The following is a 57,671-nucleotide window of genomic DNA, read 5'->3' as shown; positions in this document are numbered from 1 at the left end:
AGAGAACCGATCTCGCGCACGATGCGGCGTACAAAGAGGTCCAGCGCGATGCGCGCCCGCTCGCCAGCCTCACCTGAATCCCGGACATGGCGCAGGATCACGCGCGGCTCGGACGAGATGCCCGACACGCCCAGCAGCCCCGAGTCGTGATAGAGCAGACGCCCTACCTCTTGAAGCGTCAGCTTTTCGATCTCCATCAGATAGAGCACGGCCCCCGGGTCCAACGCCCCGGTGCGGGTGCCCATCATCAATCCGTCCAGGGCCGAGAAGCCCATGGTGGTCGCCACGCTTTGCAACTGCTGCATGCCGCACAGACTGGCGCCGCTGCCCAGATGGGCGACGATGGTGCGGCCCCTGGCCCTGTCGCCATGACGCTCGGCCAGCGCGGTCGCCATATAGGCATACGAAAGTCCGTGAAAGCCATAGCGGCGCACGCCGCGCTGCCACCATTCGTAGGGCAGTGGCAGGATCTGCTCCACCTTGGGCAGGCTGTGATGAAAGCCGGTATCAAAGCAGGCAATCTGCACGATGTCGGGCCGCTCGCGCAACAGGATCTCGATGGCCTCCAGCGCAAACGGCTGATGCAGCGGTGCCAGCGGCACATAGCTGCGCAAGTCTCGCAGCACGCCTGCATCGATGCGCGTGGACTCGAAATACTTGCTGCCGCCATGCACCACCCGATGGGCGATCGCCGCCACGGGCCGGTCCTCGAGCCGAGCCGTGATGCGCTCGCGGATGATGCGCAGCGCATCGCGATACGGATGCTCTGTGTCCAGTTCAATGGCAAAGGGCTGGACGCCGGTTTCTCCGAAGTCGGGACCGGGCCCGCCAATCCCCTGCACCTTGCCATTCCACAGAGGCTTGCGCGGCAGCGGGTGAGCGGCCTCGAATACGGCGAACTTGATGCTCGAGGAGCCGCAGTTCAGGACGATGATGACGGAATTGCTCATGCCAGGGCCTTTGTCTGCCGACGGGACAGAGACTGCAGCGTTTGCCAGTCCGGTGCCATCGGCCATGTATTTCAGGGCGGCGTCTGCCGGTAGTGATGTGCGAGCAGCAGCGCAATCGCACAGGATGCAATGCGGGATTCGCGCGAATCCGCGCGGCTGGTCAGCACGATGGGCACCTTGGCGCCAAGCACGATGCCTGCGCTGGCAGCGCCGCCCAGGTACATGAGCTGCTTGGCCAGCATATTGCCGCTTTCCAGATCGGGCACCAGCAGGATGTCGGCCTGACCGGCCACTGGCGAAGTGATGCCCTTGGTACGCGCGGCCTCGATGGAGACTGCATTGTCGAAAGCCAGCGGTCCGTCCAGCACGCCCCCTGTGATCTGGCCCCGGTCGGCCATCTTGCACAGTGCAGCAGCATCCAGTGTCGCGGGCATGTTGGGGTTGACCGTCTCGACGGCTGCGAGGATGGCGAGCCTGGGCCTTGCCACACCCAGAACCTGTGCCAGCTCGATGGCATTGCGCGCGATATCGGCCTTCTGCAACAGATCGGGAGCCAGGTTGATGGCAGCGTCGGTGACGATGAAGGGGCGTGGGTAGCTGGCCGTCTGCAACACAAAGCAATGGCTGACACGCCTCTTGGTGCGCAACCCGGCACTGCTTGCAACAACAGCCGCCATCAGCTCGTCGGTGTGCAGACTGCCTTTCATCAGTGCCTCGACTTCGCCGCTGGCGGCAAGTCTGGCACCACGCTCGGCGGCTGCATGACTGTGCGGCACGTCCTCGATACGCAGGCCCTGCAGCTCGAACCCCTGCGCCAGCGCAATCGCTTCGAGCCTGGCGCGCGGAGCGATCAGGACCGGCTCGATCAGCCCCAGCCGATGCGCATCAAGCGCGGCGGACAGGCTGGTGGAATCGCAGGGATGGACGACCCCCACGCGAACCGGCGGCAGTTCCTTGACAGCCGCCAGCAGCCGGGTCAGGCCGTGATGTGAGGTAACGTCAAGCGGCTGTGCTGCGCCGCCTGATGGCATGGAAACCGCTTGCTGCGAGGCTGGTTGCCGGGGCTGCGCATCGTGGGCGCAGAGCAGCGTCAGCGTGCCCGCGTCACGGGAGGCAACGGTAACGCGCAGGCTGTCGCCGACGTTTATGCCCTCAAACGGCTGCAGCGTCATGTCTGGGCTCGGTTGACTCATCGCACTCCTTTCTTGCCGCGTGGTGCGGCCGGTTTACGTCGCACAGCAGCCGCAGCCCGCTGGGGAGCTGCAGGAGTCTGCACTGGAGCCGGCGCCAGCTCCAGAGGCTCCTGGATCCGGGGCTGCTGCGCCAGTGCGGCCTGCTCGAACAAGGCCTGCACCTGCTGCAAGGCATGTCTCACGGCATCCTCCTCTGCGCCGGGCTCCTTATCGATGGCTGCCATCTGGGTGATGGCTTCGCCGGCCTTGCGGATGGTGTCGGCAGGCGTGTTCTTCAGCAGGCCGGGAATGGCGTCGATGGCGGCGCTGCCGCATTGCCTCATCACCAGGGTCTGCTCGCGGATGGCGGCTCGCAGCTCGGCCAGACCCCAGCGCCCAGGCGCTTGCTGCTCCAGCAATTGCGCAGCCAGGTGGTAGTAGCGCTCGTCCACAGCGCGACGCCGGGACAGCACGCTCAGCAAGCCGCGCAGCGTGGCTTCGAGCACGCCGCCCTGATCCACACTGCTCTCGATCTGTCGCTGCCTGCCCGCCATCAGCGCCAGATGCTCGGGAGTGGAGCCAGGATGCTGGCGCACTGCCGCGCTCTCGCCATAAGCATGTCCAGCCAGCGCCTGCATGAGCGGCGAGCCATAGAGCATGTCGAACCACAGGGCGTAGATGTGGTCGCGCCGGTCGCGGAAATCATCGAGAGCGCGATCCAGTGCGGCCGAGCACCGCTGCTGCATGTGCAGCCAGGGATTGGCCTCATCCACAGGCTGGCGATGTCCGCGTATGAATTCGGCGCTGCTGCGTATCAGGCAAGCCAGCGGGTGCTGGCTGCTCCAGGCCTCGAATTGCAGGCGCATGGGATGCAAGGTCTGCAACCAGTGCGCCGATTGGGAAGTGCTCAGCGCACGCACCCAGGGTTGCCATATGCTGCGATACAGAGCCAGGTTGATGTCGGATACCCGGGCCGCTGCGTCGAAACGGCGATCGGACTCGGGATCGGGCTTGACGATATCGCGCACCTCATCGATGCCGCTGGCACGGATGCTCAGCAGATAAGGATCATGGAGCAGCTTTTGCTCCTGCTTCGTGGCATCGTCAACGCTGGCGCGATAAATGCCTGCCGGCAGCAGATTGATCTGCTCGATGGCACTGGCGAACTTGCGGTGCTGCTTGCTGCCGACCGCACCCGAAACAAAGATGCCCAGATGCCCGATGCTGTCGTGCGTGCTGAAGATGATGGTCTGGTCGTGGCCGCGCACGTCGTCGTCGCTGGCGTACAAATCGGTGATCCAGCCCAGAGCCTGGGCCGGCGGCGTGATGTTGTCGCCATAGGAGCAGAACACGAGGATGGGCGAGCGGATATTGCGCAGATCGATGCGCACCCCGTCCGATGTCAGCAACTGGGCCGTCGACAGCCTGTTGCCTATGAACAGGTTGTCGACGATGTACTGCATCTCCACATCGTTGAGGAAGACATAGCCGCCCCAGTATTTCTCGAAGTCTATATAGCGCTCGGCTTCGGTGTCGACATTCGCATAGACCTTGTACTGCTTGCTCCAGAGCGTGTTGGCCGGATCGAGCTGCTCGAAGTTCTGCACCAGATGGGCGCCGTCGAAGCGGCCGTGACCCAGATCGCTGGCCAGAGCCGTCATCCAGCTGCCCCCGAGAAGTCCGCCCGAATAACGCATGGGATTGTCACCGGCCCAGTACGACAGGGGCGCTCCGGCAACAATGATGGGCCCGAACAGCTCGGGCCAGACAGCGGCCGTCATCAGGATCTGCCAGCCCGCCTGGCAGTTGCCGATGACCGCCGGCTTGCCCTCACTCTCGGGGTGAAGCTCGGCCACGCGACGCATGAACGCGGCCTCGGCACGCATCACATCTTCCACCGTCTGACCAGGTACTGGATCAGGCAGAAAACCGACGAAGTAGCAAGGGTGACCAGCCTCCAGCGCAGCACCGATCTCGCTGTGAGGCTTGAAGCCACCAATGCCCGGGCCATGCCCGGCACGTGGATCTATCACGACGAATGGACGCTTGGCGGGGTCGGCAGGCCGGTCTTCGGACGCCTGAATGCGCACCAGGCCATAGTTGACAGGTCTTGGGAGGTCCAGCCCCGACATCACGAGTTCCGCGGGGAAATGCAGCACGTTCGGCATCCTGGCCTCACGCTGGGTCCGGTACTGGTCGCCCACCTGCCGCTCGATGTCGGCATATAGCACGGCACGTTGAGCGGCGTCCACCGCATAGGCCCCGGCAGCCCTCCACCACGCAAAAGGATCAACAGACCCGTTGGTCGACGGACCGGCCCCGCTGGGTTTGCTCATGTCGTGCTCCCGAAGTCACAATCTTCTCGCTCAAGAAGATTCAAAAACAATAGCTCCCAGCGCTTTATGGTTCACCACAAAACGCCGAAAACATCGGATTTTTTGCAATGGAGGGCCAGCTGACCAGCCGGCCCGCAGGCGGCAGCGCCACCGTCTTTAGCTGAAGCTGCGCCAGCCTGTTGCCTACTTCTGCGCCGCTTTGCCGCTCTTGGCCTGAGCGGGGTCCTGAGTTGCCGGCGTCCAGGCCGACAGCCATTGCTTGAAGATGTCCTGCAGTGGCAAAGCGGGCAGATTGGACGCGCCGTCGGCACGCAGGGCCTCGGCCACAGATTTTTGCCAGGCCTCCAGGGCCTGCTGCAGACCGCTGGCAAAAGCCTGCTGGTTCTTGATCGCGATATCGCTGGCGCTCTTGGCATCGCTCATGCGGTCTTCGAGCCTGCGCATGAAAGCCTCGGCGGGCAGGCTGGCCAGTGATTGCCAGTCTTCGGCACGCAGCAGGCTTTGCAGTTCCGCCGTGGTTTCACTGATGCCTGCAGCACTGGTCTGCTGCGCGGCTGCCAGCCAGCGATGGCCACTTTCACGCATAAGCTGAGCGATGCGCAGTTGCAGCTCGGCATTGGCCTTGAACAGATTCAGGGGGGTCGCTTGAATGCTCATATCGTTCTCCCTATGGTGATGGTGGTGCCTATCGAGAGGCTGGCGGACCGTCCGGCATATCACCGTGACCAAACGGCTTTTGAAAACTCAATGCCCGAGCACGTACTGGCCCGGAGCGTCATACAAGGGCCCACCGCTCGTGCCGCCCATGCGCGGCGGAGCTATCGGTGTGCCGGATCTGTTTTTGAGCCACTCGTCCCATGCCGGCCACCAGGAGCCTTGGCTCTGCTCGGCCTCTTGCTGCCACTGTTGGGTGACAATGTCCTGAGCGCCGACAGCCCGAGTGAGCAACTGATAGCGGCGTCGCGGATGACCGGGCTCGCTGACAATGCCGGCGTTGTGGCCGCCACTCGTCAGCACAAAGGTGACTTCAGCCGCAGTGTGGTGGTGCAGTTTGAATACCGATTGCCAAGGCGCTACATGATCGGTGAGCGTTCCCACACAGAAGATGGGCACTTGCAGATTGAGAAGCGAGACCGGCTTGCCATCGACCGGATAGCGGCTTTCACTGAGATCGTTATTCAGAAACAGACGGCGCAGGTATTGCGAGTGCATCCTGGCAGGCATGCGCGTGGCGTCGGCATTCCAGGCCATGAGATCGCTCATCGGCGCCCGCTCGCCCAGCAGGTATTGATTGACCATGCGCGACCACAGCAGATCATGGGAGCGCAGCATCAGGAATGCGCCCGCCATCTGATCGGCGCGCAGATAGCCTTGCTGGGCCATCTGGGCCTCAAGCAGGCTGACCTGCGCTTCGTCGATGAACAGCGCCAGCTCGCCGGGTTCGGTGAAATCGGTCTGCGCGGCCAGCAAGGTCATCGATGCCAGACGCTCGTCTCCATCGCGCGCCATCGCGGCTGCCGCAATGGCCAGCAAGGTTCCGCCCAGACAATAGCCTGCGGCATGCACCTTCTGCCCCGGCACGATGGCCGTGACGACATCCAGCGCCGCGCGCCAGCCCAGCTCGATATAGTCGTCCATGCCCAGATCTCGATCGCCGGCATCAGGGTTCTTCCAGGAGACGCAGAACACCGTATGCCCCTGATCGACCAGATACTTGATCAGCGAATTGTGTGGCGAAAGATCCAGGATGTAGTACTTCATGATCCAGGCCGGCATGATCAATACCGGCTCGGGATGGACCTTGTCGGTTGTCGGCGCGTACTGGATCAGCTCCATCAACTGGTTGCGCAGCACCACCTTGCCAGCGGTGACGGCCACATCGCGCCCCACCTGATACCCCTCGCAGCCTGCAGGCGGCTTGTTTGCCAGCTGCGCATGCACATCTTCCATCAGGTACTGGAAGCCACGCACCAGATTCGCCCCGCCCTCTTTGACGGTACGTTCCAGAACTATCGGGTTGGTGGCAAAAAAATTCGCGGGCGAAAGCATATCCAGCCACTGCCTGCTCCAGAACCCGACCAGACGCTCGTGATGTCTTTCAACACCCGGAACACCTTGGGTGGCGGCCTGCCACCAGCGCTGCTGAGCAGCAAAGCCCGCACTGATGACATTGAACGGCCATTGCCTCCATTCAGGAGCCTGAAAGAGACGCTCCGCCTCCTGCGTCTGTGGCCCGCCATAACAAAGCCTGATCCATTCCTCCAGCGCCAGCCTTGCCAGATCCAGACGCTTGCCCGGGCTGATGGCAAGATTGCCGGCCCAATCCATCCAGGCCTGCCATTGGGACTCGGGGGAAACCGACAGCCACTGCTGCGCCCACATCGCACGCACAGCTTGATCAAGCTGCTGGCTGGAACTGAACTGAGCTTCGGCCTCGCGGTCAACCATAGCGGCCCCTTTTTGCTGCATGGCAATAACGCAACATCTTATGCGCTGCAGAAGTTGTTGCCTAGTCACGCCCTGCCGGGAGTTGAGCCACATCAAGCTCTCGCAGCCGGAAGCGCTCCGGCATGCGCAAGCCGGCTCCAAACACCGGGCTGCCGCAGCTAGAAGAACTCCGCAGCCTTGCCTGGATCGGGCCTTCCGCCGAAGCTATCGGCCATGGTTTGCAAGCTGAACGCACACCGCCGCCTGCTGACGCATGCGGTACTGTTTTCCCATTGTGTGCAATAATGGAGAGCTTTTATGCGGAAAGTACACCGGACAGGCTGGTGCGGCTCCCGCACTTGACCAAAGGAAAGATCATGAAAGAAGGCATTCACCCCAATTACCGCGAAGTTCTGTTCGTTGACATGTCCAACGGCTTCAAGTTCGTGACACGTTCTTGCGTTTCCACCAAGGAAACCGAAAACTTCGAAGGTAAAGAGTACCCTCTGTTCAAGCTGGATACCACTTCTGAATCGCACCCCTTCTACACTGGCACACAAAAGTCGGTGGACAACATGGGTGGCCGCGTGGAGAAGTTCCGCAACCGCTTCGGCAAGAAGTAATTCTTACTTTTTTGCTGAAAAGGCAGCCCGGGCAACCGTGCTGCCTTTTTCTTTTTTTGGGTGCCGCCCCACGGAATCCCAATGCTCCTATCATCGGAGCACCAAGCGCTTTGACTTCAAGCGCTTTCGCCTGATCTGGCCGTGCAAATTCGCACAGCCGCTACCGGATTGACTGCGTGAACCAGCCCACACCTGCCATTGTTGCCCAAAGCGCTGTACGCCGCCTGCCGCGCTGGGCCCTGCTTTTGCTGTGCCTGGCCTATGTGATTCCCGGCTTTGTCATGCGTGGCCCCTGGCGCTCCAACGATATGGAGGCCTTTGGCTATATGCGCGAGCTGGCGCTGGGCAAGACCGACTGGCTGGCCCCCAAGCTCTCGGGCCTGGCTCCCAGCATGGACGGCCTGCTGCCCTACTGGCTGGGTGCCTTGTCCTTGCAGGGTTTCGAGTGGCTGCTTGGCGCCGAGATGGCGGCGCGCCTGCCCTTCATCGCCTTGCTGATCGTGACCCTGGGCGCCACCTGGTGGGGAGCCTATTACCTTGCACGCACCCCCGGGGCGCAGCCCGTGGCCTTTGCCTTTGGCGGGGAAGCCCAGCTGATCGACTATGCCCGCGCCATGGCCGATGCGGCTTTGCTGGCCCTGGTTGCCTGCCTGGGCCTGGCGCAGCTCTCGCATGAAACCACCAGCTATGTCACGCAGCTGGGCTGCACGGCACTGCTGTTTTTTGCAGCGGCGGCCATGGCCTATCACCCCAGGAAGTCAGCCGCGGCACTGCTATTCGGCCTGCTGGGATTGGCCCTGAGCGGCGCCCCCACTCTTTCCGTGCTGTTCGGACTGGGTGGCAGCGTGATCGCCTTCACACAGCGCAGTTGGGGCGACAATCCCGGCCGCGCCCACCGTCAGGCCCGCGCCTGGGCCGCAGCCTGGCTGGCCGCCACGGTGCTCGCAGCAAGCCTGACCACGGCTCTGGATCAATGGGTCTGGCATCTGGTGGACTCGTTCAAGGACTGGGATGCCCTGCTGCAACTGCTGCTGTGGTTCTGCTGGCCTGCCTGGCCCCTGGCTTTGTGGACGCTGTGGGTCTGGCGCCGCCAGATTGCCTACCCCGGCCACAACCCGCATCTGTCCATCGCCCTGCTGTTTGCCACAGTCCCGGTGGCTGCCTGCCTGAGCAGCACCCCGGCCGATCGGGCACTGCTGCTGGGACTTCCCGCCATCGCCACCCTGGCCGCCTTCGCCCTGCCCACTTTCCGCCGCAGCATCAGCGCGCTGATCGACTGGTTCACGCTGCTGTTCTTTACGGCATCCGCGATTGCCATCTGGGTGGTCTGGCTGGCGTTTCAGACCGGATTCCCGCCCAAGATCGCCGCCAATATTGCGCGTCTGGCTCCGCAATTCGAGGCCAGCATCTCCTGGCCCACGGTCATCGTGGCGTTGATCGCCACTGCCGGCTGGTTTGTGCTGGTGATCTGGCGCACCTCGCGCAATCGTGCAGCCATCTGGAAGAGCCTGGTGCTTCCGGCCGGCGGCGCCACACTGAGCTGGGTGCTGCTGTCCACACTCTGGATGGAGCCGCTGGATCATGCTCGCAGCTATGAATTCCAGATGACACAGCTGGGCGGCGAACTCAGGCAGAACGGCGCCACAAGCTGCGTGCTGACCTACGGCCTGGGCCGTTCGCAGATTGCGGCCGTGCGCTACTACACCCATGTGGATACGGCGCTATTGCGCCGCAGCAATCCCGGCGACTGCGGCTGGGCGCTGGTCGACGCAGACCGCTGGGCGGGCGATCACAATCGCAAGCTGCGCCAGGGCTGGAGCGAAGTCAGCCGCATCACCCGTCTGGCAGGCCAAAAGGAAGTCCTGGTACTGCTCAAGTACACCGGCCCCAAAGCCCCATGAAGGGCGAATTGCAGTACATAGGACGGCATGCGGGCACCGTGCTGGCCGGGCAGCTGGCCGTCATGGCCTTTGGCACCACCGACACCATCGTGGCCAGCCGCTATTCCAACGATGCCGTGGCCGCCCTCTCCGTAGGGTCGGCCATTTTCATCAGCGTCTATGCCTCGCTGATGGGCATTTTTCAGGCTCTTCTGCCCTTGTGGTCCGAGCAGCGCGGCGCCGGTCAGCCCCTGGCCATAGGTCATTCGCTGCGCCAGTCCATGTATCTGTGTGCGCTGGCCTGCGTGCTCGGCATGGCGGTGCTGCTCATGCCCGGCGCACTGCTGCGCTGGACTGATGTGCCCGATGCACTGCAACTGGAGGTCAAGCGCTATCTCGCCGTACTGGCCTGGGGCTTGCCACCGGCGCTGCTGTTTCGCATCTACAGCGCGCTCAACCAGGCGCTAGGCCACCCCAAGCTGGTCACCTGGCTGCAACTCATCTCGCTGCTGATCAAGATCCCCTTGTCCATCTGGTTCACCTTTGGCGGGCTGGGGCTTGCGCCCCTGGGAGCAGTGGGCTGCGCACTGGCCACGCTGCTGGTCAACTACACCATGTTTGCCGTGGCCCTGTGGCTGATGCGCACTCAGGATTTCTATGCTCCGCTGGCGCTTTGGCAGAAGCTGGAGCGCCCTGACTGGCGGCAACTGGGCCATTTCTGCCGCCTCGGCATTCCTGCAGGCCTGGCCATTCTGGTGGAAGTCACCTCCTTCACCCTCATGGCCCTGTATGTGGCAAGGCAGGGCTCGCTCTCGTCCGCCAGCCACCAGATCGCCGCCAATCTGGCCGCCATCTGCTATATGGTGCCGCTGTCTCTGGCCATTGCGACCAGCGCCCGCGTCAGCTACTGGCGCGGCGCCGGTGACGAAGCCCAGGCCAGGACACTGATTCAACAGTGTTTCAAGCTTGCTCTGCTCATCGGTATTGCGACAGCTGCTACGCTCTTGATCGCTCGCACCTGGATTGCAGACATCTACACCGACTCCCCGCGGGTGCTGGCAATGACGTCCTGGCTGCTGATCTGCGTGGCTGCATACCATGTGGCGGACTGCGTGCAGACCTATTGCATTTTCGTGCTGCGCTGCTATCGCGTGACCGTGGCGCCTCTGGTGATCTATTGCCTGCTGCTGTGGGGCGGCGGCCTGGGCCTTGGCCACTGGCTGACCTACCGATGGCAAGCAGCCGAAGGCTGGCTGGACTGGCAGGCCACGCCCATGCCCTTCTGGGTTTGCAGCGCGGCAGCCCTGTTTGTCACGGCCATGGCCTTCAGCAGCATTTTGCACAGAGCCATACGACCTCCAAAGCCGCAGACCCAGCCTGGAGCCTCCTAGTGAGAAAGTGCCTTGGCGGGCGCTTCAGCAACTGCCCGCACACGGCTGGGCGGGAAGGTGACGGCGAATTCCGAACCCTTGCCCAGCTCACTCTCAATACTGAGCCTTGCGCCATGCCGCTGCAGCACATGCTTGACGATGGCCAGCCCCAGGCCGGTGCCGCCCGTGTCACGTGAGCGGCTGCGATCCACGCGATAAAAGCGCTCCGTCAGGCGCGACACATGCTTTTCGTCGATGCCAGGGCCGGAGTCCTTGACGGCAAAGCGGGCCGATCCATCGGGCAGCAGTTGCCAGCGCACATCGATCTGCCCGCCAGCCGGCGTGTAGCGCATGGCATTGGCCAGCAGATTGGAAAACGCACTGTGCAGCTCTGCACTCGCGCCTGCCAGATCTCCGGCCTGCCGCAGCGCCTGCTCATCAGGAAAGTTCAGCACATGGGGTTTGGCCTGCTTGCGCGTCAAGGCATTGGACAGGCCACGAGCCTCGTTCTCACAGCGATTGAGCAGTTGCGCCACCGACACCCAGTCATTGTTGCTGGGCAGCGGGCTTCCCTCCAGACGCGACAAGGTCAGCAAGTCTTCCACCAGATGCTGCATGCGCTCGGCCTGCTGGGCCATCAGCTCCAGATAGCGCCTGCGCTCGTCTTCCTCGAGCGGCAGGTTCTGCAGGGTCTCGACAAAACCGGCCAGCACGGTCAGAGGCGTGCGGATTTCGTGCGAGACATTGGCCACGAAGTCGCGGCGCATGGCCTCGGCCTGCTCCAGCGCCGTCACATCGCGCGCCAGCAGCAGCTTGCGCCCTTCACCGTAGCCGTAGAGCTGCACCGACAGCTTGACCGGCCGCGAAGGTGTGCTTTCGCGCCCCTGCATGACCAGATCATGACTGAAGTCCTGCGCCGCAAAATAGGCACTGAACTGAGGATCTCGCACCAGATTACCGATGCTTTGCAGCACATCGCGCTCGGCATCAAAGCCGAACTGCTTGGCGGAAATCTGATTGCACCATTCGATGCGGCCCTGTGCATCGAGCAGGACCACACCATTGGGACTGGCCTGCAAGGCAGACAGAATGTCATTGAGCCGCTGGTCGCCCTGCTGCACCTGCTGCACGCTCTGGCGAATCCAGCGGCGCATGCGCACGCTGGCCTCGCCCCAGATCCCTGCCAGATTGGGCACCGCGCCCAGCTCCGACTGGCGCAGCCAGCGCAGCAGCCGCGCGCCATTCCAGCTGTCCACCAGCCACCATATCCAGCCGCCGATCAAGGCGCCCGTCATGGCCGCCACGCATTGCTGCAGCACCGTCGCACCGGGTGCAACGAGATAGGCCCACAGCAGCCATACCACCATGGCTGCCGCGACCTGAGAAGCCAACAATCGAAAACCACGCCACCCCATATTTGCTTTCAGTTGTGATTTTTGACGACCCAGCCAGGCCGGGCCGAGGTTCGGGGGGAAGTGCTGTCAGGCCATGGCCTGGGCGCTGAAACGGTAGCCCGCGCCGCGCACGGTCTCAATCAGAACACCCGCCACACCCAGCGATTCTCGCAAGCGCTTGACGTGCACGTCCACGGTGCGCTCCTCAATGAAGACATGATCGCCCCAGACCTTGTCGAGCAACTGCGCACGGCTGTGCACACGCTCGGGGTGCTTCATCAGATAGTTGAGCAGCTTGAACTCGGTGGGACCGATCTTGAGCAGATCGCCCTGCCAGCTCACGCGGTGGGCCGCAGCATCCAGCACCAGCTCGCCAATGCTGACCTTGTCCTGCACCTGCTCAGGCGCACGACGGCGCAGCACGGCACGAATGCGGGCCAGCAGCTCCTGGGTGGAGAAAGGCTTGGTGATGTAGTCATCCGCACCGGCATCCAGGCCCGCCACCTTGTCGGGCTCGTCGCCACGCGCCGTCAGCATGAGAATGGGCACGGCCTTGGTGCGGCTGTCGGCACGCCATTTGCGGGCCAGAGACAGACCGCTGGCCCCGGGCAGCATCCAGTCGAGCAAAATCACGTCGGGCAGCACGGCATCAAGCTCGCGCTGCGCCGAAACACCGTCTTCCGCCCAGACGGGCTGGAAGCCGTTATGCCTCAAATTGACCGCGATCAACTCTGCAATCGCAGGTTCGTCCTCCACGATGAGGACCATGGGCATCTTCTTCATCCCTGAGTAGCCTCCGTCTTACAACACCGCAGATTCGATTTCAGCCATGGTCTGATGGCGCACATCCTTGCCCTCGACCAGGTAGATGATCAGCTCGGCCACGTTCTTGGAGTGGTCGCCGATACGCTCGATGGCCTTGGCCAGGAACAGCAGGTCCAGGCTGGCGGAGATGGTGCGCGGATCTTCCATCATGTAGGTGATGAGCTTGCGCACAAAGCCGTCGAACTCTTCGTCGATCAGGTCGTCTTCACGCAAGATGGCCACTGCCGCCTTGGTGTCCAGTCGGGCGAAGGCATCCAGGGTCTTGCGCAGCAGCTCGGAGGCCATCTGTGCAGCCATGCGCAACTCGCCGCTGGGCAGCGAACGGGCAGCGCCGCTTTCGATGATGGACTTGACCATACGGGCCATCTTGCAGGCTTCGTCGCCCATGCGCTCCAGATTGGCCGTGGCCTTGGAGAAGGCGATCAGCAGGCGCAGGTCGCGAGCCGTGGGTTGGCGGCGCGCAATGATGGACGACAGCTCATGGTCGATCTCGACCTCCATGGCATTGACGCGCTGCTCGGTGCTGATGACCTGCTCAACCGCTTCGGTGCTGAAGCTGGTCAGTGCATAGACGGCATTGCTGATCTGCGACTCGACCAGACCGCCCAGCTCCATGACGCGTGCCGAGACACGATTGAGTTCGGAGTCGAACTGCGTGGACAAATGTTTTTCTGTCATTTTTAAGTCCTTAGCCGAAGCGGCCTGTGATGTAGTCTTCCGTTTCCTTGCGCTGGGGCTTGAAGAACATTTTTTCGGTGTCGCCAAACTCCACCAGATCCCCCAGATACATATAGGCCGTGTAGTCGCTGCAACGGGCGGCCTGCTGCATGTTGTGTGTCACGATGACCACGGTGTAGTCGTTCTTCAGCTCCGCAATCAGCTCCTCGATCTTGGCCGTGGAGATGGGGTCCAGCGCCGAGCAGGGCTCGTCCAGCAACAGCACTTCGGGCTTGATGGCAATGCCGCGAGCGATGCACAGACGCTGCTGCTGACCGCCCGACAGACCCGAGCCGCTTTGCTGCAGCTTGTCCTTGACTTCGTTCCACAGTGCTGCCTTGCGCAGCGCCCACTCCACGCGGTCGTCCATGTCCGAGGCGTTGAGATTCTCGAACAGCTTCACGCCGAAAGCGATGTTGTCATAAATGGACATGGGGAACGGCGTGGGCTTCTGGAACACCATGCCGACCTTGGCACGAATCAGTGCCACATCCTGCTTGCTGGTCAGCAGATTGTCGCCGTCCAGCATGATCTGACCTTCGGCGCGCTGCTCGGGATAGAGCTCGAACATGCGGTTGAAGGTGCGCAGCAGCGTGGACTTGCCGCAGCCCGAGGGGCCGATGAAGGCCGTGACCTTCTTCTCGGGAATATCGAGATTGATGTTCTTCAGCGCGTGAAACTTGCCGTAGTAGAAGTTCAGGTCGCGCACGGCCAGCTTGATGTTGGCGGGAGCAGTGGTTGCAGTCATGATCTTGAACTTTCGAATTATTTCTGGCGGGTGATGAAACGCGCCAGGATATTCAGACCCAGCACAGCCACAGTGATGAGGAAGACACCGGCCCAGGCCAGTTGCTGCCAGTTCTCATACGGGCTCATGGCAAATTTGAAGATGGTGACCGGCAGGCTGGCCATGGGCTTGCTCATGTCGGCATTCCAGAACTGGTTGTTCAGCGCCGTGAACAGCAGCGGAGCGGTCTCGCCAGCAATACGAGCCACTGCCAGCAGCACACCGGTAATCACGCCGGCGCGGGCTGCGCGCAAGGTCACCATGATGATGACCTTCCACTTGGGCGTACCCAGCGCATAAGCTGCTTCACGCAGGCTGGCGGGAACCAGCACCAGCATGTTTTCCGTGGTGCGGATGACCACGGGAATCACGATCAGCGCCAGCGCGATCACGCCGGCCATGCCGGAGAAGCTCTTGAAGCGCACCACCACCACGGTATAGACAAACAGACCGATGACGATGGAGGGTGCCGACAGCAGAATGTCGTTGACGAAGCGGGTGGTGGAAGCCAGCCAGCCCTTTTTGTCGTACTCGGCCAGATAGACCCCGGCCATCACGCCGATAGGCGTGCCCACGAAAGTGGCCAGCGCCACCATCATCAGCGAGCCCCAGATGGCATTGGCAATACCGCCCTCCTCGTTGGGAGGAGGCGTCATCTGCGAGAACAGTGCGAAGTTCAGACCGCCCAGGCCCTGGCGAATGGTTTCCCAGAGAATCCAGACCAGCCAGAACACGCCAAACAGCATGGCGGCCATGGACAGGGTCAGCGCGACCTGATTCAGGCGCTTGCGCTTGTTGTACTTGGCCTGACGCACCGCAGCCAGATCGGCTGCGTCGAGCATTTTGGTGGAGGTGGAGGTCGGGCTCATGAGCGAGCTCCTTCGTTCTTCTGCAGACGGTTGAGCAGCAGCTTGGAGCAGGCCAGCACCACGAAGGTGATGAAGAACAGCACCAGACCCAGATAGATCAGCGAGGCCTGATGCAGGCCCTCGCCCGCTTCGGCAAACTCATTGGCCAGCGCCGAAGTGATGCTGTTCGCGGCCTCGAACACGGACAGGGAATTGAGCTGGTTCATGTTGCCGATCACAAAGGTCACGGCCATGGTCTCGCCCAGTGCGCGGCCCAGGCCCAGCATGACACCGCCCAGCACGCCGGTCTTGGTATAGGGCAGCACCACTTTCCAGACCACTTCCCAGGTCGTGGAGCCCAGACCGTAGGCCGACTCCTTGAGCAGCGCCGGCGTGACTTCGAACACATCGCGCATCACGGAGGCGATGAAGGGGATGATCATGATGGCCAGAATGATGCCGGCCGACAAAATACCGATACCCACGGGAGGGCCGGAAACAAAAGCGCCCAGATAGGGCACACCGGTCAGCAGGTTCTGCAGGGGCTGCTGCACATAGGTGGCCAGCACGGGGCCGAACACCATCAGGCCCCACATGCCGTAAACAATGGAGGGAACTGCGGCCAGCAACTCGATGGCAGTGCCCAGAGGGCGCTTGAGCCAGGCGGGCGAGAGTTCCGTCAGAAACAGGGCAATGCCGAAGCTCACGGGCACTGCAATGATGAGCGCGATGGCCGAAGTGGCCAGCGTGCCGTAAATCATGACCAGACCGCCGTATTGATCCTGCACGGGGTCCCAGACACTGCTGGTCAGAAAGCTCAGACCATATTCGGAGATGGCGGGCCAGGCGCCGAAAATCAGCGAAACCATGATGGCCAACAGCAGCACCAGCGTCAAAATTGCTGCGCTGCGTGCCAGGCCACCAAACAAACGATCCGCCATACGTCCCGAGATCATCGGAGCACGTGGCGGAGAAGGAGAGCGTCGCTTGGCGGCATCGGTGGGGGCTGCAGCCAGCGAACTGGAGGGCGACGTAGTGGACACGTGAGCGCCTTTATTCGCAAAGGGTTGAAACAAGCAGCGAACATACCGTCCGGCACGGCAGCCCGCTGCTCACTGATGACACGAAATTACTTGGAAACAACCTTGCCCGAAGCGTCCTTGATGTCGTTCCAGGACTTGTAGATCACGTTCTTGACAGCGTCGGGCATGGGCACATAGTCCAGGTCTGCGGCAGTCTTGTCACCTTGCTTGTAAGCCCAGTCGAAGAACTTCAGCGAGGTGGCGGCCTGAGCAGGCTTTTCCTGAGTCTTGTGCATCAGGATGAAGGTTGCCGAGGTGATGGGCCAGGCGTTCTTGCCGGGCTGGTTGGTCAGAATCTGGTAGAAGCTCTTGGCCCAGTCAGCGCCAGCAGCAGCCGCCTTGAAAGTCTCGTCGTCAGGAGAGACAAAAGTGCCTTCCTTGTTCTGCAGCTGTGTGTAGGTCAGCTTGTTCTGCTTCACATAGGCGTACTCGACATAGCCGATGGAGTTGGGCAGGCGACCCACGAAGGCGGCAACGCCTTCATTACCCTTGCCGCCGGCACCGGTGGGCCAGTTCACGGCCTTGCCCTCGCCCACTTTTTCCTTCCACTCGGCATTGACCTTGGAGAGGTAGTTGGTGAAGCCGAAGGTGGTGCCGGAGCCGTCAGCGCGGCGCACGGGAGCGATAGCGGCGTCAGGCAGCGCCACACCGGGGTTCAGTGCCGTGATGGCGGGGTCATTCCACTTGGAGATCTTGCCCAGGTAGATATCGCCCAGCACCTGGCCCGACAGCTTCAGCTGGCCGGGAGCCACGCCCTTGATGTTGACCACGGGAACAATGCCGCCGATCACGGTGGGGAACTGAACCAGGCCCTTCTTGGCCAGTTCGTCATCCTTCAGGGGTTCATCGGAAGCACCGAAGTCCACGGTCTTGGCTTCGATCTGCTTGACACCGGCGCTGGAACCCACGGACTGATAGTTAATCTTGACGCCGGTGGCCTTGTGATAGTCGGCAGCCCACTTGGAATACAGAGGAGCCGGGAAGCTCGCACCGGCACCTGTGGCTTCCTGGCTGGCGTTGGCAATACCCGCTGCAGACAGAGCACCAGCCACCAGAACGTGAATCAAGGACAACTTCATGAAACGACCTCTTAGGGTTGAAAGATTCGATGGAGTGAACTTTAAAAACCTTTTATGACAAGGTCGTGACACGAAAATTTCAAGGCGCAACCGAGTGAAAGAGCTCCAAAGCGGTCATGCGAGTGTCATATTTCATTCGCAAACTGCTGAGCCTTGACCCGCAGACCCGGGTAACAGCTTGTCGCAAGGCTGGAGTCTGATCACCGGCAATGTATGACATAGTCTGTCACACAGCGTGAGCGCACTCCGGCGGCCCAACCCGGCAAATACCTGCAAATACCTGACTTGGCAGAGGTTGAACCCCACGCCCCGCAAGCTCGATGACGGCCCGTATTGCATATTCCACTGCCCGGTGCATGTGTCGCCTGTTCCATCACGCTCATGCTCTGCCCGTGCCCCAACCCGCATAACAACAACGCATTGATTGGCTCAGAAATGGCTCCTGAATCGCTGCTTGCCGCCGTAGACCTTGGCTCCAACAGTTTTCGCCTTGAAATAGGCCGCATCGGCTCGCATCAACGCATCGAGCGTGTGGAATACCTCAAGGAAACCGTGCGCCAGGGCAATGGCCTGAACTCGCGCCAGGAACTCTCCCGCGAAGCCATGGAGCGCGGCTGGGAGTGCCTGGCTCGCTTTGGCGAGCGCCTCAGGGGCTTTGATGCCTCGCATGTCCGCGCTGTAGCCACCCAGACCCTGCGCGAGGCACTGAATGCCGAAGAATTCGTGACGCGTGGAAGCCAGTTGCTGGGCTTTCCCATCGAAGTCATTGCCGGCGAGGAGGAAGCCCGGCTGATCTATCGCGGCGTGGCCAGTTCGCTGCCGCCCAGCCAGCAAAAACGCCTGGTCATCGACATTGGCGGACGCTCCACCGAAATCATCATCGGCCAGCACAGCCAGCCTCTGCAAGTGGCATCGTTCGCACTGGGCAGCGTCTCCTGGAGCAGCCGCTTCTTCAGCGACGGCGCACTGAACAAGGCCAACTTCCAGGCCGCCGTTGCCGCCGCCAAGCAATGCCTGACCCAGGCCCAGTTCGCCTACCCGGGCACGGCCTGGGACTGCGCCTATGCCTCCTCCGGCACGGCCAACGCCGTGGCGGACGCTCTCACGGCCCAGGGCCTGGACGGGCAGGTGATCACGCCCGCCAAGCTGCGCTACCTCTACGAGCTGCTGCTGGACATCGGTCATGTGGAGCGCCTGCGCATGCCGGGCCTCAAGGAAGATCGCCGCCCGGTGGTCGCTGGCGGCATCAGCGTGATGATGGCCGTGGTCGACCTGCTGGGCATTACCGAGCTGGAAGTCGCACAGGGCGCACTGCGCCAGGGAGCTTTGCACGACCTGCTCGACCATGAGCCCCCTGCCGACAAGGAAGCCGCGGAAGTCGGCGCACTGCAACTGGACTTTGGCGTGGACGTACCCCATGCCCAGCGCGTTCAGCGCATTGCCACCCAGCTGTGCCAGCAAATCCTGCCCGCAGAAACCGCGCCGCTGAGCACTCAGGCCCTGGCCATTGCCGCGCAGCTGCACGAGGTGGGCATGCGCGTGGCCCTGAGCGACTATCACCGCCACGGCGCCTACATTGTCGAGCATTGCGGTCTGGCCACCTGGGAGCCCGAGCTGCGCCAGCGCATCTGCCAGCTGGTGCTGGGTCACCAGGGCAAGCTGCGCAAGCTGGAGGACGCCATCGAAGAGCCGCAGCTGGCCCTGCCGCTGATGGCACTTCGCATTGCCGTGCAGTTGAGCCATACCCGCCGCGACCCTGACATGCAGGGCATGCAGATCAAGCGTTCGGGCTCGGAATGCAAGCTCTCCACACCCTCGGGCTGGATGCTGACCTACCCGCAATCCGCCCGCCTGCTCGAGGAGGAAGCCATGGCCTGGAGCAAGACGCCCTGGAGCCTCAAGCTGCAGCTGCGCTGATATCACCTGCCAGGCCGCTGCGGTCTGCAAAAGGCAAAGGGACTGCGCGGCAGTCCCTTTTTTGCTCTGCAGAGCCCTTCAAAAAGATAGCTGCAAGCACCTGTCAAACATTGATTTCAATACTAAAAATATCTGAAAACATTGCATATCAGGCGCAAGAAGCTCCTCTTTTCAGAGTATTCAAACGCTCTTGCCACCATAGCGCACCATCAGGGCCTGTTGGGCGCCCTTGCCCTCCAGCGGACGCGCGGGCTTTTGGTAAACGCCCGAGGCATCCAGCGTCCAGGCATCGCGGTCGTCGCCCAGATAGGCCACCAGGCACTCGTCGATCACACGCTGGCGCAGCTTTTTGTCAAGCACCGGCCAGGCCAGCTCCACGCGGCTGAGCATATTGCGATTCATCCAGTCGGCACTGGACAGCAGCAGCTCTTCTTCCTGGCCCCAGGCAAAGTAGAAGACGCGTGAATGCTCCAGAAAACGGCCGATGATGGAGCGCACGCGGATATTGTCCGTCACGCCCGGGCGCTGCGCCGGCAGCATGCATGAGCCGCGCACGATGAGATCGATCTGTGCGCCCTTGCGGCCGGCCTCGACCAGGGCGCGAATCAGGGGCTCGTCGGTCAGCGCATTCATCTTGAGCACCATGCGTGCCTTCTCGCCCCGCGCCGCTGCGGCGGCCACCAGGCCGATCAGCTCCAACATGCGGTTTTGCAGATGGAACGGCGCCATGACCAGCTTTTGCAGCTTGGGCATGGTGTTATGGCTGGACAGGTGGCGAAATACCGCATCCATATCGGCCGTGATCTCGTCATCGCAGGTCAGCTGGCTGATGTCGGTGTAAAGGCGCGCGCTGCGGGCGTTGTAGTTGCCCGTGGACAGATGGGCATAGCGCTTGAGCTGGTTGTTGCGCTTTTCACGGCGCGTGATGAGCAGCATCTTGGCATGGGTCTTGAGGCCGACCACGCCGTACACCACCTGCACGCCCAGCGACTCCAGCTTTTCCGCCCAGTTGATATTGGCCTCTTCGTCAAAGCGCGCCTTGAGCTCCAGCACGGCCAGCACCTCCTTGCCGCGGCTCACGGCCTCGGCCAGCAGGCTCATGATCTCGGAGTCGGTGCCCGTGCGGTAGATGGTCTGCTTGATGGCCAGCACCTGCGGATCGTTCACGGCCTCGCGCAGCAACTCCAGCACGCCATCGAAACTCTCGAAGGGCTGATGGATGATGATGTCGCTCTTGCGCATCTGCGCCAGGATGGATCGGCCTGGCACGAGCTGCGTGGGCCAGGCCGGCTTCCACTTGGGAAACAGCAGGGCCGGGTCGTCGACCAGATCGATCAGCTGCATCTGGCGCACCAGATTCACCGGCCCCTTGACGCGGAACAGCGCCTCGGCCGGCAGGCCGTATTGCTCCAGCAGCAGGTCAGAGAGCACCACAGAGCAGGACGAGGACACCTCCAGACGCACGGCCTGACCGTAGTGACGGTGGTGCAGGCCCTGGCGCAGGGCCATGCGCAGATCCACCACATCGTCTTCGTCCACGGCCAGATCGGAGTGGCGGGTGACACGGAACTGCGAGAACTCCGACACTTCGCGCCCCGGGAACAGCTCGGCCAGATGGGCACGCACCACGCTGGAGATGCTGACAAACAGCTTTTGCTTGCCCGAGATCTTCTCGGGCAGACGGATCAGGCGCGGCAAGGCACGCGGCACCTTGACGATGGCCACTTCATTGGCCCTCCCGAAGGCATCCACGCCATTGAGGCGCACGATGAAATTCAAGGCCTTGTTGGCGACCTGCGGGAAGGGATGCGACGGATCGAGCCCCACCGGCATCAGCAGGGGCTGCACCTCGCGCATGAAGTACTCGCGCACCCATTTGCGCTGCGCCACGCTACGCTCGCCGTGAGAAACCAGGCGAATCGCATGCTTGTCGAACGCGGGAATGATGGACTGGTTATAGAGCTGGTACTGCTTGGCCACCAGGCCGTGGGCCGTGGTCATCAGTCGCTCGAAGCTGGCGCGCGAGTAAGGCCCCTGTTCATCACCGACCTTGGCGGCCGAGACATGAGGTGCACAGCGCACCTCGAACCACTCGTCGAGATTGGAAGACACGATGCACAGATAGCGCAGGCGCTCGAGCAGCGGCACATCCTCGCGCTCGGCCCAGTTCAGCACGCGCTCATTGAAGACCAGAATGCTTTGATCGCGGTCCAGCAGCTCCAGAGTCGGCTCGATCACAGGCGGCATGGCTACCTCGTTCTTGGACGCCGCTCGGCGTCGGCGCGGCGCTTTTGCAGGGGCCGGTGTCGCTGCGTCAGAAACGGCACCGGGCACACCATGGTGCCCGGCCGCCCCGGCTTGCGCAACTGCAGCCGGTTCGCTCGCGCAGTTGTCGACCGCCGTCGTGACGGGAGGCACAAGCGAGATATGCGCCAGACCCAGGGATGCGGGTCCCGCCTCATGCGCCTGACTATCGGTCTGCGAGGTCACTGGGGAAACTGCAACCGGATCCTGCCCTGAAGATGAAGTGATGGAAGTGGAAAAAAAAGAGTCGGAACCAGATACGGATTGGGACATGTGGCAGCAGCCTGCGAAAGCTTGAAGCGCCCCTGAGGGCATGTCCGCAGTCTGCCCATGGTTTATGACAATTAGATGACCAAAAGATGACTGTCATCGTTGTTCATGACAGTCATCAGGGTTTGCGCAGCTTCAGCTGGCCCTGACCACCTCGGCCAGACGCTCGGCACAGTTGCTGGCCATGTCCGCACTCCTGGCCTCGACCATGACTCGCACCAGGGGCTCGGTACCGCTGGGACGGATCAGCACACGGCCGTCGCTGCCCAGCAGCTTTTCGACCGCTGCCTGCTCACCAGGCAGCTTGGCGTTGCTCTTCCAGTCCTGGCCAGGCTGCAAGCGCACATTGATCATGACCTGGGGGAACAGCTTCACGGACTCCAGCCACTGGGCAATGGTCTTCTTCGAGCGCACGCAGGCTTGCAGCACCTGCAGTGCACTGACCAGGCCGTCACCGGTCGTGTGCTTGTCCAGCGCCAGCAGGTGGCCCGAGCTTTCGCCGCCCAGCTGCCAGCCCTTGGCATTGAGCGCCTCCAGAACATAGCGGTCTCCCACCTTGGCACGGACAAAACCCACGCCCTGCTCCTTGAGCGCCTGCTCCACCGCCATATTGGTCATCAGGGTTCCCGCCACACCGCTGACTACGTCGCCGCGAGCCAGACGATCGGCCGCCATGAGATAGAGCAACTCGTCGCCGTTGTAGAGACGGCCTTGCGCATCGACCAGTTGCAGACGGTCGGCATCGCCGTCCAGCGCCACGCCATAGTCGGCATTGTTGGCACGCACCGCCCTCACCAGCGCTTCGGGATGGGTCGCGCCAACTCCCTCGTTGATGTTCAGGCCGTCCGGGGAGCAGCCGATTTCCACCACATTGGCACCCAGCTCGTGAAAGACCTTGGGAGCAATCTGATAGGCCGCGCCATGGGCCGCATCCACTACGATCTTCAGGCCCCGCAACGACAGGCTGTGATCGAAAGTGCTTTTGCAGAACTCGATATAACGGCCGGCGGCATCGGCCAGACGTCGCGCCTTGCCCAAAGAGGCTGAATCCACCCAGACGGGGTCTTCCTTGAGAGCGGCCTCCACATCCTCTTCCCAGGAATCAGGCAGCTTGGTGCCCTCGGCACTGAAGAACTTGATGCCGTTGTCATAAAACGGGTTGTGGCTGGCGCTGATCACCACCCCCAGGCTGGCGCGCTGGGCACGCGTCAGATAGGCCACGCCCGGTGTCGGCAAGGGGCCAAGCAACATGACATCGACACCGGCAGAGTTGAAGCCCGACTCGAGCGCGCTCTCCAGCATGTAGCCAGAGATACGGGTGTCCTTGCCGATCAGCACCAGAGGGCGCTCTTGCGTGCGACGCAACACGCGCCCCACGGCATGCGCCAGGCGCAGGGCAAAGTCAGGCGTGATTGGCGACTTGCCCACCGTGCCGCGAATCCCGTCGGTGCCGAAATACTGTCGTGCCATATTCTCGTTGTCCTTTTTAGATTCAATACTCTGTCATCAGGCCTGCAGCGCTTGCGCATCATGCATGGCCTGCCAGACTGCCAGCGCAGCCACCGTATCCTTCACATCGTGGACACGCACAATTTTGGCCCCACGCTCGACCGCCAGCAATGCCGCCGCGACGCTGGGCACCATGCGCTGATCCACAGGCAGGCCGGTCACCTGCCCCAGCGAGCCCTTGCGCGACCAACCCGCCAGCAAGGGGAAGTCTAGGCCCAGCAGCTCACGCTGATGTGCAAGCAAGGCAAAATTTTGTACCACGCTCTTGCCGAAACCAATACCGTAATCCCAGGCGATGCGGGAGCGAGCAACGCCTGCATCGAGCAAAGGCTGAGTCACCTGCAGCAGAAAGTCCCGAACTTGAGCCACGGCATCGCCCTGCATATGCTCCAGGTGCATGTCTTGCGGGGTCTTGTGCATATGCATCAGGCACACGCCACAGCTGGCGTGCCTGCTCACCACCTCGAAGGCACCGGGCTGGCGCAGCGCCCAGATGTCGTTGATGATGTCCGCCCCCAGATCCAGAGACGCGGCCATGACTTCGGGCTTGTAGGTATCGATGGAGATGGGCACGTTGAGCTTGACGGCTTCACGCAGCACGGGCAGAACGCGAGCCAGCTCGTCTTCGAGACTCACAGCGGGCGACCCCGGCCTGGTGGACTCGCCACCTATATCCAGAATATGCGCCCCTTGCTCCAGAAGCAGCTCCGCATGGGCCATGGCCTGGGATACACCGGCATGCCTGCCTCCGTCCGAAAAGGAATCCGGGGTCACATTCACGATGCCCATGACCTGAGGCTTGTCGAGCTGCAAGAGAAAACGCGAGGTTTGCCACTGTTGCGACATAAATCTTCCGATATCTGAGAGTGCAAAAACAAAAGGCCCCTGAGGGACCTTTTGTGTGTGAGGCTTGGCGCTCAAGCCGTAGTCGGCGAGGGCTCGGCATTCGATGCGGGATTGCCTCCCGAGGAATTGCCACCATCCGACGAGGGTGGGTTGCGAGGCGTCCAGTCCTTGGGAGGACGAGGCTCCTTGCCTGCCATGATGTCGTTGAGCTGCTCGGCGTCAATCGTCTCCCAGTCCAGCATGGCCTTGGCCATGGCATGCATCTTGTCGCTGTTGTCTTCGATCAGCTTGCGCGCCAGAGCATATTGCTCGTCGATGATGCGACGCACTTCGTCGTCCACCTTCTGCATGGTGGACTCGGACAGATTGGAGCCACGGCTGAAGGTACGGCCCAGGAAAGGTTCGCCTTCCTGCTCGGAATAGACCATGGTGCCCAGGGCATCGCTCATGCCGTAGCGCGTCACCATGTCACGGGCGATCTGGGTCGCGCGCTCGAAGTCGTTGGACGCACCAGTCGTCATCTGGTTCATGAAGACTTCTTCGGCGATACGGCCACCAAACAGCATGGCGATCTGGTTGAGCATGTACTCCTTGTCATAGGAGTAGCGGTCCTTCTCGGGCAGGCTCATGGTCACGCCCAGCGCACGGCCGCGCGGGATGATGGTGACCTTGTGCACGGGATCGCACTTGGGCAGCAGCTTGCCGATGAGGGCATGGCCGGCTTCATGGTAGGCCGTGTTGCGGCGCTCTTCCTCGGGCATGACCATGGTCTTGCGCTCGGGGCCCATGATGATCTTGTCCTTGGCCTTCTCGAAGTCCTGCATCTCCACGGTGCGCGCATTGCGGCGTGCCGCCATCAGCGCAGCTTCGTTGCAGAGGTTGGCCAGATCGGCGCCCGACATGCCGGGCGTGCCGCGCGCAATGATGGCGGGGTTCACGTCCTGGCCCACGGGAATCTTGCGCATGTGCACGTTCAGGATCTGCTCGCGGCCGCGGATATCGGGCAGCGTCACATAGACCTGACGGTCGAAACGACCGGGGCGCAGCAAGGCCGCATCCAGAATGTCGGGGCGGTTGGTTGCAGCCACCACGATCACACCGAGGTTGGTCTCGAAACCGTCCATCTCGACCAGCATCTGGTTCAGTGTCTGCTCGCGCTCGTCGTTGCCGCCGCCCATGCCGGCACCGCGCTGGCGACCGACGGCGTCGATTTCGTCGATGAAGATGATGCAAGGCGCATTCTTCTTGGCGTTCTCGAACATGTCGCGCACGCGGGCCGCACCCACGCCGACGAACATTTCAACGAAATCGGAACCCGAGATCGAGAAGAAAGGCACCTTGGCTTCGCCCGCGATGGACTTGGCCAGCAGCGTCTTGCCGGTACCGGGAGGGCCGACCAGCAGCAGACCGCGGGGAATGCGGCCGCCGAGCTTCTGGAACTTGTTGGGGTCCTTGAGGAAGTCCACGACTTCCTTGACTTCTTCCTTGGCCTCATCGGCACCAGCCACGTCGGCAAAGGTGACGGTATTGCTGTTCTCGTCGAGCATGCGCGCCTTGGACTTGCCGAAGCTGAAGGCGCCGCCCTTGCCGCCACCCTGCATCTGGCGCATGAAGTACACCCATACGCCGATCAACAGCAGCATGGGGCCCCAGCTCACGAGCAGCGTCATGAGCAGCGAGCCTTCTTCACGCGGCTTGACGTCGAACTTGACGTTGTTGTTGATCAGGTCGCCCACCAGACCGCGATCGAGGTAGGTGGCCGTAGTGCGGATCTTGCGGTCATCGGTGGTGGTGGCTACGACCTCGGTACCGCCAGCACCTTCCTGAATGGTGGCGCTCTTGATACGGTTGTTGCGCACTTGCTCCAGGAATTCCGAGTAGCCAACATGAGAGGCACCGCCAGCACCTCGGGTGTCAAACTGTTTGAACACCGTAAACAGCACCATGGCGATGACCAGCCAGACGGCGACTTTTGAAAACCACTGATTGTTCAAGCGGGGCTCCAATGGAATATTCAGACGTAAAGGCCCGGAGGGGACTCCAGACCTAGTTGAGGTTCATTTTAGGTGTTTCAAGCGCCAAAGACGCCTATTTCCCCCTATAGCGGCCATAGGCAAGGTATGGCCCAGCAGGCAATCTGCCCTAAGCCTGTGTTTTATCAAGGCTTTGCGCTATCAGTTTCACTGGTTTGCTGCAGCAAGGCATGAGGTCAAATGCCCCTATGCAAGCCGGCAACTCCGTCAAGAGCCCTGCTTGAGACCCATCCCCACCAGGAAAATCTCGGCAGACCGGTCGCGCGATGCCTTGGGCTTGATGGGCTTGACCACCTTGAAGGTCTGCTTGAACAGATCCACCAGCTCGTTATAGCCGCTGCCGTGGAAAAGCTTGACCACCAGCGCGCCCTCGGGCTTCATGTTGTTGATCGCGAAATCGACGGCCATCTCGATGAGCACCGCAACCCGCGCCCCATCCGTGGCACCATGCCCCGACAGATTGGGCGCCATGTCCGAGACCACCACGTCGGCCTTGCCGCCGCCCATTGCCTCTTCAAGCTGCGCCAGCACCGCCTCTTCACGAAAGTCGCCCTGGATGTAATGCACGCCCTCGATGGGCTCCATGGGCAGCAGGTCCAGCGAGATGATGCGGCCGTTGAGCTCGCCCACGGCCGCACCGCTGGGCGAGAGACGACGGCGCACATACTGGCTCCAGGCGCCGGGCGCGCAACCCAGGTCCACCACGGTGTGGCCGGGCTGAATCAGCTTGAGCGACTCGTCAATTTCCTTGAGCTTGTAGGCCGCGCGCGCACGATAGCCGTCCTTTTGGGCAGCTTTCACATAGGGGTCATTGATGTGATCGTGCAGCCAATTCTTATTGACCTTCTTGCTTTTGGTTTTCGTTTTCATGCCTGAATTCTCGCAGCCTTGATAATACGGGTATGCCCCAAATTGAATTAACTCCCGCGCAGCGCCGGGAACACCGCGCCGAAGCCCACCATCTGGACCCCGTCGTCCTCATCGGTGGCGATGGTCTGACCACTGCCGTTCAAAAGGAAGTGGACGCCGCACTCAATGCCCATGGTCTGATCAAGGTCCGCGTTTTCGGCGACGACCGTGCAGCCCGCGAGCAGATCTATCAACAACTCTGCGACGAGCTGAACGCGGCTCCCATCCAGCACATCGGCAAGCTGCTGGTGCTGTGGCGCCCTATTCCCGAAAAGGAAAAGGCCTTTGACGAAGACCGCATGCCCGGTCCTCGCGACGTCAAGGTGCTCAAGTTCGGCCGCGCCGGCCAGAAGCCCGAAGTCAAGCAGCTGCGCGTGCTCGGCAACCAGCGCCTGACCGCCGGCGGCACCATCAAGCGCGCCAAGCCCAAGCAGAAGTCGGTCAAGAAAGGCCGTCAGGACTGATCTGCCGATCCGCCCTGTCTGCCCGCCCCATTGCCTTATTTCCTCGCCGAGACCGCCAACCCATGGTTCAGACCACACAGCAGCAACGCCACATTCTTTGCATGAAATGGGGCACCAAATACGGCCCGGAGTACGTCAACCGACTCTATGCCATGGTGCGCCGCCATCTCAGCGGAGATTTTCGCTTTGTCTGCCTGACCGACAGCACAGAGGGGATTCGCTCCGAAGTGGAGTGCTTTCCCATCCCCGACCTGAACATCCATCTGGCGCCCGGCCAGCGTGACGGCGCCTGGAAGAAGCTCACCACCTTCGAGCGCGACCTGCATGGCCTCAAGGGTCAGGCGCTGTTCCTGGACCTGGACGTGGTGATTGTGGGCAGCCTCGACGAGTTCTTCACGCTGCCCGGCGACTTCCGCATCATTCACGACTATCCGCGTTTCTGGCGCTTTGGCGAACGCATTGTCGGCAACTCCTCGGTCTACCGCTTCGAGCTGGGTGCCCATGCCGATGTGCTGGAGCATTTCCGCGCGCACACCGAAGAGATGCGCGGCAAGTACCGCAACGAGCAGGAGTATCTGTCGCACTTTCTGCACAAGCAGGGCAAGCTGGACTACTGGCCTGCCGCCTGGTGCCCCAGCTTCAAGTACTACTGCATTCCGACCTGGCCCAGCAACTACTGGAAGGAGCCGGTGCCGCCGGCCGATGCGCGCATCGTGATCTTCCACGGCGAAGTGAACCCGCCCGACGCGCTGGAAGGCCGCCGCAACAAGCGCTTTCGCCATATTGAGCCAGCCAGGTGGATCGAGAAGGCCTGGGGCTGAAGGACGGCTGCAGTTGCAGCCTCAAAAACAAAAGGCGTTGACCGCGAGGTTCAACGCCTTTTTTGTGCTCGCCTGACCGATGGATCAGCGATATTTGGCATCGACCAGCGGATGCCCCTTCATGCGCGAGAGAATGGACAGCGGGCTGGCCGCCGGGTTGTATTCGCTGCCTGGCGGCAGGAACAAGGTCTGCTCCAGCATGTACTGCCCGGACATGACGGCATGCACTGCCTGATCGGAGAAACACACCCAGGTGGAACCTGCCGCGAAAGGCACGGTTTCCTGGGGAGCATTTTTCTGATAGTCGGGATCGCCCTTCATGCCGTCATGCAGCTGCAGCATCAAATGGTCGTATTCGCTGCGATAGGACTTGGTCACATGCAGCAGCTCCAGCACCTTGGCCTGCCAGGCGCTGTAGGGCTTGGCACGCGGCACAAAACGCTTGGCCACATCGGTGAAAGGCTCGCCCACACGCCAGACCCGGGGCTGGCCATCCGGATTGACATTGGTGAAGACGCGCAGAATGCGCTCGCCATAGTTGGGCCGCGAAGGAAAGGCATCCACATGCATGCGCTTGTCGTCGGCACGCCAGGACTGCGCCCGCGTTTCCACCTGCGAAGGTCGGTAGCTGGTGGGTGCCATGCGCACCACCGGCATATAGGCGGGAAACAGGCCGGCGATCAGCGCCGTGGCCTGCTCGCGAAAGCGTCTGACCATGCCCGCCACCTGGGCCTGCGTGGCCTCGTCGCCTGCCACACCCTTGATCGAGCCATCCACATTGAGGCTGATATTGCGCGTCTTGGGATCGCGCACATCGGGGCGCAGCAGCGCTTTTTCCTGCTCGGTCAGCTGAAAGCTCAGCTGCGGAAAATACAGCACCTTGCCGGCTTCGACGGCAGCAGTCCATTCATCGCGCCCCTGGACCTGGCTCCAGTCGGTCGCGTCGATTTTTACGATTTGAGATTCCATGGCTTCGGCAGTGTACTCCCGGCAGCTGGGGCGGGCTTGCACTGGATCAAGCCGGCTTGCGAGCACCCGCCACACGCCACAGCACGACGGCGGCGCACAGCCACTGCAGCGCATACATGCCGGTGCCCACGCTGTGCCAGAGTCTGAGGTTCTCGCGCGCCACGATCTTGGGCGACACGCCATACTGCACCAGCAGGGCCAGCAACATGCCGGTGATCACAAAACCGATAGCTGCCTGCGCCCATTGCTCAAGCTTTTCAGCATGTTTTCGCTTTGAAAACACCAGCAGCAGAGCGCAACATGCTATGGAAATCCAAGTCTGCGCAGCAAACAGCTTGGCTGCCATAAAACCCGCCAGAGCCGGCGCGGGCAGATGGGCAAACAGCATGGGCACGGCCACAAAGCCGATGGCCGACAAACTGCCCCACCAAAGAGCAGCGCAAAAGAAAGGCAGGCGTTCAAACATAGTGACCAGTCTGTAAACCGGCACAGCCCAAGCAAAGGACATCAAGCAAGGGCCGCCCCGCAGCGAGGATGTCGTCCCCTCCCGAAGAGAGAGGGGAAGGCGCGCAGCGCCTCAGGGGTGATTAGATGTACTTTACGCCCACGATTTCATAGCGACGCTCGCCGCCCGGTGCCTGCACCACGGCGGTATCGCCCTCTTCCTTGCCGATCAGGGCACGGGCAATGGGGCTGGACACATTGATCAGGCCGTGCTTGAGATCGGCCTCGTCCTCGCCCACGATCTGGTAGGTCACGGGCGAGCCGCTGTCTTCATCTTCCAGGTCCACGGTCGCGCCGAACACCACGCGACCGCCGGCATCCAGCTCGGTCGGGTCGATGACCTGCGCGGCAGACAGCTTGCCCTCGACCTCGAGGATGCGGCCTTCGATGAAGCCCTGCTGCTCCTTCGCGGATTCATATTCGGCGTTTTCGCTCAGGTCACCCTGAGCACGGGCCTCTGCAATGGCTTGAATGACCGCGGGACGATCCACAGTCTTCAGGCGTTGCAGTTCCACTTTGAGCTTTTCTGCTCCGCGCTTGGTGATTGGGATGGTGGCCATGATCGAGTCTCCAAATTCAGCAAACGCCGCGCCAAGCGCGGCACCTCTCGCACAGTCCTGAGTGACAACGTCAAACAGGGGCCTGTGCCCCAAAAGCAAACCGCCGCACGTTGCCGCGCGGCGGTTCAAATACATTACCGCAGATTATGCCGTGTTTGCCGCGGCACAAGTGCGGTAAAAACCCGGCAGCCCTTGCGGGCTGCTTCGGGCGTCAGGCTTTTCAGGCCTTGGTCAGCATGGCATGCAGCTCTTGCACCGAGTGCACGTCCAGATTGCCGCGCATGGCCTTCATGCCTTCCACGGCCGCTTCCGCGCCGAAGATGGTGGTGAAGGTAGTCACACGTGCCAGCAGCGCGCTGGTACGGATCTGGCGCGAGTCGGCGATGGCATTGCGACGCTCTTCCACGGTGTTGATGACCAGGGCAATTTCGCCGTTCTTGATCATATCCACGATGTGAGGACGGCCTTCAGTCACCTTGTTGACCGCTTGCACTTCCAGGCCAGCCTCAGCAATCGCTGCAGCTGTACCGCGTGTAGCGCACAGGCTGTAGCCCATGGCAACCAGTTCCTTGGCCACGGCCACGGCACGGGTCTTGTCGTTGTTCTTCACCGACAGGAAGACCTTGCCTTCGGCAGGCAGGTGCACGCCGGCACCCATCTGGCTCTTCACAAAGGCTTCGCCAAAGGTCTTGCCCACGCCCATGACTTCACCGGTGGACTTCATCTCGGGGCCGAGAATGGTGTCCACACCAGGGAACTTCACGAACGGGAACACGGCTTCCTTGACGCTGAAGTAAGGCGGTGTGACTTCCTTGGTGATGCCCTGCTCGGCCAGCGTGTCGCCGGCCATGCAGCGTGCAGCCACCTTGGCCAGTTGCACGCCGGTGGCCTTGGAGACGAAGGGCACGGTGCGCGAGGCACGAGGGTTCACTTCCAGCACGTAGATCACGTCCTGACCGTCCGCTTCCTTGATGGCGAACTGCACGTTCATCAGGCCCACCACATGCAGGCCTTCGGCCATGGCTGCGGTCTGGCGCTTGATCTCAGCGACGGTTTCGGCCTTCAGGTAGTAAGGGGGCAGCGAGCAGGCGGAGTCACCGGAGTGAACGCCGGCTTGCTCGATGTGCTCCATCACGCCGCCGATGTACACGGCACCGGTCTTGTCGCGCACGCAGTCCACGTCGCACTCAATGGCGTTGGACAGGAAGTGGTCCAGCAGCACTGGAGAGTCGTTGGAAACCTTCACGGCTTCGCGCATGTAGCGCTCGAGGTCACGCTGCTCGTGCACGATTTCCATCGCACGGCCGCCCAGCACATAGGAAGGACGCACCACCAGGGGGTAACCCAGGCCGGCAGCCTTTTCCAGGGCTTCGGCTTCGGTACGCGCAGTGGCGTTGGGAGGCTGGCGCAGACCCAGTTCGTTGAGCAGCTTCTGGAAGCGCTCGCGGTCCTCGGCGGCGTCGATCATGTCGGGCGTGGTGCCGATGATCTTCACGCCTTCGCGCTCCAGACCCAGTGCCAGCTTCAGAGGCGTCTGGCCGCCGTACTGCACGATCACGCCTTCGGGCTGCTCCACGTCCACGATTTCCAGCACGTCTTCCAGCGTCAGAGGCTCGAAGTACAGGCGATCGGAAGTGTCGTAGTCGGTGGACACGGTCTCGGGGTTGCAGTTGACCATGATGGTTTCGTAACCATCTTCGCGCATGGCCATGGCGGCGTGCACGCAGCAATAGTCGAACTCGATGCCCTGGCCGATACGGTTCGGGCCACCGCCCAGCACCATGATCTTCTTCTTGTCCGTGGGAGCTGCTTCGCACTCTTCGTCATACGTGGAGTACATGTATGCGGTGTTGGAAGCGAACTCGGCCGCGCAGGTGTCCACGCGCTTGAACACGGGACGCACCTTCAGCGCCTTGCGCGCTTCGCGCACGGCCTTGTCGCTGGTGTGCAGCAGCTTGGCCAGACGGCGGTCGGAAAAGCCCTTTTGCTTGAGGGTGCGCAGAGTCTGGGCATCCAGAGCCGCCAGAGCGCCTTCGCCCTTGGCTTCGTAGAGCTTGTCCAGGTCGAGTTCGATCTTGACGATCTCCTCGATCTGCACCAGGAACCACTTGTCGATCTTGGTGATGTTGTGCACCTCGTCCAGCGACCAGCCGGCAGCAAAAGCATCACCCACATACCAGATGCGGTCGGGACCGGGCTCGCCCAGCTCCTTTTCCAGGATTTCGCGGTCCTGGGTCTTTTCGTTCATGCCGTCCACGCCCACTTCCAGGCCGCGCAAGGCCTTCTGGAAGGATTCCTGGAAGGTACGGCCGATGGCCATCACTTCGCCCACGGACTTCATCTGCGTGGTCAGGCGGTTGTCGGCAGCAGGGAACTTCTCGAAGGCGAAACGCGGGATCTTGGTGACTACGTAGTCGATCGAGGGCTCGAACGAAGCGGGGGTCTTGCCACCGGTGATTTCGTTCTTGAGCTCATCCAGCGTGAAGCCCACGGCCAGCTTGGCCGCGATCTTGGCGATGGGGAAGCCCGTGGCCTTGGAAGCCAGTGCCGAGGAACGCGAGACGCGGGGGTTCATCTCGATGACGATCATGCGACCGTCCTTGGGATTCACCGAGAACTGCACGTTGGAGCCGCCCGTGTCCACACCGATTTCGCGCAGAACGGCCAGAGATGCATTACGCATGATCTGGTATTCCTTGTCGGTCAGTGTCTGGGCCGGCGCCACGGTGATGGAGTCACCGGTGTGCACGCCCATGGGGTCCAGGTTTTCGATGGAGCAGACGATGATGCAGTTGTCGGCGGTGTCGCGCACCACTTCCATCTCGTACTCTTTCCAGCCCAGCAGGGATTCTTCGATCAGCAGCTCGTTGGTGGGCGAAGCCTCCAGACCGCGCTTGCAGATGGTTTCGAATTCCTCGGGGTTGTAGGCAATGCCGCCGCCGGTGCCGCCCAGCGTGAAGCTGGGGCGGATGACGGTGGGGAAGCCCATCTGCTTTTGCACGGCCCAGGCTTCGTCCATGGAGTGGGCGATGCCGGAGCGCGCGGAGCCCAGACCGATCTTGGTCATGGCGTCCTTGAACTTCAGACGGTCTTCGGCCTTGTCGATGGCTTCGGGCTTGGCGCCGATCAGCTCGACCTTGTACTTGTCCAGCACGCCGTTCTTCCACAGGTCCAGCGCGCAGTTCAGCGCGGTCTGGCCGCCCATGGTTGGCAGGATGGCATCGGGGCGTTCCTTGGCGATGATCTTCTCGACCGTCTGCCAGGTGATGGGCTCGATGTAGGTGACGTCGGCGGTAGCCGGGTCGGTCATGATCGTGGCAGGGTTGCTGTTGATCAGGATGACCTTGTAACCCTCTTCGCGCAGGGCCTTGCAGGCCTGCACGCCGGAGTAGTCAAACTCGCAGGCCTGACCGATCACGATGGGACCGGCGCCAATGATCAGAATGCTTTTTAGGTCGTTGCGCTTAGGCATTTTTGTGTTTCTCCATCAGCGCTGTGAAGCGGTCAAACAGATAGCCGATATCGTTGGGGCCGGGCGATGCTTCGGGGTGACCCTGGAAGCAGAAGGCAGGCACATCGGTGCGCTCCAGACCTTGCAGCGTGCCGTCAAACAGGCTGATGTGGGTGGCGCGGGCATTGGCGGGCAGCGACTCCAGCTCCACCGCGAAACCGTGGTTCTGGCTGGTGATGCTGACGTGGCCGGTGTCCAGGTCCTTGACGGGGTGGTTGGCACCGTGATGGCTGTTCTGCATCTTGAAGGTCTTGGCACCGGAGGCCAGAGCCATGATCTGGTGGCCCAGGCAGATACCGAACACCGGCATCTTGGCTGCCATGATCTCTTGCACAGCGGCAATGGCGTAGTCGCAAGGCGCGGGGTCGCCAGGGCCGTTGGACAGGAACACGCCGTCGGGGTTCAGGGCCAACACATCCTTGGCTGGAGTCTGGGCGGGCACGACGGTCACGTCGCAGCCGCGCTCGGCCAGCATGCGCAGAATGTTCTTCTTCACGCCGAAGTCATAGGCCACAACCTTGAACTTGGGCGATTCGAGCTTGCCGTAGCCTTCGCCCAGCGTCCACTCGGCCTCGGTCCATGGGTAGGACTTGTCGGTGGACACGACCTTGGCCAGATCCAGCCCCTTCATGCTGGGGGCGGCCTTGGCGGCGGCGATGGCCTCGTCGATCCTGGCCTGGGTGACTTCTTCACCAGCGGCCAGACCCACGATTGCGCCGTTCTGCGCGCCTTGGTCACGCAGCAGTCGCGTGAGCTTGCGGGTGTCGATGTTGGCGATGGCGACGGTCTTACCTTCGGTCAGGTACTCGGACAGCGTCTGGGTGCTTCGGAAGTTGCTGGCCAGCAGGGGCAGGTTCTTGATGATGAGACCTGCGGCATGGATCTTGTCAGCTTCGACGTCTTCAGGATTGACACCGTAGTTGCCGATGTGCGGATACGTGAGCGTCACGATCTGCTGGCAATAGCTGGGGTCGGTGAGGATTTCCTGGTAGCCGGTCAGCGAGGTGTTGAAAACGACTTCGCCAACAGTGGTGCCTTGCGCACCAATCGAGTTGCCAATAAAGACCGTGCCGTCTGCGAGCGCCAGAATGGCGGATGGGAAATTTCCCTTGAGAGACAAAAGCACTGGGTTCTCCGGTTTTTTAATTACGGTTACGCCCAACGAAGCCCCGGCGTGTGCGCTGGGACATTTGTGTCTGCAGGGAATGGCGAGGAAGCGTCGCTAGGCGTATGAAGGAATGCTTGAAAGCCGCCCATTATAGGCTCTGTCCGCTTCACCCCTTTGAAGCGCCCCGGGATTACCCTCTACGGCGTAGCATGCTTACGCTGCTCGCATGCAGGCAGATCGCGGCCGCAGCAGCCACATTGAGTGACTCCTCACCTCCAGGCTGCGCAATGCTGATGCGGTGCCGCGCCATCTCCATCAGCGCATCGCCCACACCCTGCCCTTCATGGCCCATGGCCCAGGCACAGGGCCATGGCAGGTCGGCCTCATGGATCAATGTCCCCTGATGGGAGCTGGTCACTACCAGGGGCACTTGCAGGCCTTGCACCTCATCGACCGAGGCCGCCTCGACCAGATGCAGGCCGAAGTGAGCACCCATGCCGGCACGCAGCACCTTCTGACTCCACAGTGCGGCCGTGCCCTTGAGCGCCAGGATCTGGGTGAAGCCGAAGGCCGACGCGCTGCGCAGGATGCTGCCCACATTGCCGGCATCCTGGACGCGGTCCAGCACCACGGTGGCAACGCCCGGCTGCACCTGCACACCCGCATCCCAGTCCATCACATAGCCCATGCGGGCAGGAGATTCCAGAGCGCTGATCTCGTCGAACAAGGCATCTGCCAGCACCACGACCTTGCCGGCAGCCTGCACCCACTCCTCGGGCGCCTGAGGCCAGAAAGACTGCGCAAAAACGGCAAGCTTTGGTTTCAGACCCCGCACCAGGGCCGCACGGCAAAGATGATCGCCTTCAAGCCAAACCTGCCCCTGTTTGCGATAGGCCGTGCTGTCCTGGGACAGACGGCGCAGTTCTTTGACGAAAGCGTTGTCGCGCGAATGAATGTCCGCGACCTGGGGGCGTGCAGCCATGTCGACCTCTGAGAAAAAACAAAAACCCTGCATGCAAGCGCCTGGCCGGGCTTGAAACAAGTACACGACTTACGCAAAACGGGTTCAGGCAAGACGACTGCCTCAGAAGGCAGGCCGCTGCAGCATTCTTGTTTGCGTAAGTCCCAAAGAAGATAGAGCGTCCGAGGCGGCCCTGCGCCGCACTCGGGAATGCAGACAATGTCGATCAGGCGCGCATCAGACGTAGAGCGATGCCTGCGACATCAGCAGGCTGGACGTCACACCCGACAGCCCGGTCTCGCACAGCACAGGCTGCGCCATGCCGCCTGCACACACCTGGCCGGCTTGCAGCACCTGGGCCACGGGTGCAAAAGAGCGCCTGTGCTCTGCCGTCGCACCATGGGCGCGCAAGGCCTGCAGATGCGCGGCCGTGCCATAGCCCTTATGTCCGGCAAAGCCGTACTGCGGGTACTGGGCATCCAGGCGTTCGCACCAGCGGTCACGCGTGACCTTGGCCAGGATCGAAGCTGCGGAAATGGCCTGCACCAGCGAGTCCCCCTTGACGATGGCCTCGGCCTGCACATCGATCTGCGGCAGCTGGTTGCCGTCCACCAGCACCAGCACGGGCTTGAGACGCAGGCCCATCACCGCGCGACGCATGGCCAGCAGCGTGGCCTTGAGGATGTTGATCTCGTCGATCTCCTGCACCGAAGCCTGAGCTATGCAAAAGCACAGCGCCTTGGCACGGATCTCGTCGTAGAGCACCTCGCGGCGGTTGGCCGTGAGCTTCTTGGAGTCATTAAGCCCGGCAATGGGCTTCAGATCGTCCAGGATGACGGCGGCAGCCACCACCGGACCGGCCAGCGGGCCGCGCCCTGCCTCATCCACCCCGGCAACCAGCCCGGGCGGATGCCAGGGCAGGCAGCCTTGCTCAAGCAGCGGGGGTGGCAATGATTTTTTGGATCGCATGGGCAGCCAGTTCGGCGGTATCGCGGCGCAGTTCGTGATGTAGCGCGGTGAAGCGCTCAACCAGCGCTTCAATGGTGGCAGGAGAATCCTGGCTGGCTCTGAGCCAGCCCAGTGCGGCCTGGGCCAGCGCCTCGGGTGTTGCCGCATCCTGCAGCAGCTCGGGCACGACAAAATCGCCGCACAGAATATTGGGCAGGCCCACCCAGGGCTGCAGCTGTTTGCGCTTCATCAGGCGCCAGCTCCAGGGATGCATGCTGTAGCTGATGACCATGGGGCGCTTGTAGAGCGCCGCCTCCAGCGTGGCGGTGCCGCTGGCAATCAGCGTGCAGTCGCAGGCTGCCAGCACATCATGGGACTGGCCCTTGACGATGAGGCATTTGCCCTGCATGCCGGCCTCGGCCGCAATGCGCTGCACCTCTTCGTACAGCGAAGGCACGGCCGGCACCACGATCCGGGTCTGAGGCAACGCCTTCTGGACCAGCGCCGCCGCCTTGAAAAAGCCTGAGGCAATGTAGCGCACCTCGGAGCGGCGGCTGCCGGGCAGCAAGGCCAGCACCAACCCCTCTTCGGCCAGGCCCAGGCGCGCACGCGCGGCCGCTCTATCGGGGTGCAGCGGAATCACCTGCGCCAGCGGATGACCGACGTAGGTGGCTTCGATGCCATGCTGGGCCAGCAGTTCGGGCTCGAACGGGAAGATGCACAGCACATGGTCGGCTGCGCGACGGATTTTCTCCACGCGATCGGCACGCCAGGCCCAGATCGACGGACAGACAAAGTGCACGGTCTTGATGCCGGCTTCACGCAAGCCGGCTTCCAGCCCCAGGTTGAAGTCGGGGGCATCCACACCGACAAAGACCGAGGGCGGATGCGCAATCAGGCGCTGACGCAGCTTTTTGCGAATACCGAGCAACTCGGCCACTCGCGCCAGCACTTCCCAGCTGTAACCGTGCACGGCCAGTCGCTCTGACTGCCACCAGGCGTCAAAGCCGCGCTCCTGCATCCTGTCGCCGCCTATGCCCATGGAGCTCGCATCGGGCCAGCGCTGACGCAGACCGTCGAGCAACAGCGAAGCCAGCAGATCGCCCGAGGCCTCGCCTGCCACCATGGCAATGCTGGGCGCTATGGAATCTGGAGCAGCTTGCGCCTGCTTATTAGTCATTTCAGAGCTATTCACGTCTCAAACTCAGATAGGGACAACGCGAGCCGCTATCAACGTGTAATGCCGTTGCTTGCCGATGCCAGAAAGGACTGCATGAAGTCCACGTCCTGCACTGCTTCAGGCGTTGCCGACTTGATCGCATCCATGGCCGCAATGGCATGTTCCAGCGTCAGCCCCTGGCGGTACAGCAGCTTGTGCATTTCACGCACGGCGGCAATGCGTGCATCCGAGAAGCCACGACGCTTGAGACCGATCAGATTCACGCTGCGAGCGGCCAGCGGATTGCCATCCACCGTCATGAAGGGCGGCACATCCTTGTTCACATGAGCCTGAAAGCCCACCATGGCATGTGCACCTATGCGCATGCGCTGCAGCACACCGGTCAGGCCACCAATCGTCACCCAGTCGCCGACATGCACATGGCCTGCCAGCGTGGTGTTGTTCGCCAGTGTGGTCTGGTTGCCAATGATGCAGTCATGCGCGATATGCACATAGGCCATGATCCAGTTGTCATTGCCGATGGTCGTCTCGCCACGATCCTGCGTGGTCCCCGTATTGAAGGTACAGAACTCGCGCACCGTGTTGCGATCGCCGATCACCAGACGTGTGGGCTCGCCCGCGTACTTCTTGTCCTGGGGCTGCGCACCCAGCGATGCAAACTGGAAGATGTGGTTGCCTTCACCAATGGTGGTGTCGCCTTCGATCACGCAATGCGCGCCCACCTTGCTGCCGGCGCCAATGCGCACCCTGGGGCCGATGACGGCATACGGCCCCACCGACACCGAGGTGTCAAGCTGGGCCGCAGGGTCCACCACGGCGGTGGGATGAATCAAGCTCACAGCCGCCATCAACGCTTATCCCACGTGACGCATGGTGCACATCAGCTGAGCTTCAGCGGCCACTTCGCCATCCACGCTGGCGACGGCGTTGAACTTCCAGATGCCGCCACGCACGCGGTCGATGGTGATCTCCAGGGCCAGTTGGTCTCCCGGCACCACGGGGCGCTTGAAGCGTGCCGAGTCGATACCCACGAAGTAGTAGATATTGTTTTCATCGGGCACCTGGCCCATGGCGTCGAAGGCCAGCAGGCCGGCAGCCTGGGCCAGGGCTTCAAGAATCAGCACGCCGGGCATGACCGGACGACCGGGGAAATGCCCGGTGAAGAACGGCTCGTTGAAGGTGACGTTCTTGATCGCCTTGATGCGCGTGTTGCGCTCAAGCTCCAGCACCCGATCCACCAGAAGAAAGGGATAGCGGTGAGGCAGTTGCTTGAGAATTTCTTGAATATCCATCATCAATTTCCGTTGTTGCTTTGCCGGCCCTCAGCCAGCGCTTGTTCAAGCTTCTTGACCCGCTCCCGGAGCGTGTACAACTGCCTGAAGGTTGCAGCGTTCTTTTCCCATTGCTCGTTCTCTTGCAACGGAAAGATGCCTGTATAAAAACCTGCCTTGGGCAAGGAGCGAGTGACCATGGAGGTCGGCGAAATCACCGTGCCATCCGCAATCGTCAAATGCCCCAGAATATTGGCGGCTCCACCAATCTGGCAGCGCTTGCCGATGCGCGCACTGCCGGCAATACCGGTATTGCCGGCAATCACCGTATGCGCACCAATGTGCACATTGTGGGCAATCTGCACCAGATTATCGATCTTGACGCCATCTTCAATGACGGTGTCATCAAGTGCCCCACGATCCACGCAGGTGTTGGCACCGATTTCCACATCGTTGCCGATGCGCACGGCCCCCAGCTGCTCTATCTTTTCCCATTGGCCCGCCGAGGGCGCGAAGCCGAAGCCGTCGGCACCGATGACCACACCGGGATGCAGAATGCAGCGCTCGCCCAGCACACAGCCCTGGCTGATGGTGACGCGCGATTTCAGCACCGTATCGGCACCGATGACCGCGCCTGCCTCCACCACGCATTGCGGCCCCACATAGGCACTTTCATGCACCTGGGCCGTGGCATCCACCACCGCACTCGCATGGATGCCGCGCGGCCTGCCGCCCTGCTGGTGCGCCTTCCACCACTGGGTGGCACGCGCGAAATAGGCATAAGGATCGGCCGTGACAATGCAGGCGCCACGCTGCGCTGCTTCATCACGCATCGTCGGCGCCACAATGACACAGGCCGCCTGTGAGGCGGCCAGTTGCTGGCGATAGCGGGGATTGCTTAAAAAGCTCAGATCACCGTGGCCCGCAGAGTCCAGTGGAGCGATGCGCGAGATAGGCATCTCGCGCTCGCCACCTACCAGTTCTCCACCGAGCGCATCGAGAATCTGTCCCAATAGAACGCTCACAAAAGTATCCTTGGGATTACTTTGTGCCGTTCAGGGCCTTGATGACCTTGTCGGTGATATCAAACTTGGGGTTGATATACACGGCCTCTTGCAGGATGACGTCGTACTTTTCAGTCTCGGCCACTTGCTTGACAACCTTGTTAGCACGATCCAGCACGGTGGCCAGCTCTTCATTCTTGCGAGCGTTCAGGTCTTCCTGAAATTCACGGCGCTTGCGCTGGAATTCACGGTCCTGATCCACCAGCTGACGCTGGCGCGAAGCACGCTGGCTCTCGGACATGGTGGTAGCTTCACGCTCGAACTTGTCCGAGGCGTTCTTCAAGGAATTGCCCTGATCGACCAAATCCTTTTCACGCTTAGAAAACTCCTGCTCAAGCTTGGCTTGGGCAGCCTTGGCAGCGGATGCCTCACGGAAGATACGATCCGTGTTCACAAAGCCGGCCTTGAATTCCTGTGCATGCGCAGAGACGGCCATGGCGCCAAGCAGCACAGCCAAAGAAAGATGGCTAGAGAGAGATTTCATTAGAAAGATGTTCCGATTTGGAATTGCAGTTTCTGGATTCTATCGCCGGTTTCCTTACGGATTGGCTGAGCATACGCCAAACGCAGAGGGCCCAGCGGCGAAATCCAACTAATACCGATACCGGTGGAAGCACGCAAGGTTCCCAGATCCATGCTTTCACCTTCCGCCCACACATTACCCACGTCCACAAAGCCGAACAGACGCAGTGTTCTGTCATTACCGGCACCCGGGAACGGGACCATGAATTCGCCATTCAAGGTCAGCTTGCGCGTACCGCCCAAGGCCAGATTGGTATTCACTGAGTCACGACGCCCCAGAGAGCCCTGCTCGAAGCCACGCACCGAACCCAGACCACCCGAGTAGAAATTCTTGAAGATGGGATAGGGATTGCCGCCCAGGCCCTTGCCCCAGCCCATCTCGCCGTTCAGGGCAATCGTGTACTTCTTGTTCAGCGGAATATATTGCTGAATCTGGTAGTTGGCCTTCGCATAGCGCATATCGCTCATGAACGAGGCCTCCAGATTCACACGCTGATAGCGACCGGCATTGGGTGCCAGAGCACTGTCGCGGTTATCACGAGACCATCCCAGAGTCAGAGGGATACCGGTCTTGGAGCAGCCTATGTTCTGGCCAGGCAGACCACCGCAATACTCGTTGTAGACCGCCGGCATATAGGTGCCAGGCTTGATCTCATTGCCTTCAACACCGGCACCGAAGAAGATGGTGTCCACTTCGCTGAAGGGCACACCGAAGCGCACGCTGGCACCCTTGGTGATGATCTTGTAGGCGCCATCGTCATAGTAGGGACGGATGGTGCGGTAGTACAGGTCATAGGTGCGCGAGATACCGGTATCCGTGAAGTACGGATTGGTTGTCGACACCACCATGGTGCGGTTGTACTTGCTGGTGTTGACATCCAGACCCAGGTAGTTGCCCGAACCGAACACGTTTTCCTGCTTGATGCCGAAGGACAGCGAGACCTTTTCAGCGCTGGAAAAACCTGCGCCCAGCTGGATCGAGCCTGTGGGCTTCTCAACCACATTGATCATCAGATCGACCTGATCGGGGGATCCGGGCACTTCCTGGGTTTCAATGTCGACCTGGGTGAAGAAGCCCAGACGGTCCACACGGTCGCGCGACAGCTTGATCTTCTGGCCGTCGTACCAGGAGGCCTCGAACTGGCGGAACTCGCGGCGAATCACTTCGTCGCGGGTCTTGTTGTTGCCGCTGACGCTGATGCGACGGATGTAGGCGCGACGCGAAGGCTGTGCTTGCAACACGATGGCCACGCGATTGTTGGCGCGATCGATCTCGGGCACGGCCTCCACCTTGGCGAAGGCAAAACCGAAATTGCTGTAATAGTCGGTAAAAGCCTTGACGGTCTCGGAAACCTGGTCGGCGTTATAGGGCTCACCGGGCTTGATCTTGACCAGCGACTTGAACTCGTCGTCACGATCCAGATAGTTGCCTTCGAGCTTCACGCCAGAGACCACATACTGATTGCCTTCGTGAATATTCACGGTCAGGCCGATATTTTGCTTGTCCGGAGAGATGGCGACCTGGGTGGACTCCACACGGAACTCCAGATAGCCGCGCTGCAGATAGTAGGATCGCAGCGACTCCAGATCGGCATTGAGCTTGTTGCGAGCGTAGCGGTCAGACTTGGTGTACCAGCTCATCCAGTTGCCTGTGTCCTGATCGAACAGGTCCTTGAGCGTCGATTCCTTGAAGGCCTTGTTGCCCACAATGTGGATTTCGTTGATCTTGGCCGGCTCACCTTCGGAGACGGTGAAGGTCAGGTTCACTCGGTTGCGCTCGATAGGCGTCACCGTGGTCACCACTTCAGCGCCATACAGACTGCGGTTGATGTACTGGCGCTTGAGTTCTTGCTCGGCGCGATCAGCCAGCGCCTTGTCGAAAGGGCGGCCATCGGCCAGGCCCACGTCACGCATGGCCTTGAGCAGAGTGTCCTTGTCGAACTCCTTGGTGCCGGCAAAGTTCACCTCGGCAATGGTGGGGCGCTCTTCCACAACCACCACCAGCACATTGCCATTGGCTTCGAGACGCACGTCCTTGAACAGACCCAGAGCAAACAACGAACGAATGGCAGCCGCGCCCTTTTCGTCGTTGTAGTCATCGCCCACGCGCAAAGGCATAGAGGCGAACACCGTACCGGGCTCCACTCGCTGCAAACCCTCGACGCGGATATCTTGAACTTTGAAGGGCTCCAATGCCCATGCTGCTTGCGCAGCTAAAACCATAGCAGCCAGGGCAGTTGCAGAGCGCACGCCCAAGCGATTGAAATGTTTTTTCATGAGTGGAAATCGCCGCGAATGCGGCCTACCGTAGCGGTAAAAATTAGCCCCAGAGCCGGTTGATATCGTTGAAAAAGGCGACTGACATCATCAGCAATATGACTGCGACGCCTGCACGCTGCAGTCTTTCAGCCCAGACATCAGAGACACTGCGCCCCGTCAAACCTTCCCAAAGATAATACATCAGGTGCCCACCATCCAGAACGGGCAATGGTAGCAGGTTGAGAACGCCCAGGCTGATGCTGATCAGCGCGAGGAACGACAGGTATTGCACCAGCCCCATGCTGGCGGACTTGCCTGCATAGTCTGCGATCGTCAAAGGACCGCTGATATTCTTGAGCGAGGCCTGACCGATCAGCATGCGCCCCATCATGCGCAGCGTCATGGAGGACAGCTCCCAGGTCTTGTGCAAACCGGCACTCAAGCCATCCAGAAAGCCATGGCGCACCAGCACCATCTCGGGCTGGCTGCCAATAAAGGCGTTCACACGTGCAGTTGCAGCTTGTCCATCCTTGCCAGGTACTATTTCCGGCTGCACCCGCAGGTTCAGACGCTGGCCCGCACGCTCCACAGCCCAGGCCTGCGGCTCGACTCGACCGGATGCACCCGAGGCACGAATCGCGGCACGCGCCTGAGCGCCATCCTGAGCTGCCTGGCCATCGATGCTGAGCAGCACATCGCCTTTTTGCAGACCCGCCTTTTCCGCCGGGCCACCTGCAACAACCTCTTCTATGACCGGACGACTCCAGGCACCCTGCAGCCCGACCTTGTCAAAGAAAGCTGCATCCGGTTCCTTTTGTTGCAAAGAAGCGAGATCGAGCGGCACGACACGCGCCGCGCCATGTTCTTGTGCCGCCACCTCCAGCTGCAAGGTTTCACCTTCAATGGCAGCTGTCGTCACCAGCCAGCGCAAATCACCCAGGGCACGCACAGGCTGCCATTCCTTGCCACCCACAGAGGCACGCTGCACCCAGTCGCCGCTTTGAATACCGGCCTGATGCAGCAACGTGCCTTCCGGAGGAGCCGCAAGCCGGGCTGCAGGCTCGTTGGTGCCCACCCAGTTGACCACCGCCAGCAGCGCCACGGCCAGCACCAGATTGGCCGCAGGTCCCGCGGCAACAATCGCTGCACGTGAGCGCAGGGGCTGGTTGTTGAAGGCCAGATGTTTTTCCTCGGGTCTGACCTCGCCCTCGCGTTCGTCAAGCATGCGCACATAGCCGCCCAGAGGCAGCGCCGCGATCACATATTCGGTGCCCGACTTCTTGCCGACCCAGCGCAACAGCGGCTTGCCAAAGCCCACGGAGTAACGCAGCACCTTGACGCCACAGGCCACGGCAACGCGATAGTGGCCCCACTCATGCACCGCAATCAGAACGCCGAGCGCCACGATGAAAGCCACAACCGTCAGCAACACCTGAAACTCCTTAATGCCAATCAATGCTTGGAGCGTGCAGCAGGCCGCAAGTTCAACCGCAAGCCCTCAAGCCACCAAACTCGGCGCCAGATCAGCGCGCCCACTTCCTAGCTATGTCAGCAGCACGCTCGCGCGCTCGCTCATCGAGCGCCATCAACTCTTCCAGACTGCCCACGACACCGGGTTGCACGGATTCCAGCGTCTGCAGATTGACGGCATGAATGCGGTCAAACGACAGGCGACGCTCCAGGAACGCGGCGACAGCCACTTCGTTCGCTGCGTTGAGCACCGTGGTCGTACCCTCGGGCGCGCGCAGCGCCTGCCAGGACAGATGCAGGCCCGGAAAGCGACGCGCATCCGCCTCCTCGAAGGTCAGCGCCGCCAGCTTGGCGAAATCCAGCACAGGTGCGCCGCTCTCGATGCGCTCGGGCCAGGCCAGACCGCAGGCAATCGGCACACGCATATCGGGCGTGCCCAGCTGAGCGAGCACGGACGCATCCTTGAACTGCACCATGGAGTGCACGATCTGCTGCGGATGGATCACCACCTTGATCTTCTCGGGCGCCATATCGAACAGCCAGCGCGCCTCGATCACCTCCAGCGCCTTGTTCATCATGGTGGCCGAGTCCACCGAGATCTTGCGCCCCATGGAAAAATTGGGATGCGAGCAAGCCTGCTCGGGCGTGATTTCGGACAGTGTCGCCGGGTCGCGTTGGCGGAACGGTCCGCCCGATGCCGTCAACAGCAAGGAGTCGACGCGATCAGCCCAGGTGCTGCTGTCTTCGGGCAGGCACTGGAAGATGGCCGAGTGCTCGCTGTCGATGGGCAGCAAAGTGGCTCCATGGCGCTTGACGGTGTCCATGAACAGCGCGCCGCCCACCACCAGGGCCTCCTTGTTGGCCAGCAGCAGACGCTTGCCGGCCCTGGCGGCCGCCAGACAGGGTGCCAGTCCGGCCGCACCGACAATCGCCCCCATGACAGCATCCACATCCGGGTGCGACGCGATCACTTCAAGCGCGTCCCGCTCCTGAAGCACCTGTGTTTGAAGCCCGTTTTGCTTGATTGCCTCAGCTAGTTGACGAGCATGGGGCGCACTGGCCATCACAGCGAACTGCGGCTTGAACTGCGCGCATTGCCTGAGCATCAGATCCACTTGCGTGGCTGCGCTCAGCGCGAAGATTTCGTATTGTTCAGGGTGGCGTGCCACCACATCCAGGGTATTGGTTCCGATGGAACCGGTAGAACCCAGAACCGTGATTTTCTGCTTCATGGATGCACAAAGGATGAGAGCATCATCGCCAACGGCAGTGTGGGCAGGAGGGCATCAATGCGATCCAGGACACCACCATGGCCGGGCAGCAAGCCGCTGCTGTCCTTGACACCGACGCTGCGCTTGATGAGGGATTCGACCAGGTCGCCCACCACACTCATCGCAGCCATAAACACCGCAGCCAGCAGCAGGAACCAAAGTCCGCGCGACTGCAGCACCGAATAGAAACTGAGAACACCGGCGCCGTAGTGACGATCTGCCCAGCTCCAGACCAGAGCCAGCACAATCACCCCCAGCATGCCGCCCCAGACACCTTCCCAGCTCTTGCCGGGACTGATGGAAGGAGCCAGCTTGTTCCTGGTGAACTTCAGGCCGAAAGTGCGGCCTGCAAAATAGGCAAAGACATCAGCCACCCAGACCAGCACCAGCACCGACAGCAGGAAGTTGATGCCGATATTACGCGCCTGCACCACGGCCAGCCAGGCCAGCCACAATGCCAGCACGCCGCCGACCAGACGCACTGCTGCCGGAATATGCGGCCAGCCCGCCACGCCAGCGCGCAGCAGCAAAACGCCCCCCAGCACCCAGAGGGAACCTGCAATCAGCCACACCGTGGGCAGAGGCTGATCCACCCAGCCGGCCCACCAGGAGCCGGCGCACAGCGCCGTACAAACAGCCCCCAGGCCCAGTGAGCCTGCCTGTCCAAAACCATTGAGTCGCCCCCACTCCCAGGCACCAGCCGCCATGAACAACAGCATCAGTGCGGCAAAGGGCACGGTGCTGGCCGTATAAAACAGTGCCGGCAGCAAAATGGCCAGCAAAATCAAGGCGGTAATGACGCGCTGCTTGAGCATGGCACCTCTTATGGTTAAGCCGTCAAGGTGACGGTGGATGATGGTTGAATCTGCTCGGAAGTCTGGCCGAAGCGGCGCTCACGACCGCCAAACACGGCAATGGCCTCGTCAAGAGCCGCCTCGTCGAAATCAGGCCACAGGGCATTGCTGAAAAAAAGCTCTGTATAAGCAGCCTGCCAGAGCAGGAAATTGCTGATGCGAGTTTCACCGCCGGTGCGGATCATGAGATCAGGATCCGGCACATGAGCCAAGGCCATGGCCCTGTCCAGATTCTCGGGAGTCAGCTCCAGCCCCTGGGCCACCAGCTTCTGTGCAGCCTGGGCTATATCCCAGCGGCCACCGTAGTTGAAGCAGACGTTGAGAACCAGACGTGTGTTGTGAGCGGTGATGCGCTCGGCCTCTGCCAGGCCCTCCCGAACCTTGTCGCTCAGCCCCTGGCGGTCGCCGACAAAGTACAGGCGCACGCCGTCGCGGCTGAGTTGAGCGACTTCCTTGGCCAGGGCATTGGCCAGCAGGCTCATGAGGCCCGAGACCTCTTCCTGAGGCCTGTTCCAGTTCTCGGAGGAAAACGCAAACACCGTGAGCACCTGCACACCACGCTCGACGCAGGCGCGAGCGCAGCGGCGCAGGGACTCCACTCCCTGCTTGTGACCGGCAAGACGTGGAAGCAGACGGCGCTTGGCCCACCGTCCGTTGCCGTCCATGATGACGGCGATATGGCGCGGAACCGCGCCGTTTTTCTTGGATGTCAAAAGTGCAAGTCCTTTGGAAAGACTCAGACCGCCATGATGTCCTGTTCCTTGGCCGCCACCAGCGTATCGACCTCGGCAATATGCTTGTCGGTGATCTTCTGGATTTCGGCTTCGGAGCGCTTCTGATCGTCTTCAGAGGCTTCCTTGTCTTTGACCAGCTTCTTCACGCCTTCATTGGCATCGCGACGCAGGTTGCGAACGGCAATCTTGGCGTTCTCGCCTTCGTTGCGCGCCAGCTTGGTCATTTCCTTGCGGCGCTCTTCGCTCATGGGAGGCATGGGCACGCGGATCAGGTCGCCCATGGAAGCGGGATTCAGACCCAGATCGCTCTCGCGAATGGCCTTTTCCACCTTGGCGGCCATGTTCTTTTCCCAGGGCTGCACGCTGATGGTGCGGGAATCCAGCAAAGACACATTGGCCACCTGCGACAGAGGCACCATGGAGCCGTAGTACTCGACATGGATGGCATCCAGCAGCGCGGGATTCGCCCGGCCGGTGCGCACGCGAGCCAGATTGTTCTTCAGAGCCTCGATGGACTGACCCATCTTGGTTTCGGTGTTCTTTTTGATTTCAGCGATCGTCATGTTCTTGTTCCTTTGCGGGCATGTGGCGGCAAAACGCTCAAGCGTACACCAGAGTGCCTTCGTCTTCACCCATGACCACGCGCTTGAGTGCGCCGGGCTTGACGATGGAGAACACGCGAATCGGCAGCTTCTGATCGCGGCACAGCGCGAAAGCGGTGGCATCCATGATGCCCAGATTGCGCGAGATGGCCTCATCGAAAGCCAGCTTGTCGTAACGCGTGGCCGAAGGATCCTTGACCGGGTCGGCCGTGTAGACGCCATCCACCTTGGTGGCCTTGAGCACGACTTCGGCGCCAATTTCAGCACCACGCAGCGCAGCGGCCGTGTCGGTGGTGAAGAAGGGATTGCCCGTACCGGCAGCGAACACCACGACCTTGCCCTCTTCCAGGTACTGCAGCGCCTTGGGACGCACATAGGGCTCGACCACCTGCTCGATACCGATGGCCGACATCACGCGCGCCGTCAGGCCCTGCTTGTCCATGGCATCTGCCAAAGCCAGGGCATTCATCACCGTGGCCAGCATGCCCATATAGTCGGCAGTCGCACGGTCCATGCCGACCGAGCCACCTGCCACGCCGCGGAAGATGTTGCCGCCGCCGATCACCACGGCAACCTGCACACCCACCTTGGTCACTTCCACGATCTCAGCCACCATGCGCTCGATGGTTGCACGGTTGATGCCGAACTGGTCATCTCCCATTAACGCCTCCCCCGACAGCTTGAGCAAAATGCGCTTGTGGGCTGGAATGGCGTTGGACATGGTGTTTCTCCGATGGAAGTTGAATGAGTATGAAAACGGGAGGGGAATAAATCAATCGCGGCTCTAGGCCGCGATTGTTGCTAAGGCTTAGGTTTAAGCACCAGCCTTGGCTGCTGCCACCTGGGCAGCCACTTCAGCGGCGAAGTCATCAGTCTTCTTCTCAATGCCTTCACCCACGACATACATCGTGAACGCCTTCACATTGGTGTTGGCAGCCTTGAGCATCTGAGCCACGGTTTGCTTGCCGTCAGCAGCCTTCACGAAGACCTGGTCAGCCAGGGACACTTCCTTCAGGTACTTCTGCACGGAGCCTTCCACCATCTTGGAAACGATGTCGGCGGGCTTGCCGGATTCGGCTGCCTTGCCTTCGGCCACAGCGCGTTCCTTGGCGATCAGGTCAGCAGGCACGTCAGCGGAAGTCAGAGCCACGGGCTTCATGGCGGCCACGTGCATTGCCACGTCCTTGGCAGCAGAAGCGTCGCCGTCGAACTCGACCACCACGCCAATGCGGGTGCCGTGCACGTAGGCAGCCAGGCCAGCGCCGCTGAAAGCCTTGAAGCGACGGAAGGACATGTTTTCGCCGATCTTGCCGATCAGACCCTTGCGCACGTCTTCCAGAGTGGGGCCGTAGCCGTCTTGTTCGTAGGCCAGAGCGCCCAGAGCGTCCAGGTCAGCGGGATTGTGCTCGGCGACCAGCTTGGCAGCGGCATTGGCCATGGCCAGGAAGCTGTCGTTCTTGGACACGAAGTCGGTTTCGCTGTTCACTTCGATCAGGCCGCCCTTGCCGCCGTCGATGAAAGCAGCCACAACGCCTTCAGCAGTCACGCGGGAAGCGGCCTTGCCAGCCTTGGTACCCAGCTTGACGCGCAGCAGCTCTTCAGCCTTGGCCATATCGCCATCAGCTTCGGTCAGAGCCTTCTTGCATTCCATCATGGGGGCGTCGGTCTTGGCGCGCAGTTCAGCGACCATGCTTGCAGTAATTGCCATCGTATTTCTCCAGTATCAGTTCGATTCGTTACAGGATTCCGGCTAAAAAAACGGGGCTACCTAGAGCCCCGCTTTTTCTCGCGATGCGGTCGCGCAGCCGGACTTCGCTTAGGCGGCGGATTCTTCCACTTCCACGAACTCGTCGCCGTTCTCACCGGCAGCGGCCTTCACCACGTCGTTCAGACGAGCTTCACGGCCTTCCAGGATTGCGTCGGCAATGCCTTGGGCGTACAGCTGCACAGCCTTGGCGGAGTCGTCGTTACCAGGGATCACGTAGTCGATGCCATCGGGGTTGTGGTTGGTGTCAACCACGCCGATCAGAGGAATCCCCAGCTTCTTGGCTTCAGCGATAGCGATCTTGTGGAAGCCCACGTCGATCACGAAAATGGCGTCGGGCAGACCGTTCATGTCCTGAATGCCGCCGATGTCCTTTTCCAGCTTTTCCAGTTCGCGAACGAACATCAGCTGTTCCTTCTTGGACATGGATTCCAGACCGGCTTCTTGCTGAGCCTTCATGTCCTTCAGACGCTTGATGGAGGTCTTGACGGTCTTGAAGTTGGTCAGCATGCCGCCCAGCCAGCGCTGGTCAACGAAGGGCACGCCAGCGCGCTTGGCTTCTTCAGCCACCAGCTCACGGGCTTGACGCTTTGTACCCACCATCAGGATGGTGCCGCCGTTAGCAGTCAGCTGCTTGGCGAACTTCTGGGCTTCCTGGAACATCGGCAGGGACTTTTCCAGGTTGATGATGTGGATCTTGTTGCGGGCACCGAAGATGAACGGAGCCATCTTGGGATTCCAGAAACGAGTTTGGTGACCGAAGTGGACGCCGGCTTCCAGCATCTCGCGCATTGTTACTGCCATGTTAATTACCTCAAAGGTTGGGTCTAAAATCCGGCCCAACGATTGCAACCGCCTTGAAAAAAGCGAGCGCAACACCTTGAATAGGCCGGTTTGCTATTTGCCTTGCCGACTTAAAAGCAATTGCTGCAACACACAAAAACGCCATCGCATCAACCACTTTCAGAGCTTTTCAAGTCAATCCTCACGGACTAACCCTTAGCAAAGCCGCAAAATTTTAGCACACTGCCATGCAACTCGACCTCAGTCACGTCGCTCTTGAGATCCGCGAAGGCCGCCAAAGCGCTGCAAACCTCATGCAAATGAGCATTGCTGCCGCGCAAAGCCCCTTGTGCGCCAACGTTTTCAGCCAGACTTTTTTTGACGAGGCACGCTGGGCGGCTGCAGAAACGCCATCCACTACACCCCTGGCCGGCCTGGCCATCTCGGTCAAGGACCTGTTCGACACGCAAGGCACGCGCAGCGCCGCCAGCTCCCTGGTGCTGCAGGATGCGCCCCTCGCCCGCACAGACGCCACGGCCGTTGCCCGCCTGCGCGCGGCAGGCGCGGCCATCATCGGCCGCACCCATATGGTCGAGTTCGCTTTTTCCGGCGTTGGCGTGAACCCGCATTTCGGCACCCCCGCCGCGCTGGACGCGCGCCACCCCGCCAACCCTCAGCTGGCGCCCACGTGGCCGGCGCGTATTCCCGGCGGATCCTCGTCAGGCGCTGCTGTTTCCGTCGCCAGCGGCGCCGCCTGGGCGGCACTGGGCTCGGACACCGGCGGCTCCATCCGCATTCCCGCTGCACTCAATGGCCTGGTTGGCTTCAAAAGTACGGCCAGACTGGTTCCCACCGAAGGAACAGTGCCTCTATCACCCACACTGGATACCGCCTGCGCCATCACCCGCAGCGTGCGCGATGCCGTGCTGCTGCACGAGATTCTGGCCGGGCGCAAAGTCGCCAGGGATGAACGCAGCCTGAGCCAGTGGCGCCTGGCAGTGCCGCGCCCCCTCTTCTTCGATCAGATCGAGCCCGCCGTTCGCAGCGCCTTCGAACGCAGCATCGCCAAGCTGCAGGCCAGCGGCGCGCAGATCGAGTGGATTGACCTGCCCGAGCTGGAGGAGCTGGACCGCATCAACGTCATCGGCGGCTTCTCGCCCACCGAAAGCTACGCCTGGCACCGGCACCATCTGCAGGATCCCGCCAAGGCCGCGCTCTACGATCCCCGGGTGCGCTCGCGCATAGAGCGCGGCGCGAGCATGAGCGCTGCCGACTATCTCGATCTGCTGGCCGCGCGCAAGCGCTGGATTGCAAGGATGGAGAGTGCCATTGCCGACTATGACGCCCTGCTCTCGCCAACCACGCCGATCACCGCCCCCACCATTGCATCCGTCGCTCCGGCCAACGGCTTCGATGCTGCAGCCGACCTCAGGCATGACGAAGAATTCTTCCGCGTCAACGGCCTGCTGCTGCGCAACACCAGCGTGGTCAATATGCTGGATGGCTGCGCGTTGTCACTGCCGTGCCACAACCCGAACGAGCTCCCCATGGGCCTAATGATCTGGCATGCCGCCCTGCATGACGACGCCATACTGAATATCAGCGCGGGCATAGAGGCAGCGCTCAATCGCGTTTGACTTCCATTTTTGTAGCTACAACCGCTTATGGTCATTGGGCTACATGGCAAAAATCATCAAAACCCACAAATGCGCAGCCTGAGGCTATCCTCGGACCATGCTGCGCATTTCTCCAATCGACACCCCGCCCGCTTCCATGGCTACCGGCCAGGGCTGGCCGCTATTCAGCACCGCCGCCACGCGCCAGATTGAGCAGGACTGCGCCAGACGCCTGCCTCCCCACCGACTGATGGAGCGTGCAGGCCTTGCCATCGCAAAACTGGCGCTGGCAGTAGCCCCGCACGCACAACGCATCTGGATCGCCTGCGGCCCGGGCAACAACGGAGGCGACGGCTTTGAGGCGGCAGCGCAGCTCAAAGCCATGCTGCCCCACGCGCGAATCATGGTCAGCGAAGTGCGCGAGCCTGCCGAGCTGCCATCCGACGCACAGATATCCCGGGACAAAGCCAGGCAGGCTGGCGTGCAGTGGCTGCATGACGCCCCCGTCGATCTGGGACTGCAGGACCTGTGCATCGATGCACTGCTGGGCATAGGACTGAGCCCGCGCCCCTCTGACAAGGCCTCGGCTACGGAGCTGCACCTGCTGCAACTGCTGACCCAGGTTCGGCAGTGCGCCTGCACCGTACTCTGTGTCGACCTTGCCTCCGGCCTCGATGCCGATACCGGCCAGTATCTGAGGGAGTTCGCGCCCGGCCAAATCGCCGCCAGGCAAGCGCGCCACACGCTTGCCTTGCTGACCCTGCAGCCCGGCCTGTTCACCGGTCAGGGCCGCGATGCCTGCGGACAGATCTGGTGGGACGACCTGGGCTGCGGCATTGCCGGCACTCCCGGCACGACCAACCCCGCTGCAGCGCGGCCCACGGCGCATCTGAACACCCGCTCCTCCGCTTCCTCGAGTGCACGCCCGCACGCCAGTCACAAAGGCAGTTTTGGCGATGTAGCCGTGCTCGGCGGCGAAGGCCTGGGCTTGCGAGGCCTGTCGATGACGGGCGCGGCCTGGCTGGCGGCACTGGCCGCACTGCACGCCGGAGCCGGCCGCGTCATGCTGGCCTTACTGGACGAAGCACTGGCGCAAGGCATTGCACCCTGGCCGGAAATCATGCTGCGACGGCCTGCAGCCCAGGACTGGGGCCAGGCCACCGCGGTCTGCGGCTGCGGTGGCGGCGAAGCCGTGCAGGCCTGGTTGCCTCACATACTGGCACAAGCTCCGCAACTGGTGCTGGATGCAGACGCACTCAACGCCGTTGCGGCCAGCCCGGCACTGGCGCAGCAGCTGAGCCAGCGCGCCACACGCCAGCAGACCACGGTCTTGACCCCCCACCCGCTGGAGGCCGCGCGCCTGCTGCAAACCAGCACTGCTCAAATACAAGCCAACCGCCTTCAATCCTGCCTGCAGCTTGCCAGCAAATTTCAGTGCACGGTGCTACTCAAGGGCTCGGGCACGGTCGTTGCCAATCCACAGCAGCAAGTCTGGATCAATGCCAGCGGCAATGCCCGCCTGGCCACGGGCGGCACGGGCGATGTGCTGGCCGGATTGATAGCGGCGCTATGGGCACAGGGTCAAAGTGCCGATATGGCAGCGACTCAGGCAGCCTTCCGCCATGGCCACATTGCAGATTGCTGGCCAGCAGATCTCCCATTCAGCGCCAGTGCACTGGCTCTGCGTCTGGGCAATCAATAAACTGCAAAAAAACAAAGGCCTTGCCGTTATCGGGCAAGGCCTTTCAGCTCTTGATAGGAGAGCAATCAGCGCTCGGTCTTGCGCTTGCTGGTTTTGCTTGCCGGCGCAGCCTTGGTACCCGCCGCAGGCTTGGCAGCAGCCTTTACGGCTTTGGGAGCCGACTTCGCCACAGACTTCGTTGAGACCTTGGTTGCGGGCTTTGCGACCGACCTTGATTCAGGCTTGACCGCAGCCTTGACAACAGAGATGGCCGGAGCATCAGGCGCAAGCAGGGCTGCAACCTTTTTCCTGCCTGCCGCCTTGCGAGGCTTGGCTTGCTGCACCTCGATGACGGACTCCATCACAGGCTCAGGCTTGGGCGCGGCTTGCTCTTGTGCGTACTCCGCCTCCAGTGCGGCCAGATTCACGCTTTTCAGCATGGCTTTCTTGGCTGCCTTTCGCCCCTGCTTGGCGCGATCGGGCTCAGGTGCAGAAGCAGGGCCCGCAGCAGCATTGCGCTGCGCACGATTGGCCTTGGCATCGCGACGACTCCACTTGTCGGCATAGCCGCCCGCACTGCGCTCGTCACGCGACTCGCGACGGCCACGCCCCTCATCCTTGGCTTGGCCACGACCGCCGCGTGGTGTTTGTACCAAGCCATCCTCGCCATCGCGAACCAGGCGGAAGTCGATGCGACGTCCGTCCAGATCCACGCGACTGACCTGCACCCGCACTCGTGCGCCGATGCCATAGCGAACGCCCGAGCGCTCGCCACGCAGCTCCTGCCGGGCTTCGTCGAAGCGGAAGTAGTCGCCGCCCAGCTCGGTGATATGCACCAGCCCTTCCACATACATGGCATCCAGCGTCACAAAAACTCCGAAGGTCGTGACCGAGGAAACCGTGCCCGCGAACTCCTCGCCCAGATGCTCGCGCATGTATTTGCATTTGAGCCAGGCCTCCACATCGCGGCTGGCCTCGTCGGCACGGCGCTCGTTGGCACTGCAGTGCAGGCCGGCAGCCTCCCAGGCCTGGAATTCCTTGGCCGCCGAGCGCTTGCGCGGCTTTTGCCCCGGCTCGACCACACGCGAAGAGAGGCGCTTGGCCATCTTGGCTTCGGCTTCACCCGGCGTGGGCAGGCTGGGCAGCTTGTAGTGTGTGCCGTTCAGCTCAGCCTTGATCACGCGGTGCACCAGCAAGTCTGGATAACGACGAATCGGGCTGGTGAAGTGGGTATAGGCCTCAAAGGCCAGACCGAAGTGCCCCGAGCCTTCCGGCGTATAGAAAGCCTGCATCATGGAGCGCAGCAGCATGGTGTGAATCTGCTGCGAGTCTGGACGGTCCTTGGTGGCATTGGCAATCTGCTGAAACTCCTTGGTCGAAGGGTTTTCGCTGATGCTCATGCTCACACCCATGGCCTTGAGGTAATTGCGCAGAATTTCCTGCTTTTCCAGCGAGGGCTTGTCGTGCACGCGGAACAGGCCAAGCTGCCCGCTTTGGTCGATGAAATCTGCGCTGCAGACATTCGCCGCCAGCATGGCTTCTTCAATCAACTTGTGCGCATCATTGCGAGTGCGCGGCACGATTTTTTCGATGCGTCCGTTGTCGTCGCAGACGATTTGCGTCTCGGTCGTCTCAAAGTCCACGGCACCGCGCGCCTCACGAGCCTTGAGCAGGGACTGGAAGACGCCATACAGATTCAGCAAATCCTGCACGCGCTCCTTGCGCTTGGCTGCTTCTGGGCCACGCGTATTGGCCAGGATTGCAGCCACCTCGGTATAGGTGAAGCGCGCATGGCTATGCATTACTGCCGGGTAGAACTGATAGGCGTGAATCTCACCTTGCGCCGTGATCAGCATGTCGCAGACCATACACAGCCGATCGACGTCGGGGTTTAAGGAGCACAGCCCGTTGCTGAGCTTTTCCGGCAGCATGGGAATCACTCGGCGCGGGAAGTACACGCTGGTGGCGCGGTCGTAAGCATCCACATCAATGGCACTGCCTGTGGTCACATAGTGACTCACGTCGGCAATCGCAACAAGCAGGCGCCAACCCTTGCTGCGCCCCACCTTGGCGGGCTCGCAATACACGGCATCGTCAAAGTCGCGGGCATCTTCGCCGTCAATGGTGACCAGAGGAATATCGGTCAGATCAATGCGGTGCTTGTAGTCTGCGGGTCGGACTTTTTCGGGCAGCGCCTTGGCTTGCTCGAGACAGGCGTCGGAGAAGATATGCGGCACGCCATACTTGCGCACCGCAATCTCGATTTCCATGCCTGGGTCATCCACCTCACCCAGCACTTCGGTGATGCGGCCCACAGGCTGGCCGAACAGCGCCGGCGCCTCGGTCAATTCGACCACCACCACCTGCCCCGGCTTGGCCGCACCTGTGGCGTTGGAAGGAATCAGAACATCCTGGCCGTAGCGCTTGTCTTCAGGGGCCACAAGCCACACACCGCTTTCTTGCAGAAAGCGACCAATGATGGGCTGGTCTGGACGCTCCACGATTTCCACCACACGGCCTTCGGGGCGACCGCGATGGTCATGACGGGCGATACGCACCTGGACCTTGTCCTTGTGCAGCACCGCTCGCATTTCATTGGGGGGAAGGTAGATGTCACGCTCACCATCGTCACGGACGACAAAGCCGTGTCCGTCGCGGTGGCCCTGCACAGTGCCCAAAATTTCTTCGTTCATATCGGCAACTTTTGCGCGAGGGTTCATTTTCTTGATATACAATCTATGTCTTTCCTGAGATGCCCAGGTGGCGGAATTGGTAGACGCACTAGTTTCAGGTACTAGCGGGTAACTCCGTGGAGGTTCGAGTCCTCTCCTGGGCACCAAGTTTAACGACAACCCGCAAGGGTTGAAACAAACTTGGGAAACATTCCTCAAGGGAATGTTCACAAGCCAGACGGCATCTTAGAAAATTTGAAGATTCGGATTGAATGTAGAAAAAATGCATTACAATACGAAGATTCCCTGAAAGCCCAGGTGGCGGAATTGGTAGACGCACTAGTTTCAGGTACTAGCGGGTAACTCCGTGGAGGTTCGAGTCCTCTCCTGGGCACCAAACACGACAAGCCGTTGCATGTAAATGCAGCGGCTTTTTCGTTTTGGCAACCCCTCAGCCGCCGCGCAAAGTTTTCTGAAAAATCCACGCAAACCAACATGAGCAGTACTCAAGCCGCTATATAATTCGCTCACTCTGAAATGCCCAGGTGGCGGAATTGGTAGACGCACTAGTTTCAGGTACTAGCGGGTAACTCCGTGGAGGTTCGAGTCCTCTCCTGGGCACCAAATACGACAAGCCGTTGCATGCAAATGCAGCGGCTTTTTCGTTTTGGCAGCCATCTCAGCCACCGCGCAAAGTTTTCTGAAAAAACCGCGCAAACCGGCATAAGCAGTACTCAAGCCGCTATATAATTCGCTCACTCTGAAATGCCCAGGTGGCGGAATTGGTAGACGCACTAGTTTCA

General features: G+C 61.4%; 47 protein-coding genes and 3 tRNA genes (1 of these 50 running past the window's edge). 11 read left to right on the top strand and 39 right to left on the bottom strand.

Annotated features, from left to right (window positions below; translation table 11 throughout):
* The 5 genes from JAO85_RS21805 to JAO85_RS21785 form a co-directional block, all read right to left on the bottom strand.
* Positions 1 to 950 carry the 5' portion of an acetate/propionate family kinase gene (locus tag JAO85_RS21805; protein WP_229227425.1) on the bottom strand. Its footprint begins 247 nt before the window's first position, so the window shows 950 of its 1,197 coding nt (coding positions 1-950); it begins with the start codon at positions 948 to 950; the stop codon falls past the left edge of the window.
* A gap of 71 nt (positions 951 to 1,021) precedes the next feature.
* Entirely contained in the window at positions 1,022 to 2,143 is a 1,122-nt protein-coding gene (locus JAO85_RS21800; protein WP_087863700.1) for a bifunctional enoyl-CoA hydratase/phosphate acetyltransferase, read from the bottom strand.
* A complete protein-coding gene (locus tag JAO85_RS21795) occupies positions 2,140 to 4,458 on the bottom strand; it encodes a DUF3141 domain-containing protein (protein WP_202789009.1) in 2,319 nt (772 codons plus the stop codon). Before JAO85_RS21795 ends, JAO85_RS21800 begins: the two co-directional genes overlap by 4 nt.
* 183 nt (positions 4,459 to 4,641) lie before the next feature.
* The gene (locus tag JAO85_RS21790) at positions 4,642 to 5,115 is read right to left on the bottom strand and encodes a phasin family protein (protein ID WP_012839107.1); all 474 of its coding nucleotides are present in this window, start codon (positions 5,113 to 5,115) and stop codon (positions 4,642 to 4,644) included.
* A gap of 87 nt (positions 5,116 to 5,202) precedes the next feature.
* Complete coding sequence (locus JAO85_RS21785; protein WP_202789008.1) at positions 5,203 to 6,906, bottom strand: alpha/beta hydrolase; 1,704 nt, start codon at positions 6,904 to 6,906, stop codon at positions 5,203 to 5,205.
* A 356-nt stretch (positions 6,907 to 7,262) separates the two neighbouring features.
* On the opposite strand from JAO85_RS21785, the gene JAO85_RS21780 reads away from it, so the two are divergent.
* The 3 genes from JAO85_RS21780 to JAO85_RS21770 all read left to right on the top strand — a co-directional run bounded on the left by JAO85_RS21780 (position 7,263) and on the right by JAO85_RS21770 (position 10,779).
* Positions 7,263 to 7,508, top strand: coding sequence for a type B 50S ribosomal protein L31 (locus tag JAO85_RS21780; protein WP_003053459.1), 246 nt, complete (start codon positions 7,263 to 7,265; stop codon positions 7,506 to 7,508).
* 176 nt (positions 7,509 to 7,684) lie between these two features.
* Positions 7,685 to 9,409, top strand: a complete 1,725-nt coding sequence (locus JAO85_RS21775) for a hypothetical protein (RefSeq protein ID WP_202789007.1) — start codon at positions 7,685 to 7,687, stop codon at positions 9,407 to 9,409.
* Positions 9,406 to 10,779: an MATE family efflux transporter gene (locus JAO85_RS21770; protein ID WP_012839110.1), complete on the top strand. Its 1,374-nt coding sequence runs from the start codon at positions 9,406 to 9,408 to the stop codon at positions 10,777 to 10,779. Before JAO85_RS21775 ends, JAO85_RS21770 begins: the two co-directional genes overlap by 4 nt.
* Here the strand turns inward: JAO85_RS21770 and phoR are convergent.
* The 7 genes from phoR to pstS all read right to left on the bottom strand — a co-directional run bounded on the left by phoR (position 10,776) and on the right by pstS (position 17,490).
* On the bottom strand, positions 10,776 to 12,152 hold the full coding sequence (gene phoR / locus JAO85_RS21765; protein ID WP_039048821.1) for a phosphate regulon sensor histidine kinase PhoR: 1,377 nt from the start codon (positions 12,150 to 12,152) through the stop codon (positions 10,776 to 10,778). The genes JAO85_RS21770 and phoR overlap by 4 nt on opposite strands.
* Positions 12,153 to 12,239: 87 nt before the next feature.
* Positions 12,240 to 12,935, bottom strand: coding sequence for a phosphate regulon transcriptional regulator PhoB (phoB, locus tag JAO85_RS21760; RefSeq protein ID WP_003053455.1), 696 nt, complete (start codon positions 12,933 to 12,935; stop codon positions 12,240 to 12,242).
* Between the two features lie 18 nt (positions 12,936 to 12,953).
* Positions 12,954 to 13,655, bottom strand: coding sequence for a phosphate signaling complex protein PhoU (gene phoU, locus JAO85_RS21755; RefSeq protein WP_003067322.1), 702 nt, complete (start codon positions 13,653 to 13,655; stop codon positions 12,954 to 12,956).
* Positions 13,656 to 13,665: 10 nt separating this feature from the next.
* Positions 13,666 to 14,442, bottom strand: coding sequence for a phosphate ABC transporter ATP-binding protein PstB (gene pstB, locus JAO85_RS21750; protein ID WP_003080251.1), 777 nt, complete (start codon positions 14,440 to 14,442; stop codon positions 13,666 to 13,668).
* Between the two features lie 17 nt (positions 14,443 to 14,459).
* On the bottom strand, positions 14,460 to 15,350 hold the full coding sequence (pstA, locus tag JAO85_RS21745) for a phosphate ABC transporter permease PstA (RefSeq protein WP_003067325.1): 891 nt from the start codon (positions 15,348 to 15,350) through the stop codon (positions 14,460 to 14,462).
* Positions 15,347 to 16,285 (bottom strand): phosphate ABC transporter permease PstC, encoded by a 939-nt coding sequence (gene pstC, locus JAO85_RS21740; RefSeq protein ID WP_034358718.1) that lies wholly within the window; start codon positions 16,283 to 16,285, stop codon positions 15,347 to 15,349. The genes pstA and pstC overlap by 4 nt, the downstream gene beginning before the upstream one ends.
* 173 nt (positions 16,286 to 16,458) lie before the next feature.
* Positions 16,459 to 17,490: a phosphate ABC transporter substrate-binding protein PstS gene (pstS, locus tag JAO85_RS21735; RefSeq protein WP_012839112.1), complete on the bottom strand. Its 1,032-nt coding sequence runs from the start codon at positions 17,488 to 17,490 to the stop codon at positions 16,459 to 16,461.
* Between the two features lie 435 nt (positions 17,491 to 17,925).
* On the opposite strand from pstS, the gene JAO85_RS21730 reads away from it, so the two are divergent.
* Positions 17,926 to 19,407 carry a Ppx/GppA phosphatase family protein gene (locus JAO85_RS21730; protein WP_034379324.1) on the top strand — a complete coding sequence of 494 codons (1,482 nt, stop codon included), beginning with the start codon at positions 17,926 to 17,928 and terminating at the stop codon, positions 19,405 to 19,407.
* 180 nt (positions 19,408 to 19,587) lie between these two features.
* On the opposite strand, the gene ppk1 is transcribed toward JAO85_RS21730, so the two are convergent.
* The 5 genes from ppk1 to JAO85_RS21705 all read right to left on the bottom strand — a co-directional run bounded on the left by ppk1 (position 19,588) and on the right by JAO85_RS21705 (position 27,239).
* Complete coding sequence (ppk1, locus tag JAO85_RS21725) at positions 19,588 to 21,654, bottom strand: polyphosphate kinase 1 (RefSeq protein WP_012839114.1); 2,067 nt, start codon at positions 21,652 to 21,654, stop codon at positions 19,588 to 19,590.
* A gap of 462 nt (positions 21,655 to 22,116) precedes the next feature.
* Complete coding sequence (gene glmM, locus JAO85_RS21720) at positions 22,117 to 23,451, bottom strand: phosphoglucosamine mutase (RefSeq protein ID WP_003067335.1); 1,335 nt, start codon at positions 23,449 to 23,451, stop codon at positions 22,117 to 22,119.
* A 36-nt stretch (positions 23,452 to 23,487) separates the two neighbouring features.
* Positions 23,488 to 24,336 carry a dihydropteroate synthase gene (gene folP, locus JAO85_RS21715; RefSeq protein ID WP_003067337.1) on the bottom strand — a complete coding sequence of 283 codons (849 nt, stop codon included), beginning with the start codon at positions 24,334 to 24,336 and terminating at the stop codon, positions 23,488 to 23,490.
* Between the two features lie 71 nt (positions 24,337 to 24,407).
* Positions 24,408 to 26,330 (bottom strand): ATP-dependent zinc metalloprotease FtsH, encoded by a 1,923-nt coding sequence (gene ftsH, locus JAO85_RS21710; RefSeq protein ID WP_003067340.1) that lies wholly within the window; start codon positions 26,328 to 26,330, stop codon positions 24,408 to 24,410.
* Between the two features lie 246 nt (positions 26,331 to 26,576).
* The gene (locus JAO85_RS21705) at positions 26,577 to 27,239 is read right to left on the bottom strand and encodes an RlmE family RNA methyltransferase (protein ID WP_003053442.1); all 663 of its coding nucleotides are present in this window, start codon (positions 27,237 to 27,239) and stop codon (positions 26,577 to 26,579) included.
* A 32-nt stretch (positions 27,240 to 27,271) separates the two neighbouring features.
* Between JAO85_RS21705 and JAO85_RS21700 the strand changes: the two genes are divergently transcribed.
* Positions 27,272 to 27,742 carry a YhbY family RNA-binding protein gene (locus tag JAO85_RS21700; RefSeq protein ID WP_003067342.1) on the top strand — a complete coding sequence of 157 codons (471 nt, stop codon included), beginning with the start codon at positions 27,272 to 27,274 and terminating at the stop codon, positions 27,740 to 27,742.
* Positions 27,743 to 27,804: 62 nt separating this feature from the next.
* On the top strand, positions 27,805 to 28,563 hold the full coding sequence (locus JAO85_RS21695; RefSeq protein ID WP_012839116.1) for a glycosyl transferase: 759 nt from the start codon (positions 27,805 to 27,807) through the stop codon (positions 28,561 to 28,563).
* A gap of 84 nt (positions 28,564 to 28,647) precedes the next feature.
* Here the strand turns inward: JAO85_RS21695 and JAO85_RS21690 are convergent, their stop codons facing one another.
* From JAO85_RS21690 to rpsB, 21 genes are all read right to left on the bottom strand, one after another.
* On the bottom strand, positions 28,648 to 29,532 hold the full coding sequence (locus tag JAO85_RS21690; protein WP_202789006.1) for a Kdo hydroxylase family protein: 885 nt from the start codon (positions 29,530 to 29,532) through the stop codon (positions 28,648 to 28,650).
* Positions 29,533 to 29,578: 46 nt separating this feature from the next.
* Positions 29,579 to 29,998 carry a DUF4149 domain-containing protein gene (locus JAO85_RS21685; protein WP_202789005.1) on the bottom strand — a complete coding sequence of 140 codons (420 nt, stop codon included), beginning with the start codon at positions 29,996 to 29,998 and terminating at the stop codon, positions 29,579 to 29,581.
* A gap of 121 nt (positions 29,999 to 30,119) precedes the next feature.
* Positions 30,120 to 30,596: a transcription elongation factor GreA gene (gene greA, locus JAO85_RS21680; RefSeq protein ID WP_034392680.1), complete on the bottom strand. Its 477-nt coding sequence runs from the start codon at positions 30,594 to 30,596 to the stop codon at positions 30,120 to 30,122.
* Between the two features lie 220 nt (positions 30,597 to 30,816).
* Complete coding sequence (gene carB / locus JAO85_RS21675; RefSeq protein WP_003067353.1) at positions 30,817 to 34,068, bottom strand: carbamoyl-phosphate synthase large subunit; 3,252 nt, start codon at positions 34,066 to 34,068, stop codon at positions 30,817 to 30,819.
* Positions 34,061 to 35,233, bottom strand: a complete 1,173-nt coding sequence (gene carA / locus JAO85_RS21670) for a glutamine-hydrolyzing carbamoyl-phosphate synthase small subunit (protein WP_012839119.1) — start codon at positions 35,231 to 35,233, stop codon at positions 34,061 to 34,063. The genes carB and carA overlap by 8 nt, the downstream gene beginning before the upstream one ends.
* Positions 35,234 to 35,405: 172 nt before the next feature.
* A complete protein-coding gene (locus JAO85_RS21665; RefSeq protein ID WP_202789004.1) occupies positions 35,406 to 36,197 on the bottom strand; it encodes an RNA methyltransferase in 792 nt (263 codons plus the stop codon).
* A gap of 216 nt (positions 36,198 to 36,413) precedes the next feature.
* Positions 36,414 to 37,145 carry a ribonuclease HII gene (gene rnhB, locus JAO85_RS21660; protein WP_034362608.1) on the bottom strand — a complete coding sequence of 244 codons (732 nt, stop codon included), beginning with the start codon at positions 37,143 to 37,145 and terminating at the stop codon, positions 36,414 to 36,416.
* Entirely contained in the window at positions 37,108 to 38,304 is a 1,197-nt protein-coding gene (gene lpxB / locus JAO85_RS21655) for a lipid-A-disaccharide synthase (RefSeq protein WP_087865803.1), read from the bottom strand. Before lpxB ends, rnhB begins: the two co-directional genes overlap by 38 nt.
* Positions 38,305 to 38,354: 50 nt before the next feature.
* The gene (gene lpxA / locus JAO85_RS21650) at positions 38,355 to 39,143 is read right to left on the bottom strand and encodes an acyl-ACP--UDP-N-acetylglucosamine O-acyltransferase (protein WP_171832531.1); all 789 of its coding nucleotides are present in this window, start codon (positions 39,141 to 39,143) and stop codon (positions 38,355 to 38,357) included.
* 15 nt (positions 39,144 to 39,158) lie between these two features.
* Positions 39,159 to 39,599 (bottom strand): 3-hydroxyacyl-ACP dehydratase FabZ, encoded by a 441-nt coding sequence (gene fabZ / locus JAO85_RS21645; protein WP_003053425.1) that lies wholly within the window; start codon positions 39,597 to 39,599, stop codon positions 39,159 to 39,161.
* On the bottom strand, positions 39,599 to 40,600 hold the full coding sequence (gene lpxD / locus JAO85_RS21640) for a UDP-3-O-(3-hydroxymyristoyl)glucosamine N-acyltransferase (protein ID WP_012839123.1): 1,002 nt from the start codon (positions 40,598 to 40,600) through the stop codon (positions 39,599 to 39,601). Before lpxD ends, fabZ begins: the two co-directional genes overlap by 1 nt.
* A 16-nt stretch (positions 40,601 to 40,616) precedes the next feature.
* Positions 40,617 to 41,123, bottom strand: a complete 507-nt coding sequence (locus JAO85_RS21635; RefSeq protein WP_012839124.1) for an OmpH family outer membrane protein — start codon at positions 41,121 to 41,123, stop codon at positions 40,617 to 40,619.
* Positions 41,123 to 43,438, bottom strand: a complete 2,316-nt coding sequence (gene bamA, locus JAO85_RS21630; RefSeq protein WP_012839125.1) for an outer membrane protein assembly factor BamA — start codon at positions 43,436 to 43,438, stop codon at positions 41,123 to 41,125. Before bamA ends, JAO85_RS21635 begins: the two co-directional genes overlap by 1 nt.
* A 43-nt stretch (positions 43,439 to 43,481) precedes the next feature.
* On the bottom strand, positions 43,482 to 44,852 hold the full coding sequence (gene rseP, locus JAO85_RS21625) for an RIP metalloprotease RseP (RefSeq protein WP_039048842.1): 1,371 nt from the start codon (positions 44,850 to 44,852) through the stop codon (positions 43,482 to 43,484).
* A gap of 91 nt (positions 44,853 to 44,943) precedes the next feature.
* Positions 44,944 to 46,122 (bottom strand): 1-deoxy-D-xylulose-5-phosphate reductoisomerase, encoded by a 1,179-nt coding sequence (gene ispC, locus JAO85_RS21620; protein WP_202789003.1) that lies wholly within the window; start codon positions 46,120 to 46,122, stop codon positions 44,944 to 44,946.
* A complete protein-coding gene (locus JAO85_RS21615) occupies positions 46,119 to 46,976 on the bottom strand; it encodes a phosphatidate cytidylyltransferase (RefSeq protein WP_003067375.1) in 858 nt (285 codons plus the stop codon). Before JAO85_RS21615 ends, ispC begins: the two co-directional genes overlap by 4 nt.
* 14 nt (positions 46,977 to 46,990) lie before the next feature.
* On the bottom strand, positions 46,991 to 47,728 hold the full coding sequence (gene uppS / locus JAO85_RS21610; RefSeq protein WP_003067377.1) for a polyprenyl diphosphate synthase: 738 nt from the start codon (positions 47,726 to 47,728) through the stop codon (positions 46,991 to 46,993).
* 23 nt (positions 47,729 to 47,751) lie between these two features.
* Positions 47,752 to 48,312 (bottom strand): ribosome recycling factor, encoded by a 561-nt coding sequence (gene frr, locus JAO85_RS21605; protein WP_003067379.1) that lies wholly within the window; start codon positions 48,310 to 48,312, stop codon positions 47,752 to 47,754.
* A gap of 37 nt (positions 48,313 to 48,349) precedes the next feature.
* Entirely contained in the window at positions 48,350 to 49,072 is a 723-nt protein-coding gene (pyrH, locus tag JAO85_RS21600) for a UMP kinase (protein ID WP_003053409.1), read from the bottom strand.
* 93 nt (positions 49,073 to 49,165) lie between these two features.
* Positions 49,166 to 50,059 carry a translation elongation factor Ts gene (gene tsf, locus JAO85_RS21595; protein WP_012839129.1) on the bottom strand — a complete coding sequence of 298 codons (894 nt, stop codon included), beginning with the start codon at positions 50,057 to 50,059 and terminating at the stop codon, positions 49,166 to 49,168.
* Positions 50,060 to 50,167: 108 nt separating this feature from the next.
* Positions 50,168 to 50,920, bottom strand: a complete 753-nt coding sequence (gene rpsB, locus JAO85_RS21590) for a 30S ribosomal protein S2 (protein ID WP_003067383.1) — start codon at positions 50,918 to 50,920, stop codon at positions 50,168 to 50,170.
* Positions 50,921 to 51,147: 227 nt separating this feature from the next.
* Here rpsB and JAO85_RS21585 point away from each other — a divergent pair, with 227 nt between their 5' ends.
* Entirely contained in the window at positions 51,148 to 52,536 is a 1,389-nt protein-coding gene (locus tag JAO85_RS21585) for an amidase (protein ID WP_202789002.1), read from the top strand.
* Between the two features lie 97 nt (positions 52,537 to 52,633).
* Positions 52,634 to 54,217, top strand: coding sequence for an NAD(P)H-hydrate dehydratase (locus tag JAO85_RS21580; protein ID WP_202789001.1), 1,584 nt, complete (start codon positions 52,634 to 52,636; stop codon positions 54,215 to 54,217).
* A 65-nt stretch (positions 54,218 to 54,282) separates the two neighbouring features.
* On the opposite strand, the gene rnr is transcribed toward JAO85_RS21580, so the two are convergent.
* A complete protein-coding gene (gene rnr / locus JAO85_RS21575) occupies positions 54,283 to 56,916 on the bottom strand; it encodes a ribonuclease R (RefSeq protein WP_202789000.1) in 2,634 nt (877 codons plus the stop codon).
* 34 nt (positions 56,917 to 56,950) lie between these two features.
* On the opposite strand from rnr, the gene JAO85_RS21570 reads away from it, so the two are divergent.
* The 3 genes from JAO85_RS21570 (at position 56,951) to JAO85_RS21560 (ending at position 57,492) form a co-directional block, all read left to right on the top strand.
* Positions 56,951 to 57,035: transfer RNA gene (locus JAO85_RS21570), tRNA-Leu, on the top strand.
* Between the two features lie 145 nt (positions 57,036 to 57,180).
* Positions 57,181 to 57,265 (top strand) — tRNA-Leu (locus JAO85_RS21565).
* 142 nt (positions 57,266 to 57,407) lie between these two features.
* A tRNA-Leu gene (locus JAO85_RS21560) sits at positions 57,408 to 57,492 on the top strand.
* Positions 57,493 to 57,671: the final 179 nt, after the last annotated feature.

The organism is Comamonas sp. NyZ500, from assembly GCF_016772095.1.
In the GTDB taxonomy this organism is placed as follows: Bacteria; Pseudomonadota; Gammaproteobacteria; order Burkholderiales; family Burkholderiaceae_C; genus Comamonas; species Comamonas thiooxydans.
This window is presented reverse-complemented; position numbering and strand designations above follow the sequence as displayed.

Coding starts and splice junctions, on each gene's coding strand:
- pstA (WP_003067325.1), bottom strand. CDS start 15,350: ATGAGCCCGACCTCCACCTCCACCAAAATGCTCGACGCAGCCGATCTG.
- frr (WP_003067379.1), bottom strand. CDS start 48,312: ATGACGATCGCTGAAATCAAAAAGAACACCGAAACCAAGATGGGTCAG.
- greA (WP_034392680.1), bottom strand. CDS start 30,596: ATGGCCACCATCCCAATCACCAAGCGCGGAGCAGAAAAGCTCAAAGTG.
- ispC (WP_202789003.1), bottom strand. CDS start 46,122: ATGAAGCAGAAAATCACGGTTCTGGGTTCTACCGGTTCCATCGGAACC.
- JAO85_RS21800 (WP_087863700.1), bottom strand. CDS start 2,143: ATGAGTCAACCGAGCCCAGACATGACGCTGCAGCCGTTTGAGGGCATA.
- JAO85_RS21770 (WP_012839110.1), top strand. CDS start 9,406: ATGAAGGGCGAATTGCAGTACATAGGACGGCATGCGGGCACCGTGCTG.
- JAO85_RS21685 (WP_202789005.1), bottom strand. CDS start 29,998: ATGTTTGAACGCCTGCCTTTCTTTTGCGCTGCTCTTTGGTGGGGCAGT.
- tsf (WP_012839129.1), bottom strand. CDS start 50,059: ATGGCAATTACTGCAAGCATGGTCGCTGAACTGCGCGCCAAGACCGAC.
- JAO85_RS21785 (WP_202789008.1), bottom strand. CDS start 6,906: ATGGTTGACCGCGAGGCCGAAGCTCAGTTCAGTTCCAGCCAGCAGCTT.
- fabZ (WP_003053425.1), bottom strand. CDS start 39,599: ATGATGGATATTCAAGAAATTCTCAAGCAACTGCCTCACCGCTATCCC.
- carB (WP_003067353.1), bottom strand. CDS start 34,068: ATGCCTAAGCGCAACGACCTAAAAAGCATTCTGATCATTGGCGCCGGT.
- pstC (WP_034358718.1), bottom strand. CDS start 16,285: ATGATCTCGGGACGTATGGCGGATCGTTTGTTTGGTGGCCTGGCACGC.
- bamA (WP_012839125.1), bottom strand. CDS start 43,438: ATGAAAAAACATTTCAATCGCTTGGGCGTGCGCTCTGCAACTGCCCTG.
- JAO85_RS21780 (WP_003053459.1), top strand. CDS start 7,263: ATGAAAGAAGGCATTCACCCCAATTACCGCGAAGTTCTGTTCGTTGAC.
- JAO85_RS21585 (WP_202789002.1), top strand. CDS start 51,148: ATGCAACTCGACCTCAGTCACGTCGCTCTTGAGATCCGCGAAGGCCGC.
- JAO85_RS21700 (WP_003067342.1), top strand. CDS start 27,272: ATGCCCCAAATTGAATTAACTCCCGCGCAGCGCCGGGAACACCGCGCC.
- lpxB (WP_087865803.1), bottom strand. CDS start 38,304: ATGACTAATAAGCAGGCGCAAGCTGCTCCAGATTCCATAGCGCCCAGC.
- JAO85_RS21730 (WP_034379324.1), top strand. CDS start 17,926: ATGGCTCCTGAATCGCTGCTTGCCGCCGTAGACCTTGGCTCCAACAGT.
- JAO85_RS21705 (WP_003053442.1), bottom strand. CDS start 27,239: ATGAAAACGAAAACCAAAAGCAAGAAGGTCAATAAGAATTGGCTGCAC.
- JAO85_RS21790 (WP_012839107.1), bottom strand. CDS start 5,115: ATGAGCATTCAAGCGACCCCCCTGAATCTGTTCAAGGCCAATGCCGAG.
- JAO85_RS21695 (WP_012839116.1), top strand. CDS start 27,805: ATGGTTCAGACCACACAGCAGCAACGCCACATTCTTTGCATGAAATGG.
- pstS (WP_012839112.1), bottom strand. CDS start 17,490: ATGAAGTTGTCCTTGATTCACGTTCTGGTGGCTGGTGCTCTGTCTGCA.
- rpsB (WP_003067383.1), bottom strand. CDS start 50,920: ATGGCAGTAACAATGCGCGAGATGCTGGAAGCCGGCGTCCACTTCGGT.
- JAO85_RS21795 (WP_202789009.1), bottom strand. CDS start 4,458: ATGAGCAAACCCAGCGGGGCCGGTCCGTCGACCAACGGGTCTGTTGAT.
- phoB (WP_003053455.1), bottom strand. CDS start 12,935: ATGAAGAAGATGCCCATGGTCCTCATCGTGGAGGACGAACCTGCGATT.
- JAO85_RS21615 (WP_003067375.1), bottom strand. CDS start 46,976: ATGCTCAAGCAGCGCGTCATTACCGCCTTGATTTTGCTGGCCATTTTG.
- JAO85_RS21690 (WP_202789006.1), bottom strand. CDS start 29,532: ATGGAATCTCAAATCGTAAAAATCGACGCGACCGACTGGAGCCAGGTC.
- rnhB (WP_034362608.1), bottom strand. CDS start 37,145: ATGCGATCCAAAAAATCATTGCCACCCCCGCTGCTTGAGCAAGGCTGC.
- JAO85_RS21580 (WP_202789001.1), top strand. CDS start 52,634: ATGCTGCGCATTTCTCCAATCGACACCCCGCCCGCTTCCATGGCTACC.
- rnr (WP_202789000.1), bottom strand. CDS start 56,916: ATGAACCCTCGCGCAAAAGTTGCCGATATGAACGAAGAAATTTTGGGC.
- JAO85_RS21635 (WP_012839124.1), bottom strand. CDS start 41,123: ATGAAATCTCTCTCTAGCCATCTTTCTTTGGCTGTGCTGCTTGGCGCC.
- glmM (WP_003067335.1), bottom strand. CDS start 23,451: ATGGCACGACAGTATTTCGGCACCGACGGGATTCGCGGCACGGTGGGC.
- ppk1 (WP_012839114.1), bottom strand. CDS start 21,654: ATGCCGCCTGTGATCGAGCCGACTCTGGAGCTGCTGGACCGCGATCAA.
- JAO85_RS21665 (WP_202789004.1), bottom strand. CDS start 36,197: ATGGCTGCACGCCCCCAGGTCGCGGACATTCATTCGCGCGACAACGCT.
- phoU (WP_003067322.1), bottom strand. CDS start 13,655: ATGACAGAAAAACATTTGTCCACGCAGTTCGACTCCGAACTCAATCGT.
- pyrH (WP_003053409.1), bottom strand. CDS start 49,072: ATGTCCAACGCCATTCCAGCCCACAAGCGCATTTTGCTCAAGCTGTCG.
- pstB (WP_003080251.1), bottom strand. CDS start 14,442: ATGACTGCAACCACTGCTCCCGCCAACATCAAGCTGGCCGTGCGCGAC.
- folP (WP_003067337.1), bottom strand. CDS start 24,336: ATGTCGCAACAGTGGCAAACCTCGCGTTTTCTCTTGCAGCTCGACAAG.